Annotated in this window: 46 protein-coding genes and 1 riboswitch (2 of these 47 cut by a window edge); of the genes, 25 read left to right on the forward strand and 21 right to left on the reverse strand. The window is 32.3% G+C overall.

Features of this window, described 5'->3' with window-relative positions; translation table 11 throughout:
- The 5 genes from HSX10_RS10950 to HSX10_RS10970 all read left to right on the forward strand — a co-directional run.
- Positions 1-308: the final stretch of a sensor histidine kinase gene (locus HSX10_RS10950; RefSeq protein ID WP_173588267.1), read on the forward strand. The gene continues 1315 nt to the left of window position 1, outside the view; the window shows 308 of its 1623 coding nt (coding positions 1316-1623); the start codon falls outside the window, past its left edge; the stop codon is at positions 306-308.
- Position 309: 1 nt separating this feature from the next.
- The gene (locus HSX10_RS10955) at positions 310-1386 is read left to right on the forward strand and encodes a response regulator (protein WP_173588268.1); all 1077 of its coding nucleotides are present in this window, start codon (positions 310-312) and stop codon (positions 1384-1386) included.
- A 202-nt stretch (positions 1387-1588) separates the two neighbouring features.
- Positions 1589-1999: a hypothetical protein gene (locus HSX10_RS10960; RefSeq protein WP_173588269.1), complete on the forward strand. Its 411-nt coding sequence runs from the start codon at positions 1589-1591 to the stop codon at positions 1997-1999.
- 88 nt (positions 2000-2087) lie between these two features.
- Entirely contained in the window at positions 2088-2858 is a 771-nt protein-coding gene (locus HSX10_RS10965; RefSeq protein WP_173588270.1) for an RNA polymerase sigma factor, read from the forward strand.
- A 138-nt stretch (positions 2859-2996) separates the two neighbouring features.
- The gene (locus tag HSX10_RS10970) at positions 2997-4160 is read left to right on the forward strand and encodes an MFS transporter (RefSeq protein WP_173588271.1); all 1164 of its coding nucleotides are present in this window, start codon (positions 2997-2999) and stop codon (positions 4158-4160) included.
- A gap of 10 nt (positions 4161-4170) precedes the next feature.
- On the opposite strand, the gene HSX10_RS10975 is transcribed toward HSX10_RS10970, so the two are convergent.
- From HSX10_RS10975 to HSX10_RS11035, 13 genes are all read right to left on the reverse strand, one after another.
- Complete coding sequence (locus HSX10_RS10975) at positions 4171-5490, reverse strand: APC family permease (RefSeq protein WP_173588272.1); 1320 nt, start codon at positions 5488-5490, stop codon at positions 4171-4173.
- The gene (locus tag HSX10_RS10980) at positions 5487-6107 is read right to left on the reverse strand and encodes a MarC family protein (protein WP_173588273.1); all 621 of its coding nucleotides are present in this window, start codon (positions 6105-6107) and stop codon (positions 5487-5489) included. The genes HSX10_RS10975 and HSX10_RS10980 overlap by 4 nt, the downstream gene beginning before the upstream one ends.
- Before the next feature lie 193 nt (positions 6108-6300).
- Positions 6301-7197, reverse strand: coding sequence for a 3-hydroxyacyl-CoA dehydrogenase (locus HSX10_RS10985; protein WP_173588274.1), 897 nt, complete (start codon positions 7195-7197; stop codon positions 6301-6303).
- 164 nt (positions 7198-7361) lie between these two features.
- Positions 7362-7838, reverse strand: coding sequence for a Dps family protein (locus HSX10_RS10990; RefSeq protein ID WP_173588275.1), 477 nt, complete (start codon positions 7836-7838; stop codon positions 7362-7364).
- A gap of 404 nt (positions 7839-8242) precedes the next feature.
- Complete coding sequence (locus tag HSX10_RS10995; RefSeq protein ID WP_173588276.1) at positions 8243-9586, reverse strand: ferredoxin reductase family protein; 1344 nt, start codon at positions 9584-9586, stop codon at positions 8243-8245.
- Between the two features lie 92 nt (positions 9587-9678).
- Positions 9679-10167, reverse strand: coding sequence for a Dps family protein (locus HSX10_RS11000; RefSeq protein WP_367651266.1), 489 nt, complete (start codon positions 10165-10167; stop codon positions 9679-9681).
- Between the two features lie 298 nt (positions 10168-10465).
- The gene (locus tag HSX10_RS11005) at positions 10466-12202 is read right to left on the reverse strand and encodes a thiamine pyrophosphate-dependent enzyme (protein WP_173588277.1); all 1737 of its coding nucleotides are present in this window, start codon (positions 12200-12202) and stop codon (positions 10466-10468) included.
- A gap of 149 nt (positions 12203-12351) precedes the next feature.
- Positions 12352-13062 carry a 2,3-bisphosphoglycerate-dependent phosphoglycerate mutase gene (locus tag HSX10_RS11010; RefSeq protein WP_173588278.1) on the reverse strand — a complete coding sequence of 237 codons (711 nt, stop codon included), beginning with the start codon at positions 13060-13062 and terminating at the stop codon, positions 12352-12354.
- Between the two features lie 38 nt (positions 13063-13100).
- The gene (locus HSX10_RS11015; protein WP_173588279.1) at positions 13101-13919 is read right to left on the reverse strand and encodes a DUF1269 domain-containing protein; all 819 of its coding nucleotides are present in this window, start codon (positions 13917-13919) and stop codon (positions 13101-13103) included.
- A 299-nt stretch (positions 13920-14218) separates the two neighbouring features.
- Entirely contained in the window at positions 14219-14605 is a 387-nt protein-coding gene (locus HSX10_RS11020) for a hypothetical protein (RefSeq protein ID WP_173588280.1), read from the reverse strand.
- 26 nt (positions 14606-14631) lie between these two features.
- The gene (locus tag HSX10_RS11025; RefSeq protein WP_173588281.1) at positions 14632-14997 is read right to left on the reverse strand and encodes an arsenate reductase family protein; all 366 of its coding nucleotides are present in this window, start codon (positions 14995-14997) and stop codon (positions 14632-14634) included.
- A 4-nt stretch (positions 14998-15001) separates the two neighbouring features.
- Positions 15002-15232, reverse strand: coding sequence for a hypothetical protein (locus tag HSX10_RS11030; RefSeq protein WP_173588282.1), 231 nt, complete (start codon positions 15230-15232; stop codon positions 15002-15004).
- 27 nt (positions 15233-15259) lie between these two features.
- On the reverse strand, positions 15260-15733 hold the full coding sequence (locus tag HSX10_RS11035; protein ID WP_173588283.1) for a hypothetical protein: 474 nt from the start codon (positions 15731-15733) through the stop codon (positions 15260-15262).
- A gap of 377 nt (positions 15734-16110) precedes the next feature.
- On the opposite strand from HSX10_RS11035, the gene HSX10_RS11040 reads away from it, so the two are divergent.
- The 10 genes from HSX10_RS11040 (at position 16111) to HSX10_RS11085 (ending at position 32771) form a co-directional block, all read left to right on the forward strand.
- Positions 16111-17037 carry a polysaccharide lyase family 7 protein gene (locus HSX10_RS11040; protein WP_173588284.1) on the forward strand — a complete coding sequence of 309 codons (927 nt, stop codon included), beginning with the start codon at positions 16111-16113 and terminating at the stop codon, positions 17035-17037.
- Between the two features lie 11 nt (positions 17038-17048).
- Entirely contained in the window at positions 17049-19358 is a 2310-nt protein-coding gene (locus tag HSX10_RS11045; RefSeq protein WP_173588285.1) for a chondroitinase-B domain-containing protein, read from the forward strand.
- A 5-nt stretch (positions 19359-19363) separates the two neighbouring features.
- Complete coding sequence (locus HSX10_RS11050) at positions 19364-21580, forward strand: heparinase II/III family protein (protein ID WP_173588286.1); 2217 nt, start codon at positions 19364-19366, stop codon at positions 21578-21580.
- A 44-nt stretch (positions 21581-21624) separates the two neighbouring features.
- The gene (locus HSX10_RS11055; RefSeq protein WP_173588287.1) at positions 21625-23901 is read left to right on the forward strand and encodes an alginate lyase family protein; all 2277 of its coding nucleotides are present in this window, start codon (positions 21625-21627) and stop codon (positions 23899-23901) included.
- A 247-nt stretch (positions 23902-24148) separates the two neighbouring features.
- Complete coding sequence (locus tag HSX10_RS11060) at positions 24149-27268, forward strand: SusC/RagA family TonB-linked outer membrane protein (RefSeq protein WP_173588288.1); 3120 nt, start codon at positions 24149-24151, stop codon at positions 27266-27268.
- A 30-nt stretch (positions 27269-27298) separates the two neighbouring features.
- Positions 27299-28741, forward strand: a complete 1443-nt coding sequence (locus HSX10_RS11065) for a RagB/SusD family nutrient uptake outer membrane protein (protein WP_173588289.1) — start codon at positions 27299-27301, stop codon at positions 28739-28741.
- A gap of 24 nt (positions 28742-28765) precedes the next feature.
- Positions 28766-29680 (forward strand): PKD domain-containing protein, encoded by a 915-nt coding sequence (locus HSX10_RS11070; protein WP_173588290.1) that lies wholly within the window; start codon positions 28766-28768, stop codon positions 29678-29680.
- A 95-nt stretch (positions 29681-29775) separates the two neighbouring features.
- On the forward strand, positions 29776-30477 hold the full coding sequence (locus HSX10_RS11075) for a FadR/GntR family transcriptional regulator (RefSeq protein WP_173588291.1): 702 nt from the start codon (positions 29776-29778) through the stop codon (positions 30475-30477).
- Positions 30478-30495: 18 nt separating this feature from the next.
- Positions 30496-31962 carry an MFS transporter gene (locus HSX10_RS11080; protein WP_173588292.1) on the forward strand — a complete coding sequence of 489 codons (1467 nt, stop codon included), beginning with the start codon at positions 30496-30498 and terminating at the stop codon, positions 31960-31962.
- Positions 31963-32006: 44 nt separating this feature from the next.
- Positions 32007-32771, forward strand: coding sequence for an SDR family NAD(P)-dependent oxidoreductase (locus tag HSX10_RS11085; RefSeq protein ID WP_173588293.1), 765 nt, complete (start codon positions 32007-32009; stop codon positions 32769-32771).
- Between the two features lie 54 nt (positions 32772-32825).
- Here HSX10_RS11085 and HSX10_RS11090 read toward each other — a convergent pair whose 3' ends face one another.
- Positions 32826-33842, reverse strand: coding sequence for a LacI family DNA-binding transcriptional regulator (locus tag HSX10_RS11090; protein ID WP_173588294.1), 1017 nt, complete (start codon positions 33840-33842; stop codon positions 32826-32828).
- A 151-nt stretch (positions 33843-33993) separates the two neighbouring features.
- On the opposite strand from HSX10_RS11090, the gene HSX10_RS11095 reads away from it, so the two are divergent.
- The 5 genes from HSX10_RS11095 (at position 33994) to HSX10_RS11115 (ending at position 41284) form a co-directional block, all read left to right on the forward strand.
- Positions 33994-35040: a sugar kinase gene (locus HSX10_RS11095; protein ID WP_173588295.1), complete on the forward strand. Its 1047-nt coding sequence runs from the start codon at positions 33994-33996 to the stop codon at positions 35038-35040.
- A 3-nt stretch (positions 35041-35043) separates the two neighbouring features.
- On the forward strand, positions 35044-35712 hold the full coding sequence (locus tag HSX10_RS11100; RefSeq protein ID WP_173588296.1) for a bifunctional 4-hydroxy-2-oxoglutarate aldolase/2-dehydro-3-deoxy-phosphogluconate aldolase: 669 nt from the start codon (positions 35044-35046) through the stop codon (positions 35710-35712).
- Positions 35713-35723: 11 nt separating this feature from the next.
- A complete protein-coding gene (locus HSX10_RS11105) occupies positions 35724-36227 on the forward strand; it encodes a LacI family DNA-binding transcriptional regulator (protein WP_173588297.1) in 504 nt (167 codons plus the stop codon).
- Positions 36228-36634: 407 nt separating this feature from the next.
- Positions 36635-39715, forward strand: a complete 3081-nt coding sequence (locus HSX10_RS11110; RefSeq protein ID WP_254453230.1) for a SusC/RagA family TonB-linked outer membrane protein — start codon at positions 36635-36637, stop codon at positions 39713-39715.
- A gap of 42 nt (positions 39716-39757) precedes the next feature.
- Complete coding sequence (locus tag HSX10_RS11115) at positions 39758-41284, forward strand: RagB/SusD family nutrient uptake outer membrane protein (RefSeq protein ID WP_173588298.1); 1527 nt, start codon at positions 39758-39760, stop codon at positions 41282-41284.
- Between the two features lie 246 nt (positions 41285-41530).
- Here HSX10_RS11115 and HSX10_RS11120 read toward each other — a convergent pair whose 3' ends face one another.
- Positions 41531-42598, reverse strand: coding sequence for a T9SS type A sorting domain-containing protein (locus tag HSX10_RS11120; protein ID WP_173588299.1), 1068 nt, complete (start codon positions 42596-42598; stop codon positions 41531-41533).
- A gap of 469 nt (positions 42599-43067) precedes the next feature.
- On the opposite strand from HSX10_RS11120, the gene HSX10_RS11125 reads away from it, so the two are divergent.
- Positions 43068-44270, forward strand: coding sequence for a T9SS type A sorting domain-containing protein (locus HSX10_RS11125; RefSeq protein WP_173588300.1), 1203 nt, complete (start codon positions 43068-43070; stop codon positions 44268-44270).
- 446 nt (positions 44271-44716) lie between these two features.
- Here the strand turns inward: HSX10_RS11125 and HSX10_RS11130 are convergent, their stop codons facing one another.
- Positions 44717-47107, reverse strand: a complete 2391-nt coding sequence (locus HSX10_RS11130) for a polysaccharide lyase 6 family protein (protein ID WP_173588301.1) — start codon at positions 47105-47107, stop codon at positions 44717-44719.
- 197 nt (positions 47108-47304) lie between these two features.
- Between HSX10_RS11130 and HSX10_RS11135 the strand changes: the two genes are divergently transcribed.
- A complete protein-coding gene (locus HSX10_RS11135) occupies positions 47305-48126 on the forward strand; it encodes a DMT family transporter (protein WP_367651267.1) in 822 nt (273 codons plus the stop codon).
- A 3-nt stretch (positions 48127-48129) separates the two neighbouring features.
- Here the strand turns inward: HSX10_RS11135 and metF are convergent, their stop codons facing one another.
- The 4 genes from metF to HSX10_RS11155 form a co-directional block, all read right to left on the reverse strand.
- Positions 48130-49083, reverse strand: coding sequence for a methylenetetrahydrofolate reductase [NAD(P)H] (gene metF / locus HSX10_RS11140; RefSeq protein ID WP_173588303.1), 954 nt, complete (start codon positions 49081-49083; stop codon positions 48130-48132).
- Between the two features lie 303 nt (positions 49084-49386).
- Positions 49387-52104, reverse strand: coding sequence for a methionine synthase (gene metH, locus HSX10_RS11145; RefSeq protein ID WP_173588304.1), 2718 nt, complete (start codon positions 52102-52104; stop codon positions 49387-49389).
- A 27-nt stretch (positions 52105-52131) separates the two neighbouring features.
- Entirely contained in the window at positions 52132-53133 is a 1002-nt protein-coding gene (locus tag HSX10_RS11150; protein ID WP_173588305.1) for a homocysteine S-methyltransferase family protein, read from the reverse strand.
- A gap of 60 nt (positions 53134-53193) precedes the next feature.
- Entirely contained in the window at positions 53194-54363 is a 1170-nt protein-coding gene (locus HSX10_RS11155; protein ID WP_173588306.1) for a trans-sulfuration enzyme family protein, read from the reverse strand.
- 105 nt (positions 54364-54468) lie between these two features.
- Positions 54469-54592, reverse strand: a riboswitch (SAM riboswitch).
- A 135-nt stretch (positions 54593-54727) separates the two neighbouring features.
- Between HSX10_RS11155 and HSX10_RS11160 the strand changes: the two genes are divergently transcribed.
- The 3 genes from HSX10_RS11160 (at position 54728) to HSX10_RS11170 (ending at position 57462) form a co-directional block, all read left to right on the forward strand.
- Positions 54728-55321: a HupE/UreJ family protein gene (locus tag HSX10_RS11160; RefSeq protein WP_173588307.1), complete on the forward strand. Its 594-nt coding sequence runs from the start codon at positions 54728-54730 to the stop codon at positions 55319-55321.
- Between the two features lie 99 nt (positions 55322-55420).
- Positions 55421-55852: a deoxycytidylate deaminase gene (locus HSX10_RS11165; protein WP_173588308.1), complete on the forward strand. Its 432-nt coding sequence runs from the start codon at positions 55421-55423 to the stop codon at positions 55850-55852.
- Positions 55852-57462: a S41 family peptidase gene (locus HSX10_RS11170; protein WP_173588309.1), complete on the forward strand. Its 1611-nt coding sequence runs from the start codon at positions 55852-55854 to the stop codon at positions 57460-57462. Before HSX10_RS11165 ends, HSX10_RS11170 begins: the two co-directional genes overlap by 1 nt.
- Before the next feature lie 3 nt (positions 57463-57465).
- Here HSX10_RS11170 and HSX10_RS11175 read toward each other — a convergent pair whose 3' ends face one another.
- Positions 57466-57671 carry the 3' end of an FAD-dependent oxidoreductase gene (locus HSX10_RS11175; protein WP_173588310.1) on the reverse strand. Its footprint extends 400 nt past the window's final position, so the window shows 206 of its 606 coding nt (coding positions 401-606); the start codon falls outside the window, past its right edge; the stop codon is at positions 57466-57468.

Below are 57671 nucleotides of genomic sequence, written 5' to 3' on the forward strand. Positions count from 1 at the left end.
TCAATTTATTATCTAATGCTATTAAGTATTCTGAAGAAGAGAAAACCATAGTTTTTAAAATAAAAATTGAAAATACTCAAATCTTTATCGCTATAATTGATGAAGGGATAGGGATTCCAAAAGAAGAGATAGAACATATGTTTCAACGTTTTTATCGTGCTAATAACACCACTAATATCGAAGGAACTGGTTTAGGATTAAATATCGTAAAGCAATATACTGAACTTATGGGAGGAGCTATAAAATTAGAAAGTAAACTTAATGTCGGTTCAACATTTAATATTCAGCTTCCTTTAAAGATGATATAGAATGAAAAAAATACTTTTAATAGAAGATAATCAGGATGTGAGAGAAAACACAGCTGATATTCTAGAGCTAGAAAACTATGACGTCATTACCGCAGAAAATGGAAAAATAGGTGTAGATAAAGCCTTAATAAATCTTCCAGATCTCATTTTATGTGATATTATGATGCCCGAATTAGATGGTTATGGGGTTTATGAATATTTAAGTCAGAATCATAAAACAGCGAGTATTCCTTTTATTTTTCTTACTGCTAAATCCGAAAAATCAGACTTTAGAAAAGGAATGAATCTTGGTGCTGATGATTATTTAACCAAACCTTTTGAAGAGGATGAGTTAATAGGCGCTATTGAGTGTCGTTTAAATAAGAACAATTTTTTAAAGAAAGAATTTTCTAAAAATATAGACGGTATTAATCAATTCTTTGATGAAGCTTCAGAATATTTAAATCTCCAAGCACTTTCAAAAGATCGTAGCCTTCAAATTTATAAAACAAAGGATCGAATTTTTGATGAAGGTAATGCTGCCCATCATTTATATTTTATACAAAGTGGAAATGTGAAAACTTATAGAACAACAGAAACCGGAAAAGAATTTGTAACAGGAATGTACGGTTTTGGTGATTTTATTGGGCAATTATCTTTGTTAGGAAACACAGGACTTTACATAGAAACAGCGGGTGTTTTAGAAGATGCTGAGGTTTGTGCAATTCCTAAAACCGATTTCACAAAACTCTTATACGGAAACAAAGAGGTCTCTAATAAATTTATCGGAATGATCTCTAATAGTTTAATTACGCTACAAGAACATTTAGTAGATATGGCTTTTGCTACCGTTAGACAACGCACTGCTAAAGCACTTTTAGAATTAGATGCTAAAGGCATGATTAAAGATGAAAAACACACTGGTATCAGCATTCCTAGAGAAGATTTTGCTGGACTTATAGGCACAGCTACAGAAACAGCTATTAGAATGTTAACCGAATTTAAACACGAAGGTTTAATAGGTGTAGAATCTAATAGGAGACTTGTTTTGTTAGATCGAAAAGGCTTAGAGACTATTGCAGAATTCGGATCGCTATAAGTGTAAATCATATGAAGTAATTTTTATAAATATTGAAGAGTGATGTAGGTCATTTCTGTAAATAATTTGTTCTATTACATTTGTTACAGAAACTAGCAATTAGGTTGCTGATATTGAATTATTCATGAACTCTACTATAAAATCTTCGAGAGAAAAAAGGGTGCTCTTAAGGTCTTACTCAAAAATTGAGCAAATTAAAAATGTGATAAATAGTATTTATCATACTCCTATTAATGACGTTCAAATTTCTGTTTTAGGTAAATTAGAAGCAGAAAAACCTAACTCTAATTTTTTAAATGCTAAGAAAAAATTACAGCAATACTGTGAGCACAATTTAAAATTGTCTTCAAATTTTGGAATCATCTTAAATGCAGATGTAGGTCCTTTTTTTATTGCAGGATTTCTTACGCCCATGTTTTTACAAGAAATTAATGGTAAAACCATAGGTTCAATGTCAACGGGGCTTTTTGGTATTTTAAGAGGACTTGGTATCAATCAAAATAATGTAAACACTTACTTAAAAACATTAGAAAAAGGGAATTACATTCTAATTTTGAGAGGTTCAAACACAGTGTTGAATAAATTAGAGTCTCAATTAAAAATTTTAGCTTAATAAGCTTTATTTTAACGACTGACCCAAGTCATTTCATCTTTTCTAAAAAGTAGAGACCTTTATATTATAATTATTAAATATGTGTCTCATGGAAACTACCGTTTTATATTCTCAAAATAAAAAAGAGTCTCGTGTTTTTGTAACCGAATCATTTTCAGATCTTGTTCAGCTAAAGAAAGAAGGAAATCAAATTTCCTTTGATGCTTTAGTGATGAAGATCATGCCAGAAATTAAAAGGTATGTTAATGATCAGATAAAAACAGCCATAAAAAAAGGAAACTTCTCAAAAAATAAATACAAAGCAAATGATATTATAGATCAACTTTTTATTGAAATTTATGATCATATCGATGAGGTTTCAAATGCAAAAGATTTCTATCTCTGGCTATTTAAAAAAACAAATAATTTGTTAGATGATATTATTGTAGAAGAAGAGTTTGATGATTTCTTTTTTAAAAATATAGATGATTATAGTCAGCCAGAATGGGATGCAATGCAAGAAAATTATAGTAAAGATGGCGGTGGCGATTTTCTACTTGTTGAAGAGTTAGATGATATATCTTACAATCATAACGATTATACGTTAAATCCTATTTTTATAGAAGATGATCAGAAAGCGTTAGTAGAAAAAATAGATAATGATTTAAGTGCTGAAGAAATAAACGATCACATTAAAATGGTACTCTATAATTTACCCGTTGCCATGCGAAAAGTTTTTGAGTTGTCAGCTATTCAACATTTTGAATTGGAAGAGATTGCAAAAATAAATAACAATACACTCAATGAAGTTGAAGAGCTTTTACAAGATGCAAAAAAAGCATTACAAAAAAGTTTCTTTAATAGATATGATGTTAGATAATAAATACAGTTTAAAAGAATAAACTATTCATTACTTATTAATTTGAAAAAGTAGGTTTAAAAGCGATATAAAAATTGCAAGATAGCGGTGAAAAATGATATCATTGCAAGTGAAAACAGCTTTTAGGTTTTAGAAAAAATGAATAAAAAATTATCCAATTCAGTACTGTATTTAATGAGTGTCTCTGCTGGACTTGTGGTGGCTAATCTCTACTATAATCAACCACTTTTACATCAAATGTCTGTTGATTTTGGAGTTGGTGAGTCGGCTATAAGTAACGTGCCATTAGCGACACAGTTGGGTTATGCCTTTGGGTTGTTGTTTATCATTCCATTAGGCGATAAGATCTCTAATAAAAAAATACTACAGTTCGATTTTGCTTTAATGGTAATTTCACTTATTGCAGCAGCGATGTCTAGCTCATTATTTCTTCTTATTACGAGTAGTTTTCTTATTGGTTTTTCTTCGGCTATTCCGCAATTATTTGTTCCTATGGCGGCACAATTAGCCGATGATAAAGGTCGTGGGCGTGCTATTGGTATTGTAATGAGTGGTTTGCTTATTGGTATTCTAGGCTCTCGTGTTATAAGTGGTATTGTTGGTGAGTGGTTTGGATGGCGATTTATGTATTTTGCTGCAACTGGTTTAATGGTATTGCTTTTTGTTTTGCTTCAATTTAAGTTACCAAAAATCAATCCTACTTATAAAGGGAGTTATGGTAGTTTACTAAAATCTATTGGGTTTTATTTTAAAACAGAGCCTTCTGTAAGGCTTGCTGCATTACGTGGTGGCCTTGGATTTGCGGGTTTAAGTATTTTTTGGACCACCTTTGTTTTTCTGATGGAAGATAACTTTGGTTACGGTAGTGATATTACGGGGGCTTTTGGTCTCTTTGGTGTTATAGGAGCATTAGCTGCAGCCGTTGTAGGAAAGCTAAATGATAAATTCAACAAGAATAAAATCATTCTTTTCTCTGCCGTATTGCTAATTTTCTCTTGGGTTATTTTCTACTTTTCAGCAAACTCTCTTATTGGTTTAGCTGTCGGTGTAATTTTGGTAGATTTAGGATTGCAAATCTTACATATTACAAATCAAAGTATTGTGTTTTCAAAAAATCCAGAAGCTCGAAATCGCGTTAATACCATTTATATGGTCGGTTTTTTTATTGGTGGATCATTGGGGACTACGCTAGGTGCTTTGGCTTGGGAGCATTACGCTTGGCAAGGTGTTTCTGTTTTAGGGATCTTAATATCAGTTGCTATTCTAATCGTTCAATTGTTTTCTAAATCTCGATCTAAATAGTAAGTAACCTTTAATGATTAAGGGTTGTTTTCTTTACTTTTTCTGAATAAATCCAAGCAAAAATAGCGAGAACTAGATACAAGATTATAATGGCTAACATCTGTTTCCATTCATTTTTAAACTCATAATACAGTATCATTAATCCACCAACGGCAAGTCCTATAATAGAAAGAATGGTTATAAATTTTGAAGAATTTGTTTTGTCTCTTATTTTATAATTGGCAATTGCCATTAGTAATGAGACAAATAAAAAGGTGATACTTCCAAATTCTAAAATTAGTTCTAAGCCCCCCAATAAAATTAAAATACTAGACATTGCTGCCATAGTGATAATGGCATTTTTAGGCGTGTTCTTTTTTCTAATAGATAACCAATGCGGAAAATATCCATCCTTTGCAATTACTGCCATTTGTCTTGAGGAACCAAATACAGTTCCACTAATAGCGCTACTTGTTGCTAAAATAGCACCTAAGATAACGATGTTAGTACCTAAGCTTCCAATTGCATTTCCTGCTCCTGCGGCTAACGCAAATTCTTTATTCTTAATTATTTCTTCTGTAGGTATTGCAAACAATGCCCCCATAGAAAGGACAACATAGATAATAATAGCTAACGTAATGGCAGTATAGATTGCTCTAGGGATGTTTTTATCAGGATTTTTCATTTCGTTGACAGCATTGATAACCAACTGAAAACCTTCATAAGCCACAAAAGTTAATGATGCGACTATTAGAATAGAGAATATGTTTGATTTTTCTGCATCAACAACCATATTGTCTACAAATGTTCCAAAATCAGTAGTACCATGTTGAATAAGTACGACGGATATAATTGTGAGTAAAATGAGTTTGGTATAAACCATGGCGTCTTCAATTTTCCCCATTCCATTAACACTCCAAATATTAATTAATGTGAATAAACCAATAACAGCTATCGCTATACTTTTTCTAATCCAAATATCATTAGCGAAATCGGTGCTACTAATAGCATAAGAAGCAAATGTGTAAGCGTACAATGCTAAGGTACTTATGTATCCAAAAATAACAAACCAACCGACTACAGAGGCTGAAAATTTTGAAGCAGGATAGGTGCGTTTAAAAAAAGAATATGTAGCACCTTCATCTTTATAATATAATCCTAATTTAACGTAAGAATAGGCTGCTAAGGCAGCGATACAGCCGCCTATAATAATAGCGACAGGCGCCAAATTACCCACAATAGAAACAGCAATACCTAGAACTGTGAAAATTCCGCCGCCAACCATACCGCCTAAAGCAATGGCAACAAGTTCGGCTAAACCAAGGTTTTTGTTTCTTTTTCTGTGGATCATAGACTTAAATTAAATGAGATTTTAATGCCTTCAATAACCATATTGGTACCGATAATGGCAATAATTAACCCCATTATTTTATTTAAAACACCAATTATATTTTTCCCTATTTTCTCAACAATAAAATCGCTTAAGCGAAATGATAAATATGTTAAAGCACAGATGAAACCAAACATTATGATTACAATTATGATACGTGTTGCATCTACATCGGTTACAAAATTCATTGCAGTTACAATAGCACCTGGGCCAGCAAGTAGAGGAATTGCTAATGGTGAGATTGCTATTTGCTCATCGAAAGCTACATTTTTTAAGTGTTTAACACTCGATTTTACAGATTGAAGCATTTCGAATCCGATATAGAAAATAAGTATTCCCCCAGTTATTTTAAAAGCAGGAATAGTAATACCAAAAATATCAAATACAAACTTACCTAAGACTACAAATGTAGATACAATTAAAAAAGCTGTTAAAGTCGCTTTTTTATTAATTCGTTCTTTGGTTTCTGAATCAGCACCTTCTGTTAAAGAAACAAATAAAGGAATACCAGCGATAGGGTTCATTATAGCAAAAAAACCAGTAAAGACAGTTAAAGCAAATGTAATTAGATCGTCCATTTTTAGTACATTAATAAATTTTAAGGCCAATAGGGCCAAAATAATAGCGTGCAAAATTAGTTTAAATTTTAACAGGTTTTATTATTTTTATTAATGATTCACAGATAAAAAACAGTTGTTTTTTTTATCTGTATTTCGTTGTTTCTCTTAATATTACTTCCTTCTTACTAACAGGTTAAATTTTAGTTGATTTTTATTTTAAAAAATCAGGATTTTGATAAGCAGGATTGGGGTATTTATAAAAACCTTCACCGGTAGAAACCCCTAGTCTGTTTTTGTCTATAAAATTATCTTTTAGATATTTTACTGTTTTTATCTTTAAGGGATCTTTTGTTTTTTCTGCAGCTATTTTATTAATATTATAGGCCGTTTTAATACCTACAACATCAAGGATACCTAAAGGTCCTAGTGGTGCACCTGTTCCTTTCATCCAGGTTTTATCAATAGTTTCTGAATCAGCAACATTATTAGCTATTAAGTTTATAGCAGCACTTAATAATGGCACCAATAACGAGTTAAGGATATAGCCAGGCTGTTCTTTGTGCAATGGTAATGTTAGCATTCCTATAGCTTTGGCAAAGGCAATAACATCTGTAAAAACTTTTGGATCTGTTTTAGAATGTCCCATAATTTCAGCAGTATTGTGAAGCCAAATGGTATTTGCAAGATGAAGCGCTAAAAATTTTGAAGGTCTACCTGTGGCTTCAGAAAATTGACTTGGTAATAATGTTGAAGAATTTGTAGCGAAAACAGTTTTTTTAGGAGCAACTTTAGCTAACTTATTATAAAAATCTATTTTTATAGAAGGATTTTCTGGTACTGCTTCAATTAGTAAATCTGCATCCTTTACTGCTTCTGCTAAATCTGAAGTGTAACTTAAATTTTTAAATGTTTCATCAATCTGTTGTTGTGTTGCATTTATATCTTTTTTATATGCTTCACTTAAAGTGTTGAACTTTGTTTTTGTCTTTTCTATTACGTCATCATTAATGTCATAAACGGTAACATTAAATCCATAAAAAGCAGTTTGAAAAGCGATTTGGTATCCTAAAACACCGCTTCCTGCTATTGTTATATTTTTATAGTTCATGGTTGTATTTTTTTGTGTTTAACTTTTGATTTTGTTGTTGTAACAAAATTTCAATATAAAATTAGCATAACTTATTGTGCTTGGTAATGACTTAGGTCAGTATAAAAAAAGAGCCGAAATTTAGCGTTATAAATTTCGGCGACTCTCTTTTGTATTGAATGATATTATTTTAAATGTGATCTTAACATCCATGCAGTTTTTTGGTGTTGTTCCATCAATCCCGTAATGTAATCACCGATGCCTTCTGCTTTCCATTTGTCTGATATAGGTTCTATTTCTTCTCTAAGGGATACAATAATACTTTCATGATCTTCTAATAATTCAGCAAATATACTTTGACTGTCATTACCTCCTTTTGTTTCTTCAGTAAGATGTGTTAGATCTAAATAATCTTGTAAAGTAGCGGGAACATAATGGCCTAGCATACGTATTTTTTCAGCTACATTATCAACGATTGTTTGTTGTTCATGGTATAATGTTTCTAAATAAATGTGAACCGTATGAAAATCTGGGCCTTCAATATTCCAATGGAACTTTAAGGTTTTTGAATAAAGTACAAATTCATCTGCTAATATTTTTGATAATTGGTTTGCTATCGCTTTTCTGTTTTGGTCTGTAATTCCGATGTTTGGAGTTTTCATTTTTTCTAATATTTAATTATTACTATTCAAAGGTATTAGAATGAAGAGTCTACTGCACTGACCTGAATCAGTCTAAAGGTTTTTGGGTTAACTTTAACATTATGAAATGTTTACAGGTGAAATAAAGAGGAGGTAAAGCTGTTTTTCTTCAGTATTAGGTTGAAATACAAATTCATTGTGTAGGTGGCAATAATTTACTAGTCTTAAATATATTTAGCTAGATTAGTATTAGAAATGACCTGAATGAGACCTTAAAAAAAAAACATATAAAATAGACAAAGCTTTTTTAGAATATAAGTCAGCAACTTATAATTACAAAACCAAAGCTTTTTTTAAGTTTAAAAATTTCACAAAAGAGGTAAAGGTTTTATTTAGGCCGTGAAAAATAAGAAAGACCTTCTTATTTACCGCATACTGAAAAGTTCTTGATGGAAATTTTTAGACAATAGCCCTTTTTTTAACAAATCCTTGCGCAACTCTGCTCCAAAACCTTTAGGGCCACAGAACCAAATACTAGCTGATTTCCAATCAGGCACTATTGTACGAAGTTTTTCTCCCGTTAATCGTCCATCACGTTTATCAATTATTACATGTAATTTCACATGGGCAGCGGTAGCATCAGCTGTTAGTTTTTTTAATACTTCAGGTTCCATTTCAGTAGTACTATGAAATAAATCAATAGCCTGAGTATTTGGGTGCTTCGCCAGTTGTTTCATTCGAGCAATAAAAGGAGTTATACCAATCCCTCCACCAATCCAAATCTGACGTTGGGCTGTATCATCAAAAGTAAAACAACCATAGGGTCCTTCAACAATTACTTTGTCTCCAATACTTAACCGCTCAGGAAGAAAATTAGTATAATCTCCTAATTCCTTAGTAATAAACATAATGAGAGGATTGTTAACATCCCAACTTGAGGCAATGGTAAAAGGGTGTTCTCCTTCTTTCTTATCAAAACTAACAAAGGCAAACTGACCACTCTTATGTCCTCTCCAACCTTCTTTTATTCGTATTTCTGTTTCTAGCACTTTCATTTTAGGAAAATAATGCTGTGTTTCTATAATGCCCTCCACCTTTCGTCGTTTACCTACCTGACCTGTTAACACAAGCACAGCAGAGACGGAACCTGAAATTAGCAAGAGAGCCATCACCATTCCTAATGGCTGCGTCCATAAAGAAAAGTTGAACAAAATCACAGCGTGAAACACTAAAACGAGATAAATTACAGCAATTAGTAAATGTGTCTTTTTAAAAATTTTATATGAAAACCTTTTGATTAATGCTAGAGTAATAAGAAGAACTAAGCCATAAAATGCCCACTCCCCAATCCACTTAGCAGGACTGTGTAGTACTTGAAAAAATCCCTGAATTACACTTAATGAATTTGCTACTGAATGTGATGCACGATGATGACGACCTTCAATTACACCTAGATTAGATAGCCAATGCGGTCCTTTTGATGCAATCCAATGAATAATCACTGCCACCAAACCAACAATCCCTAACCATTTATGAAGTCTATAAGATTTATCTAATCCGCCAAGTAAAGGTTCGAGCCACACGGGCCGAAGTGTAAGTACCATAGCTACACTCATTACTCCAATGCCAATAACACCGGAATATTGAACACATAAATCCCGAACAGACCACACAGATAGCATATTAGAAAATGGCATATTAGCCACGATCCATAAGCCTGTTAACACAAGCAATACACTTACTAACGAAATTTTAATATTTTTTAGCATCGTTATTTGAATTATGGTTCTAAATTTAATTTAGATTTCTGATTTTCATGGCAAAAGAAACTTCCCCTTTTTACAAGTTAAAATAGCCTATGTTATTTTAAATGCGCACGTAACATCCAAGCTGTTTTTTGGTGTTGTTCCATTAATTCAGTAATGTAATCACTAATACCTTCTGCTTTCCATTTGTCTGATACAGGTTGTATTTCTTCTCTAAGGAATACAATAGTACTTTCATGATCTTCTAATAATTCAGTAAATATGCTTTGACTATTATTACCTCCTTTTGTTTCTTCAGTAAGGTGTGTTAGATCTAAATAGTCTTTTAAAGTAGCAGGTGCATAATGCCCTAGCATTCGTATTTTTTCGGCTACGGTATCCACTATTTCTTGTTGTTCTTTATATAAGATTTCTAGATAAAGATGAACGGAATGGAAATCTGGACCTTCAATATTCCAATGAAAATTCAAAGTTTTTGAGTAAAGCACAAATTCATCTGCTAATATTTTTGATAATTGGTTTGCTATTGCTTTTCTATTTTCATCTTTAATTCCGATGTTTGGAGTTTTTATTTTTTTTCTAATATTTAATTATTACTATTCAAAGGTATTAGAATCAGAGACCAATTGTACTGACCTAAGTCAGTCTGTTTTTTTTTCTTTCTTTCTTTCTTTCTTTCTTTCTTTCTTTTTTCTGATAACTTTAACAAAAAAATCAAGATTATTAAAGCAGATAAACTTAGAAATAAACGAAGCTGTTTTTTTTAATTAATACTATAACGATAAAATTTAAATACCACGAAGACTTCTAAAAATGAAGAAGTAACCGTGGTATGGATAAATATGATATTTAATTGTTTTTTTTACGGGAAAGATTTTATTTTTATAACACCTCTTTCATGTGTTTATAATTGGTTTTAACCATTTCTAAAACCTCATCCATTCTTCCTCCTAAAATCATTTTACTTATAGACAAAGCATAGCCTTTCATTTGGTCGAATTCCATTTTTGGAGGCATAGCTAAAGCTTGTGGATTGGTAAATACATTGACTAAAACAGGACCGTCATGTATAAATGCTTCTTTTAAGGCTGCTTTTACGCCACTTGGTTCTGATACTGAAATTCCTTTGAATCCCATTGCTTCTGCAATCATTTTAAAATCTGGATTTACCATTTCTGTTTCATGGTTTGGTAAACCTTCAACTTGCATTTCTAATTGCACCATTCCTAAAGAACGATTATTAAATACAATTAACTTTATAGGAAGATTGTATTGTTTTATTGTTGCTAAATCTCCTAATAACATGGAGAGTCCACCGTCTCCACAAAATGCAATGACTTGTCGGTCTGGGTAAGCTAGTTGTGCACCGATAGCCATTGGCATAGCATTAGCCATAGAACCGTGATTGAAAGAACCTAACATAATTCGTTTTCCTGTACCGTCAATATATCTTGCACCCCAAACACAACACATCCCTGTATCTACAGTAAAAACAGTATCGTCATTGGCCATTTCATTAATGGTAGAGGCTACAAATTCTGGACTTATATGTTTTTCAGAACCGGTCTCCTTGACATAAATATTTAAGTTTTCTTTTACTTTTTTGTAAAATTCTAATTGTGCTTTTAAGAAGCTGTCGTCTTCTTTTTCTTTAATTAATGGCAGTAATGCTTCAACGGTATCTGTTATTTTTCCGGTTAATCCTATTTCTAATTTGGCACGTCTTCCTAAACGTTCTGGTTTTTCATCTACCTGAATAATTTTATTTTTTACAGGCATAAAATGTTCATAAGGAAAATCGGTTCCTAATAAAATCACCACATCAGACTCGTGCATGGCATGAAAAGCTGAAGGCACACCAAGTAGGCCCGTCATTCCAACTTCATAAGGATTGTTATATTGCATTCCCATTTTTCCACGGAACGAATATCCAATAGGTGCTTTTAATAATTGTGCTAATTTTACAATATCGTCATGGGCTTCTCTTGCTCCAATACCACAATAAATAGAAATTTTTGGGTGTTTATTAACGAGGTCTGCAAATTTCTGCATCTCATGATCTGATGGGCGCAAAATTGTTTCGCTGTGATAATTATACATCGATGTAGCACTTTCTTCAGCAGGCATAGCCGAAACATCTCCAGGTAACCCAAATACGGCTACTCCTTTTTTATGAACTGCATTTTGCATGGCTGCTTGCAGCATACGCGGCACTTGTTTTGGTGTGCTTGCTAGTTCATTATAGACACTACAATCATCAAATAATTTGTAGGTATTTGTGGCTTGAAAATAATCGACACCAAATTCGGGTGTGTTTATAGTTGACGCAATTGCAATCATTGGAACTCCAGAACGGTTAGCATCATATAGTCCGTTAATTAAATGTACATGACCAGGGCCGCTGCTTCCTGCGCAACAGGCTAAACCATCTAATTCGGCTTCAGCAGCAGCAGCATAGGCACCAACCTCTTCGTGGCGAACGTGAATCCATTCTATTTTTCCGTTTTTTCTTACAGCATCATTCAATTCATTTAAACTGTCTCCAGTAACGGCATAAATTCTTTTTACGTTATTCTCCACTAACATTTCTACGATTTGGTCTGCTACTTTCATTCCCATAATTTATTGTTTTTCTTAAGTAATTTGATACTTAAAGGTATTGTAATCAAAGCTTAATAGATTACCTTTTGCTTATTTAGACTGTTTTTTTTGCGAAACTTTAACAAAGCCATAAGTATTGCTAAGTATTGTGTTAATTTTTTTAATACTTAAATCACTATTTTACTCATTTGCTCTAATTTATGATGCTCTTTTAAGTTCATTGATCTATCAAATTCATACATGTTTAGAACTCCAGTTTGAACTTCTACAGTTGAAATTTCGGATGCTGGAATATCTAAAATTTCGGTCATTAGTGCGCGAATGGAATTACCATGGGCAGAAACCAAAACAGTTTTCCCTTTGACTAATTCTGGAACTATCGCTTCAAAATAATAGGCAACAGCTCTTTCTTTGGTTTGTTCTAGAGATTCTGTTGTAGGTAATTCTTTTTCGGTAAGCTTACTGTATTTAGAATCGAACTTCGGATAACGTTTATCATTTACAGATAGAGCAGGAGCAGAATCACTATAACCTCTTCTTACTTTCCAAAAGAGATCTTCACCTGCTTCTTTTTTCACTTCATCTTTATTTTGTCCTTGCCAAGCGCCATAATGTCTTTCGTTTAATTTCCAGCTTTTAATAAAATCGATGTATGATATATCTGCTGTTTCCATAATTATGGACGCTGTTTTAATCGCTCTTTTTAAGTAAGACGAATAACAAATATCAATATTGATTTTTTGATCTCTGATTAATTCACCTGCAATTTTAGCTTCTTCTAATCCTTCTGGTGCGAGGTTTACATCTGTCCATCCGGTAAATATGTTTTTCATATTCCAGACGCTTTTTCCGTGTCTGACTAATATTAATTTTCCCATTTTTAATTTAATTTTTGGAATTTCTTGTTTCATGATTATTAATCCACAATGTCTTCTCCTAGGGCATCATGCAATTGGTATAATTTTTCTTCTTCTCTTTTAATACGTTTTCTTAATCGGTCTTTACGTGCTTTTTTATAGGTCTTAGAAATGGAATTTTCATAGTTTTCTAAACGAGATTTCAATGTATTAATACGGGCATTAGTTTTGTCTTTAATGCCATATAAAGAAGATTTTCTTTGCGCTTCTAAATCTTCAATTTTAGATTTTCGTTTTGCTTTTAAATTTTTGATTTTAGTTGTGATGCGCTTTTTTTCTTCTGAAGTTGCTTTCTTTAAATTATCGCGTTCATCTTCAATACCTTCTTCTAAGTCTTCAATTTCTTCGTCTACAAAGTCATCGTAATCTAACCCCGCTTCGCTTCTTAAAATTTCGGAACTGTAAGGTTTTAATGCTTCGTCAATAAAATCGGGATTGTCTTCACTGACCTCTGCAATGATAGCAATGGTGCCAACAGCCATTTGATTACTGATTTTTTTGATGAAATTATTTTCAAAATTAAAATGACTTACATCCCAAAAAGCTCCAAAAGCGGTTCCTGTGTATAAGCCAATAATAAAACCTATTGGACCAGCAAAAGCGCCTGCAAAACCTCCAAGTGCCATGCCTGTAAATGTTCTCCAGCCTTCAATATCGGTTTGGTTGTTTAACACTTCATATTGATTGTTTTCTCTTTTACGAATTATAATGTGTTCATAGAGTGTAATATCTCCATATTCATCTAATTCTTTAATTTGGTGCAAAGCGTCAATCGCTTTTGCTTCTTCCTTAAAGGGAATCACGATTATATTTGCCATGATATTTATATTTTAAATGTTTTTGTTATGTGTGTAAATAAGTGAATTATTTAGACTTCAAAATTAGAGCGTTATGTAAAGAGGGGCACTGACCTGAATCAGTATAAGGTGTTTTATAATAACTTTAACAAAGGCATAAAATCTTGATTGTCCTTTATGAAATTAGAGTAAACTGTTTGAACTAAAACGGGATCTCTTTTTATAGAAAAAAGAGATCCCGTAAACTAAACAACAATTAAAAAACCTATTTTATAAATGAGTTTATGTAGTTTTAGTAAGCGTTAAGCGGAGTTAACTAGCTACATGTACTGATCTAAAAACAAGAAAAAATCTTTTTTGAGTTCTGCATATATTTTTCTTTGCTTTTCTAAACACTTTCTGAATTTAATATGCTTTATGGCTAATTCTGTATCTATGGTATTTTCGTCTATTTTACTTTGTTTGGCTATTTGCGTTTCGTGCTTTTTAATGATTTCCTCTAAATCTTCGATGACACCGCCATGAAGTGCAAATTCATTTTGATAATGTTCTAACTTTAGAACGACATCTTTGTTTGTCCAACGTGTTACAAGTTCACTTAATCTGTTGTTGAACGATTTTAATTCATCTTTCCAGAATGCAAGTTCTGTTTTCCACAATTTGTGTTCGAAGTGCATATTTGGATTGTATAAGACTTCTGTTTTCATAATATAATTTCTTTATAAACTAGTTCTCAAATTTTATTGATATCCGTTGGTGTTTCAATGAGAACGCTTTTGTCTCCACATAATAAGATAGGTTGTTTCATGATTTCAGGGTAATGACGAATCATTTTTAACCAATCGTCGGTAGAGAAATTATGATTCTCAAATTGTTTTTTGTAAACAGGATGATCCTGATTTACCAAGTCAGAAACCTCAAGGCCTATGCGTTCTGCCAATTCTACGATTTGTAAGCCGGTGAGTTTTGTTTTTAAGATGTCTACTTTTTTTATTTTTAAACCTTCAGCTTGTGCATACGCTAAAGTTTGCTTTGCTCTTACAGAATTAGAGCTGTAAAACATAGTGATTTGTCTATTAGATGTTGCTATTTCTCCCATGATATTAGTTTTTTAGTGTGCTTAATCTTATTTTTTCTTCCTTTAGGTAATTCTTCAATACTATTTTTAAGCTCTCTAAATATTCTTCCATAATTACTTTGTCCATATGTGGGTGTTGACTTGTAGGTATGGTTATCGGGTTTTCGTCTAATGATCTATAAAGCTCTGGATATTTAGTTTCAATATTAGAGGTAAGCTCTGTAATCTCTATTAATATACGATGTAGGTTTTTCATTGCTTTTTAGGTTTTTACAAATCGACTTTAACTTTGAAGTTGTGATTTTGAACTTATGTTAAATTGTTTGAGGAGTTCTTCACCTTTAACAATGTGTTCTGTGATTTTAAAAATCTCTTTTCGGTTTTCTCTAAAATCTATTACAAATTGATTTAAGTCGTCTTCTAATTGCTCGTGTTCTTTTCTAAATTCATCAGAATTATAAACCAAAGGATCACCCATTAAATCGGTGAGGTATTGCAGTTGTTTATTAACTCTATTTAATAAAGATTCAGATTGTCTATCGACTTTAAGTAAATTCAGTTCAATTTCTTGGATGACATCAATATTCTCTTTTTTGGATATCCACAAAAAGTATTTGTCAATCAAGTGGTGTAAAAACCTTAAGTCATCGGTGTAAAACGAAATATCAGTTTTCCAATGTTCAGTAAGTATGTATAGTTTTTGCCAATCTGCTTTTTGAATATAATTATCTTTTGGTCTGTATCTAAAAGTATTCATGATATAGTATTTTACCCTGTAAAAGTAGAAATGATATCTTTTATTGGAAATGACCTAGGTCAGTCTCTAAATTTTAACTTCAGAAAATTAGATTTCCAATGTGAGTATTTATCAATTTATTGTGATTTGTACCTTAAAATTGAGCCGAAATATGTTTTAAATCAATAAAAATGCTATATAATATTGTTAGTTAGTAGGTTGTGTTTTTAAAAAGTTAAAGCAGGTAAATTCTTTTCTCTAGGCCGTTAATCTCCTATCTTTGTTAAATTACCTTCAATGTGTAGAGAATTATCTCAAATACTTTTTTTAAATAGAAAAATTATTATATTTTTGGTTAACCAATCTGGTTAACCAATTTTATTTATAATAATGCTAGCATGAGGTTTAAATTTGTATACGCGCTCTTTTTCTTTGCCATACTTGTAGCTAATTGCTCTAAGAGTGAGGATGCTTACGAAGAATTTGTGTTTGAGTCTGTAGATAACCCTGATGATGATAGTGGTGAGAATGATGATACAGATGGGAACTTTGCAGATATTGATTTTTCTAATTGGAAAGTAACTTTACCTGTAGATGAAAATAATAATGGAGGTCCAGATGAATATCAACCTTCATCATTAATAAATGGGCGCTATAGAACAAATAATGCTATTCAACCTTATATGTACGATGACGTAGAAGACGCATCAATAGAATTTTACACATTTCCTAATATTTCTACAACCAACAGTTCTTATTCTAGAACAGAATTAAGAGAATTAATTAATCCATCTGATTCTAAAGAAAATTGGTCTTTATTAGAAGGAGGAACAATTGAAGGACGTTTAAAAGTTGTTGATATTTCAGAAGACAACGAAAGTAGTAGGCAATATCACAGAACGATTGTAATGCAAATTCATGGTATCCTATCTATAGAAGATATGTCTGCGCATGGTTTTTCTTCAAACAATGGTCCTCCATTAATAAAAATGACTTGGATAGATGGTGAGTTATGGGTTTATAAAAAATCTTTAATAGACGAGTTTACAACAGGTGATGCTCTTTTAGATACATCAAGTGATACTTGGTTTGATGAAAAAATTAATATGGGTTATGTTGGTTTTGAAGCATTTGATTTTAAGATTACAGCATCAGATGCGCGATTAGAATTACAATTAAATGATGATGAGCCTGTGGTTTATCAAGATGTTAGTTTAGAAAAATGGCCTTTCGAAAATTACTTCAAAGCAGGTAATTATTTGAGCTCTACATCAGAAAGTGCTTTTTCTAAAGTAAAATATTACGAACTAAATGTTACACACTAATGATATATAATATGAAGAATTGTCTTTTATCTTTTGGGTTAATTTTATTGATGTTTTCTTGTAAAGAAGCAGATACAACAACAAAAATAAGTGCTACAATTTCTAGTGAAGAAGCACTAAAAGAAGCTATAAAAAATGCAAAGCCAGGTGATGAGTTAGTTCTTAAAAATGGAGTCTATAAAGACATTCAAATTAAGTTTGTTGCTAATGGTGAAGAAGGTAAACCTATTACTTTAAGGGCAGAAACACCAGGAGAAGTAACTATTGAAGGTAAATCTAACTTACAGTTAGGTGGTGATTATTTGGTTGTGGAGGGGTTGTATTTTAAAAACGGATATACACCAACAAAACAAGTTATTAGGTTTAAAGTTAGCGATGAAAACGTTGCTAATTATTCTAAAGTAACAAATTGTGTTATTGAAAACTTTACACAACCAGACAGAGATGTAAAAGATCATTGGGTAGAGTTTTGGGGTAGACACAATGAGTTAAGTAATAACTATATTACAGGGAAGTCTAACTATGGGCCAACGGTTATGGTGATGCTAAAAGGTGCAGAGCATATAAAAAACTATCACCAGATTGTAAATAACCATTTTGGACCAAGACCAAGAAAAGGTGGCCCTCATGGAGAAACTTTACAAATAGGAGACAGCGGGACGTCTATGATGCCATCGCATGCTAATATTGAAAATAATTTATTTGACCGTTGTAATGGTGAGGTAGAAATCATTTCAAGTAAATCTAATTTTAACACCTTTAAGAATAATGTGTTTTTTGAAAGTGAAGGATCATTAGTATTAAGACATGGTAATTTTGCAACTATAGATGGTAACATCTTTATAGGTAATGATAATTCAAAATTTATTGGTGGTGTTCGTGTTGTAAATGCAGGTCATTGGATTACTAATAACTATTTCTACAAATTAAAAGGAGAAACTTTTAGAGCTCCTATCGCTGTGATGAATGGTATTCCTAAGTCACCACAGAATAGATATAACCAAGTTACTGATGTGGTTATGGCTTATAATTCATTTGTGGATTGTGAAACACCTTTTCAGTTTAGTGTTGGGTCTAATGTTAGTCAAAGTGAATTTTTACCAAAAACAGAAATTCGTTCTGCAAGACCAATTAGAACTACTGTTGCAAATAATGTCATATATAATGAAACTCCTTTCGATTATCCAATTGAAAATTATGATGAGGTAGATGGTGTGCTTTTTGAAAATAACTATACAAACAGTGCTAATAAAAGTGAAGTTAAACCTGAAGGATTAATTACAGCAGAATTGAAAGTTGAAAATGTTTCAGATCAATTAAAAATTGCTTCGGTTACTTCAAAAGATATGTATAATGGTTTTGATTTCGAAAATATAACTACAGATATGTTTGGAACCAAAAGAACCGTAGATAATAATAGAGTAGGTGCACTAATTAATTCTGCAAACCATAAAGATTTATATGACAGATCTAATTATGGTACAGATTGGTTTTCTACTGATAAAGTTAAAGCAGATGTGAAAACGATAGCTGTTAGTACTAATGCTGAATTTACTAAAGCGTTAGAGGACGCTAATTCTGGTGATACTATTAGTTTAAATCCTGGAGTTTATGAAATTAATAAAACAGTTTCAGTCGTTAAAAATATTACGATTACTTCTAAAGATAAAAATAACAAAGCGCAGTTAAGTTTTACGTCTAGTAATACTGCTTTTGAGATGAATCCTTATGGAATTCTTCATATTGATGATGTAGTCTTAAAAGGTACTAATTCTCAAGCAGCATTTAAAACGTTGGATAAAAACATGAGAAGTGCTTATGGACTTTGGTTAAACAACACAGAGATCAGTAATTTTAGTAGTGTTTTAGAAGTGTCTAAAGGTTCTTTTGCAGATACAGTTTCTGTAAGAAATACAATAATTAAAGATTGTGCTAAAGGTATTGTCTTAAACAAAGAAACAAACGATAAAGGAGATTACAATAGTGAGTTTGTCTATGTTGTAGATAATACTTTTACTAATGTAGGAGAGAATGTTTTAAATTATTATCGAGGAGGTTATGATGAGTCTACAATTGGAGGGAATTTAGTTTTTACAGGAAATACAGTTACAAATTCCGGAAAAAATGATACTGAAAATATATTAATAAAAACACGAGGTATCGTTAATGTAGAATTTGCAAATAATACTTTTAAAAATAACAACGTAAAATATGTTGCTATACTATGGGGAGCAAAAGGTCAGAAACCAGTAAATAATGTTGTGCAAAACTCTGGTTTAATTGAAGTGGTTCAGAATTTAAAATTGAAGTTAGTCTATTAATTAATATGAGCCACTTTAGAGTCTTTTTGATATATTTTTTGTTTTGCGCTACAATAGCTGTAGCGCAAAACATACCATCAGATAAGGTGATTTCTCATGATGAATTAGGTGATTATTTAACTAATTCAGCTAAAAAGAGTATTCAAGTCAATGGTGAAATATCAGAAACAAGACTCGCCTTATATTTTAGAGAAAAATTTTCTGAACGTTACTTTTTTGATTGGCAAGCTGTTGAGGATAGGGTAGAAGATTATACTAAATTATATCCTGAATCTAAAGCTTATCATTCAGAAAGAGCTGAAGATCATTTAACTAAATTTCCTGCAGAAGTACAATGGAAATTGCCTTTTAACTACCAAAACGGAACACCTGTAAATGCTTATGCGGTACGTCATTTAGCTAGGCAGCATAAAATGGTAGATATTGGGTACTATTATTTCTACAATAATAAAGATGTTGAGTATCTTAATTATTTCACCAATCAATTAGCTTCTCTAAATACTGCTTTTTCTGAAAATAAATATGAAACGATTAAGGATGGTAATGGTGTTTTTGAAGCCTTTCGATCTGGATATAGAATATTGAATTGGTTGCATTTGCATAATTTATTCTTAGGTCAAGCGGAATATTCAGATGAAGAGCAATTAACAACAATAGCGACTTTATTACAACATGCACAGCATATGTATGAACATAATAAAGAATTTAAATCAGGGAATCATCAAACAAGAGGATTGTCTGCTTTGGCAATGCTATCAATATTATTAAAAGATTTTAATGGAGCAGATGAATGGTATAATCATTCTATGAAGTTATTGGGTGAGCACTTAGATAAGGAAATTAATGAAGATGGTTTTCAATTTGAGCGCACAATACATTATCATATGAGTGATATTGGTAATTATTTCTACGTGTATCAACTGGCTCAAAAAAGTAATCTAAAAATAGATAAAATTTGGGAAGCTAAATTAGAATCGTTGTTTTCTACGCTAGCTAAAGTTGCTTTTCCAGATAAATCAGCACCTGTGTTATCAGATGATACCGATGCACCTTGGGCTGAAAAAAATGATATTTCTGGTACAATGGCTTTAGGGTATTTGTTATTCGAAAATCCTGAAATAGGGTATTTTGCTAGTAATAAATTAAGCCCTAAGTTTTATTGGAATGCAAGTGAAGCACAGTTATTAAAACTAAAAAACAAACAAGATATTCTACCTCAATATAAATCTTTGTCATTTAATGATACGGGGTATTATATAATGAGAGAAGGTTGGAGTTCTAATGATAAAATGCTCGTTATTTCAGCGGGTTTAGATAAAAACAAGCCAGACCATCAGCATGGAGATATACTTGGTGTGCAAGCCATGGCCGATAACAATGTGATTTTGCCTAACTATCAAGTGCGTTATTCTTTACCCGATTTAGAATTGTTTAAGAATTCTATGACTAAAAATGTAGCTTTAGTAGATGATCAATTACAGGGTAAAGATTATAAATCAAATAAAGGAGGAAGTGGTTTTGGGAAGTTTAAAAAGTTACCAACTCCAAAAGTCATTGCCTTTGAAGCTCGTGAAAATTTAGATGTTTTTATAGGAAGCCATGATGGTTTTGAAAATGTTGGTGTAAAATACAGTAGACAAGTCATTAATGTAGATAATGATTTTTGGATTGTAAAAGATAATTTTTCATCTAAAGAAAAGCACAATTACAAACAAGTTTGGCAAGGGCATTATAGTTTAGAAAATACTCCAAATTTATTGCGTTCTACTTTTCAAAATGGATCAGGTTTAGACCTCTTTCAATTACAGACTATAGACACTATAAAAACAGAAGGAACACGTGGCAAAGCGTGGTCTATTGCTTCTAAAAAAAATCAAACTAATTTTCAATTTATAACAGTATTGTTTCCGTTCAAAACTTACGATGCTCGTGTAGATGAAACTTCTGAAGTTAAGAATTTAAAGGGGTGGAAATTAAACGATTCAAAATGGGAAATTGAAGGTGATAACGCGGTATCTTTAACTAACGATAATACCTCAATATTTTTTAATGTTAAACAGTTAAAATATAAAGGAACAACTATTCAATTTGAAAATTATTTAGATGTTTGGATCCAAAATGAAAATGATCTTAGCATTATCCCTTTAAGTGAAAAAGAAATTACTGTAAGCATAAATAAAGACCATAAAACCAAAATTGTGAAATATTTTGTGGGTACATGATAAAATAAACAATACTCTCTAACTAATAAACGCTAAACAACAAAATGAGAACAATCGCCAAAATAATTCCCTTCTTTTTACTGGTTTTAATATCCTGTAAAGAAGAAACAAATTCAACAATATTGTCCAATTCTAGTGATACTACCGCTAGTCACCCTAATTTAATTTTAACGCAAGAAAGCGTTTTAGAAATAAAATCACAACTCGGTTCTGTTCCTGTTTTCGATGAAACTTTAGCTCTAGTAAAAGAGGAAGTAGATTTAGCTATAGGAGAAGGCATCGATGTGCCAATTCCAAAAGATATGGCAGGTGGTTATACGCATACACAACACAAAGCTAACTATAGTAATATGCAAAAAGCTGGAGTCTTATTTCAGTTGCTTGGAGATGAGAAATATGCTATTTATGTAAGAGATATGTTATTGGCTTACGCAGAATTGTATCCTACATTAGGGCGTCACCCACAAGAGCGTTCATATTCTAGGGGTAAATTTTTCTGGCAATGTCTTAATGATTCTAATTGGTTAGTTTATACAAGTCAGGCATACGATTGTATTTACGATTGGTTACCTGCTGAGCAAACAGATTATTTAAATAAAACATTATTTAGACCGTATGCAGATTTTCTTTCTGTAGATACACCTAAGTTTTTTAATAGAGTTCATAATCACAGTACTTGGGGAAATGTAGCTGTTGGGATGATTGGTTTAGTAATGGATGATGATGAGCTGTTAGAAAGAGCTTTGTATGGTTTAAAAGAAAATAATATTGATCCTAATGAGTTAGATGATGATGGAGGTTTAATAAAAGATAAAGATGGTAAATCTGGATTTTTTGCAAACTTAGATAGTCCATTTTCTCCAGACGGATTCTATACAGAAGGGCCATATTATCAGCGCTATGCTATGTATCCATTTATGATTTTTGCAGAAGCCCTTCATAATAAAAAACCAGAATTAAAGATTTTTGAATATAAAGACGGGGTTTTATTGAAAGCGGTTGATGCTTTATTAAATCTTACAGATGCAGATGGTGAATTTTTTCCACTAAATGATGGTCAAAAAGGAATGTCTTATTATACACCATCATTAGTTTCAGCTGTTGATATCGCCTATTTCTATGGAGGTAAGAAACAAGAATTACTATCAGTTGCTAAATCTCAAAATAAAGTACAATTAGATGCTACAGGTTTATCGGTTTCAATTGGTTTAAGAGATGGATTGGAAGAGCCATTTATAAAAAAATCAATGGAGCTGACAGATGGTAGAAATGGAGATGAAGGTGCCGTTGGTATTTTAAGATACAATAATGAAGCTAGTACAATTGGACTTGTAATGAAATACACAGGCCAAGGCTTAAGTCATGGTCATTATGATAAATTGTCTTTTTCATTATACGAAAATGGTGATGAGGTACTACAAGATTACGGACTGTCTCGTTTTGTTAATGTTGAACAAAAAAATGGAGGTGGATATTTAAAGGAAAATAAAACATTTGCCAAACATACAATTGCTCACAATACAGTAATTCAAAATGAGACATCTCACTTTGATTATGATTTTAAAGTTGGAAGTGCTAACCATTCTGAACGTTATCTTTTTGATGTCTCTAATCCAGATGTTCAAATCATGAGTGCTAAAGAACACAATGCTTATCCGGGGACTAGTTTTCATCGTACGATGGTTATGGTTAAGGATGAGACCGAGGCAAAACCTTATATTATTGATGTTTTTAAAGTGAAATCAGATAAAGAAAATCAGTACGATCTACCGTATTACTATTTTGGTCAAATAGTTTCAACAAGTTTTAAAACTGAAGCACCAAAAAGCTTAGTGCCATTAGGGGCTAAAAATGGTTATCAACACCTTTGGAAAGAAGCAGAAAATGTGGTTGAGTCAGAACAGATTCAGTTTACATGGCTTAATAATAACTTGTTCTATAGTATCACTTCAGCTACTAATGTAAAAGATAAGGCTATTTTGGCTAGGTCTGGTGCTAATGATCCTGAGTTTAATTTACGTCGAGATCCTGTGCTTATTTTAAGAAAAGAAAATACAAAATCAACTGTTTTTGCTTCTGTTATTGAGTCTCATGGAGTTTATAACTCGGTAGTTGAGACGGCGGATAATGCTTATAGTAAATTTAACTCTATAACTGTTTTATTAGATAATGATAACTACACCGTATTAGAACTGAAAACTGTATTAAGAGAAACTAAAGTGTTGATTTTATCAAATTTAGATGCTTCAAAAGAAACAAAACATGCATTAGATGTAAATGGTAAAAACTACCAATGGACTGGTGCTTATTATTTTAATTAAATGAAGTTTATACTTATAAAATAAATAATCTATGTTAAATCTTAGTTTAACATAGATTATTTTATGAAAACATTGTGATAACACAATTTTTTACATATATTTGGTTAACCAATCTGGTTAACCAATTTTTTTTACATGTTTTTGAAACAAAATACCCCTTTATTGTATGTTGTATAATGAGGAATTTTAAGTGTATAGTGTTCCAAGAAAAAAAACTAAATAACTCTAAAAAAAAGAACAATTCATTATGAAATTAAAAATTAAATCAACCTTGATTATTTTTGTTTTAATGTGTTTTTCGTTAAGCGCACAAGAAACAATGTCTATTAAAGGTCAAGTGATTTCTACAACAGATGGTATGCCTGTTCCGGGTGTTAACATCGTTATTTTAGAAACGACCACGGGGACCACAACTGATTTTGATGGTTATTACCAAATTAATGCTAAGAAAGGAGATGTATTACAATTTTCTTATCTTGGTTTTGGGACACAACTTGTAACTGTAAACGGACAGACTACTATTAATATATCTTTAGCTGAAGATGCAAGTGCGTTAGATGAAATAGTGGTTATTGGTTATGGTACACAAAAGAAAAGTCATACTACAGGTTCTATATCTAAAGTCGTAAATGATGATTTAGGGCAAATTGCTGTATCTAGAGTAGATGATGCATTAATTGGTCAGGTATCAGGTGTTAATATACAAGCAACAGATGGTGAAGCCGGTGCCGCTCCTACAATTACAATTCGTGGTGTAGGTTCTATGGCAGGTGATTCTACTCCTTTAATTGTTGTGGATGGTGTTATTGTAGATTCTGACTTTTTAGGATCATTAAATATGAATGATGTTGAGTCTTTTGAAATTCTAAAAGATGCTGCTTCTGCATCAATTTATGGTTCAAAAGGTTCTAATGGTATTATAATGATTACTATGAAATCTGGTATTGAGGGTAAAACAAAAATTACTTACAGTACTTATACAGGTTTTAAAGAGGCTAGAAAAAGTGAAGCTTACGGTACTACAACAAACGAGTGGGCACAACAACAAATGGATACTAATGGTGAGGTTTCAATATACACACAAGCACAATTGCAAACAGGTACGGATCGTGCTTGGCAAGATGTGTTTTTTGATGGTGGAACTATTACAAGTCACGCACTTTCATTTAGAGGAGGAAATAAAGAAACAAAATATTCAGCAAGTTTAAATTATGCTAATGATGAAGGGGTATTGTTAAATGATAATTATGAAAAATTTGGAGCAAGATTAAAAGTTGACAATCAGGTGAATGATAAACTCTCTATTGGAGTTAATTTAAGTCCTTCTTATACTGTAAGAGATCGATTTTCTGAATCTATTCATAATGTAGCGAGACACCAACCTTGGTTGCCAATATATCACACAGAGGAAACATTGCAGATGGTAGATACTAATGCGTTTCCTTTACAAGTAGGTGATTATGCTAGACAAAACCACTTTACAATATTTGATTTTAATAATGATGGCGTGTATGACGAAGTTCTTGAGAACCTTGGTAATAGTACAAACCAAAATCCATATGCAAGAGTTACTGAAAGAAGCAGAATGGATAAAAAATTCAAAATGTTTGGTAGTTTTAATGGTAAATATAAAATTGCTAAAGGTTTAAATTTCACAACAACTTTATCTGGATCTTTACAAGATACTAAAAGAACAGATTATTTAGGAACATTAGCTAGAGAGCAAACTACCGATGCTTATATGGTTGAAACAAATCAAAAAGAACAATATTATATTTTTGATAATTTCATCAATTATAATACAAGTTTTGGAAAACATGAATTAGGGATCACTTTAGGAAACTCTATAGAAACAAGAGATTATTTTTTCTCAACGGTTAAAGGGATAGGTTATGAAAATGATATTGTTCAACAAATTTCAGGAGCTACTAATATTGTTGCTGCAGAAACATTTGGTATGGAGTGGCAAAAAAGAGGAATTTCATACATTTCAAGATTAACTTATGCTTATGATGATAAGTATTTAGCATCATTTAGTTTCCGTCGTGATGGTAGTTCTATTTTTGGATCAGATTTTAAATACGGTAATTTTGCGGCTGCATCTGTAGGTTGGAATATTGCTAAAGAGAACTTCTTACGAGATAGTGATATTGTTTCAACTCTTAAATTAAGAGGGAGTTACGGTGTTACAGGTAATGATCGTTTAAATACAGGAAGTGTTAATCCAGATGCTCAAGGTAGTAGTTCTGTATTAAGTTCAGATAATGTTTTACAAGATTATTATCCGCATTTATCTTTATTAGATTTAACGTCTTACGTTTCAGATGGTACTTTATCTACAGGTTATTCTCCTTTAAATATTGCAAATCCTGACTTAAAATGGGAACGTTTGGTTGAGATAAATCCAGGTATCGATTTTGGATTTTTAAATAATAAAATTACAGGTTCTGTAGATTGGTATCAAAGAACAAGTGATCAATTGTTACTAAATAACCCAGTGTCTGTTACAACAGGTTTTAATAGTGCTTTAGTTAACTTAGGTGAAGTAAAAAATCAAGGTTTTGAGTTCGAAATAAGAACAAGAAATATTAATAAAAGAAACTTCTCTTGGCAATCAACCGTTATTGCAACAACAAACGAAAATACTTTAGTTGATTTTGCTGATTCAAACGGACAAATAACGAGTATAGATTCTACTAGACCAGCAGAATGGATTAATCAAGAAGGGCAGCCAATATCTTCTTTTTACGGATATGTTGTAGAGTCAGAAGTGCCAATAGAATTCAGAGACAGACCTTACAGACATGTTGGAGCTGAATTTGGAATGGTTCAAGTAAAAGATTTAAATGGAGATGGTGTTTTAGATGATGAAGATAAAACGATTTTAGGAAATCCTTATCCAGAGTTAATTTGGAGTTTTACAAATGATTTTAAAATCGGAAACTTTGATTTTTCATTCATGTTCCAAGGATCTCATGGTGCAGAAGTACGTAACATTGGTGATCATTATATGTTTAGTCATAATAACAATAGAACATTAAGTGATGAAGCTATAGCTGCAGGTTATGAAACTGAATTCTTAGTTGATAAATATTTTACAAATAGTATAATACAAGATGCATCATACATTGCGTTAAGAAATGTAAACATAGGGTATAGCTTCCCTGAAGAGGTGTTAAAAGATCTAGGTTTTACTAAACTTAGAGTATATGCAACAGGTCAGAATTTAATGTATAAGACAGCAGATAATTATACAGGTTGGAACCCAGAAGCTTTAGATAAAACAAGTCCTACACAATACGGATACCAAAGAGGAGGATCACCAATATATAGAACTATATCTTTTGGATTAGATGTAGATTTTTAATAAAATTTTAATTACTTAATACAATATATTATGAAATTTAAAAAATATATAATTGTCCTTTTAATAGGAGTTTTAGCAACATCGTGTAACGATTTTCTAGAGCCAGAACCGAGTTCTGCAATTACATCAGAAAATTATTATACAACTGTAGCAGAGTTAGAAACCGCTTTGATTGGAGCTTATGATGCTATACAAGGTGCAGGAAATTACGCCAAGGATGAAAATCATGGTGTGCAATATGAGTTTTATGTAACGGAGATGAGAAGTGGAAACACATCAACTAAAATTGCAGATCCAGATGATTTTGCTGACTCTGGACAATTTGAAGCTTTCAACGTGTTACCAACTAATGGTCTTGTTCTAAATTATTATGCTAGTTTTTATGAAGTTATTTTCAGAGCTAACGTAGTCTTAGAAAATTTAGTAAATGTTGATGATGATACTACTGCAATAGAAGCAGAAGCAAAATTTATTAGAGCTTATGCTTATTTCAACTTAGTAAGATTATTTGGTGATATTCCTTTAGTTGATCATGTATTAAGTCCAGAAGAAAAGAATGTTCAATTTACTAGAATTGATACAGAATTAGTTTATGATTTAATTGTTTCAGATTTAATTACAGCAACAGAAGGTTTAGATAATACTTACAGAACTAGAGCTTCAAAAGGAGCAGCACAAGGATTATTAGCTAAGGTATACCTTACGTTAGACGAGCCAGAATATCTTCAAGCACAATTATTATGTGAAGAAATTATTAATAGTGGAGTGTATCAGTTAATTGATTTTAATGATGTGTTTTATACAGAATTAGATAATCAAGAAGTTCTTTTTTCAATAGGTTTCGAATCTATTAACGACAGTCAGACCTTTTCAGCACAATGGATGAATGGAGTTGGTGTTTCAAGTGGTTTAAATTATGCAACTTATGATTTAGTAGATGATTTAAATGAATTTGGAGGTGATATCAGAGTACAGAATTCTTTCAGACAAGATCCTGTTCACTTAACTTCTGTAAGATATCAGTGTGCTAAATATTTCCCTGATGGGGATAATGGAGGTGATACGCCTACACCTGATTTTGATGGTAATCCTGAATTAGCAGGTAATGATTGGATCGTTTTACGTTATGCAGATATTTTATTATTACATGTAGAAGCTATAATGGCTGATGGAAATGAAACTAGTTCAGCGGCAGCATTAGCATCTTTTCAACAAGTTAGAGATAGAGCAGGTTTAACTGATGTTGTTACAAATATAACTTTAGACGATTTATTAATGGAAAGACGTGTAGAATTAGCTTTTGAAAATCATAGACTATTCGATTTAATTCGTTTAGGTAAAGCACAATCAGTATTGTCTGCGTATTCAAACCTTTATGGATTTGGATTTACATCTACTGATTTATTATTACCTATGCCTCAAAATGAAGTGAATTTAAGTGATGGGTTAATGAGTCAAAATCCAGGTTATTAGAATATTAATTTAAAACATTAAAAAATGAAAAATATTAACAGATTAAATAAATATATTTCACATAAACTAATGGCTGTTTCATTACTTGTAACATGCGCTAGTTTAGTAGCCTGTGATCCTTCAATAGATTCATTAGCCTTTGATTTACCTGATGCTAATTCTCAAGAAGACTTAACACCTCCTACAGCTGTCTTTTCAGCTTCAGTTAATGAAGACAATTATTTGACTTATACTTTTGCAAACGAATCGACAAATGCAACAAGTTATTTCTGGGATTATGGAGATGGGAACACTTTTACAGATGATGATGGTGCAGATGGTACTAACACATACCCTGCAGAAGGTACTTATACAATTACACTAACTGCTACAGATAATCTAGGTGTTTTAAGTACATATTCAGAACAAATTGAGGTCATAGAGCCTGAAATTCCAACTACTTTAGTACCTGAAATTCTTGAAGCAGGTTTTGATAATGGAGATTCAGGAGATGCACCTGTAGAGATTGATAGTAGAGATCCATGGAGAAACTCTGATCTTGGAGGTGTACTTCAAATAACATCATCAAATAATTATCATGAAGGTTCTTATGGTGCAAAATTACCAAAAGAAGGCGACAGAGTGGGGTATCAATTAATTGGTGAGTTTACACCTAATAAATTCTATAAATTAAGTTTTAAATATGCATTTAGAGATCAGATAGATACTGAAAATGGAAGCATAAGTGTTGCGATGGTTCAGCCTATGGAATCTATAGATGAGCTAGAAGCTAATACAGTGGGTATAATTACTTATACCGAAGATGTAGCAGGAGTAGGAACTATGGTTAGTGGGGAGTTAACATTTAATTCTGGAGGAAACACATCTCTAGCAATATTCTTTTTCAATGATGCAGATGAAGCTTACATAGATTCGTTCGAGATTGAAGCTTTAGAATAGTCTTTTATTAACATATTTTTACCATAATAATTCACAGGTGAAATTATAGCTGCCTTATTTTTGGGCTGAAAAACTCATCCTTTATTACAAATTATATGAAATTAGATACCCCTACAAAATCGGAAAATACAAAAGTTTTAAATGAGATTATCTCTAGTATTGGAGAGTTAATCAACATGAAAAATTTAGAACCAGGAGATAAGTTACCTTCTGAGCGAACATTGTCCGAGAAATTTGGCGTATCAAGAGGAATTGTAAGAGATGCTATTCAGAAATTAGAACTCTATGGCTTGTTAGCTTCAAAACCTCAAAGTGGAACTTTTGTAGCCAATATAGGAGTTACAGCGATGAATGGAATGATTGAAGATATTTTAAGGCTTGAAGAACAAGATTTTAAAGGCTTAGTTGAAACAAGAATTCTCCTAGAGTTAAAGACAGCTAGGCTAGCTTCTATGAGGAGAACTAAAGCTGATTTAGACAATATGAAATCTGCTTTAACGGCTTATGCAGAAAAAGTAACCCGTGGTGAAAATGCAGTTGAAGAAGATCTTCTGTTTCATTTAGCTGTTGCTAAAGCGTGCGGAAATGCTACCATTAATACGTTTATGTTAATGATAACACCAGAGATTATTACAAACTTTGAAAAACATCATGTTTGTGGTAAAAGTAGAGCTTTATTGGGTATAGAAGAGCATCAGGCTATTTATGATGCCATTGAGCAACAAAATCCACAATTAGCAAAACAAAAAATGAAAGATCACTTTAGTGAGCTATATCATTATTGTTATAACATATAAATTAAATAAACAACAAATATGAAAGTAAAAGGATTAAGGTGGGTAATTATAGGCTTAATTATGCTTATTACCATTATAAATTATCTCGATAGAGGTACTTTAAACTATATGTGGGTCGCTAACATAGAATATGACTTAGTTGATGAGATAAATGTTAGTTTAGAAGAAAATCAAGCTCAATATTTAGCTGAAGATAATACCTATAGGTTAATTTCAAAGCGAGGAGAAGAAATTATTCAAAGAGCAGATCATATTACTTTTAAAAAAGAAGATCCTACAATTGTAGTTAACCGTCAAGGTATGGCTTATGAGTTAGGTATCGTAGATAGCGACGTAAGTGCAGAAGAGGCTTCAAAACAAGCAAAAGATCAATTAGGGATTATTACAATTTTCTTTATGATTGCTTATGGTTTTAGCCAACTGTTTTCTGGTAAATTATATGATAAAATAGGGACGCGTAAAGGTTTTGTTGTTTCGGTATTAATTTGGGGTACAGCAGATGCTCTAACATCTTTAGCTAGAGGTAAAGTTTCATTAACCGGATTTAGAATGATGTTAGGTCTTGGTGAAGCTGGTCCTTGGCCAGGTGCTACTAAAAGTAATGCTGAGTGGTTTCCACAAAAAGAACGTGCATTTGCACAAGGACTTTTTGGTGCAGCTGCATCAATCGGATCTATACTTGCTCCAATAATAATCCTAATGTTGTATATGAGCATTGGTTGGAAAATGACTTTTGTTGTTGTCGGTGGTCTTGGAATCCTATGGTTAATTCCTTGGTTAATTATCAATAAAAAAGGTCCTAAAGAACACAGTTGGATTACAGAAGAAGAAAGAGAATATATATTAAGCGGTCAACCAGAATCTAAAGTAACTAATGAAGTAGGTAAAACTTGGGGACAATTATTATCTAATAAAAAGAATTACTCAGTTATTTTAGGTCGTTTTTTCTTAGATCCAATTTGGTGGATGTTTGTAACATTTTTACCAATGTATTTAGTAGAAGAATTTGGTTTAAATATTAAAGAATTAGCATTCTCAGCATGGATTCCTTATGTAGGAGCAATGATTGGTAGTATTGCTGGTGGTTGGTACTCTGGATTCTTAATAAGAAAAGGAGCAACTGTAGATAAAGCAAGAAAGACAGCAATGTTATTGGGTGGCGCAATTGTGATCCCAGCAATTATAGCATCTGTATTAGTGCCAAATGCTGTTTTAGCAGTTGTTTTAATGGCTTTTGTACTTGGAGGTTTCCAATTTATGATGACTAATATTCAAACATTACCAAGTGATTTACATGGTGGTAAGTCTGTTGGTTCTTTAGCCGGTTTAGGTGGTGCAGCAGCAGTATTAGGTACAATTTTAGCTATTCTTTTCGCAGGATATATTACTAGCTGGCCATTATTATTTGGTTTACTAGGAGCTTTAGTACCATTATCATTAATTTCAATTTACTTGACAGTAGGTAAAATTGAACGGATTGATTAATTTAAAAAATATATAATAATTATAAATTATAAATTATAAATAAAATGAGCAAAAACGAAGGAAAAGTAGCAGTAGTTACTGGTGCTACAGGAGGTATCGGTTTCGAAGTAGCAAAAAGATTAGGAAAAGATGGTTATACTGTTGTTTTAAATGGTATTGAAGATGAAGTAGGTGCTGAAAGAGTAAAAGAATTGACAGCAGAAGGTGTAACAGCTGAGTACATGGGATTCGATGTTACTAAAGAAGAAGAAGTAACTGCAAACATTACTGCAATTGGTGAGAAATACGGAAGAATTGATGTACTTGTAAACAATGCAGGTGGTTTAGGTGGTCGTTCAAGATTTGAAGAAATGACTACTGATTTCTATAGATTTGTTATGGCACTTAATTTAGATTCTGTATTTTTTGCTTCAAGAGCAGCAATACCTTTCTTAAAAAAAGGAGCACACCCATCTATAATTAATTATACATCTAACGCTGGTTGGACTGCGGGTGGACCAGGTGCTGGTATTTACGGGACGTCTAAAGCAGGTGTTCATGCAATTACTAGAGCATTAGCAAAAGATTTAGCTGAATATGGAATTAGAGTTAACGCTGTATCACCAGGTACAATTGATACGCCTTTCCATGCTCAAATTAAAGCAACTAAACCAGAGGTTTTTGCTTCATGGGCTAATAACATTATGTTAGGAAGATTAGGTCAACCTGAAGATGTTGCAGGAGTTGTTTCATTCTTAGCAAGTGAAGATGCTTCTTTTGTAACTGCAGAAACAATCCAAATTGGTGGTGGACAAGCTTTAGGTATCTAAGCAAAACATTATATCATTAAAAAGCGTTATTGTAGACATACAATAACGCTTTTTTTATTTAGAAGAATCCCTAATGATCAATTCGGCATCAAGGATTATTTTATTTAAGCTCTGTTTTACTTTTGGTTCTTTAACACGTTTTAGAAAAGTCTCTGCTGCAATTCTTCCAATATCTCTACTATGCTGATCAATACTAGAAATTGAAGGGGTGACTAAAGATGTAAAAGGTTCATTTCCAAAGCCTATTAAACGAATTTCTTCTGGAACTTTTATTTCTTTTTCGTTTAAAACCTGTAAAGCACCTAAGGCAGCGTAATCACTTGCCACATATACAGCATCTGGCTTGTCTTCCAGTTGAAGTAGATGTTCCATTTCTCGCCTTCCATCTTCAAGACTTAGCGAACTCTCAATAATTAAGCTATCATCTATGGGAAGGTTATTCTTTGAAATAGCATCAACATAACCTTTAATTCTATTATTAAAAATTCGAGTTCTTCTGTAACCTCCAATATGAGCAATACGTTTACAGCCTTTAGAAATTAAATGTTCTACAATAACATGGCTACTGTTGTAATCGTCTATACCAACATAATCTACATTCAGATCATTTTCCCCACGATCAAATAATATTAATGGGATACCATTGGCTTTTATTTTTTCGTAATAAGATAAATCAACAGTTTCATTAGCCATTGAAGCAATGATCCCATCTACTTGAGTGTACAGTAATGTGTCTATATTTTTACATTCCTTTTCAAAAGATTCGTTAGACTGTGTAATGATAATATTATAGCCAGCTTTATTAAGTACGGCTTCCATTTGTTCAACTACCGATGAAAAGAAATTACTATTTGTTTTTGGTACTACAACACCCACTAAATTACTTTTTCCTTTCCTTAATGCACTCGCTAGATGATTAGGTTGGTAGTTTAATTCTTTAGCAACACGTTTAACAGCTGCTTTTGTTTTTACGCTGATACGCGAGTCATCATGTAGAGCTTTAGAAACTGCTGCAGGTGAAATATTTAGCACGTTTGCGATGTCTTTTATTGTTGTTCTTTTTTTATTCACCTAGTTTTTATATATTTGCTTAAACGTTTAAGCAAAAGTAGTGCTTTTAACTATAAAAATCAAAATCATACTGTTTTGATTTATTTTTAAAAATAAAGGTTAAACGTTTAAGCAAAACAACAAATTATAACTAATTAAACGAATATTTAGAATGAAAAAAGTAGTCACTTTTGGAGAGATTATGCTAAGATTAGCTCCTCAACAATTTTTAAGGTTTTCACAAGCATCAACTTTTGATGTTGTTTACGGTGGAGGAGAATCTAACGTAGCAGTATCATTAGCCAACTACGGTGTGCCAGTAGACTTTGTTACGCGTTTACCAAAAAATGATATTGGAGAATGTGCAATGATGGAGATGCGTAAAAGAGGTGTTGGTGTAGATAAAATTGTTTATGGTGGAGATCGTTTAGGGATTTATTTCTTAGAAACAGGAGCTGTAAGTAGAGGTAGTAAAGTTGTTTATGATAGAGCACATTCTGCAATTTCTGAAATTGAACCAGGAATGGTGGATTGGAAAGCAGCGTTTAAAGATGTTGCTTGGTTTCATTGGACTGGGATCACTCCTGCAATTTCTCAAGGTGCAGCAGATGCATGTTTAGAAGCTGTAAAAGTAGCTAGCGAAATGGGGGTTACAATCTCAACAGATTTAAATTATAGAGCTAAACTTTGGACATATTGTGATGATGCACATAGAGAAAAAGTAATGACAGAATTAACCTCTTACTGTGATGTTGTTTTAGGAAATGAAGAAGATGCAGAAAAGCATTTTGGTATTCATCCAGAAGGTTTAGACGTTCATAAAAATGGACACGATGTAAAAGCTGAAGCATTTTTATCAGTTTGTAAACAAATGATGGCAAAATTCCCAAGAGCTAAAAAAGTTATTACAACTTTAAGAGGTTCTATATCTGCATCACATAATACTTGGGCTGGAGTTTTATACGATGGTACTAAAATGTTCGAAACGCGTCAGTATCAAATTACAGATATCGTTGATAGAGTAGGTGGAGGTGATTCATTTATGGGAGGATTAATTTATGGATTATTAAAATATCCTGAAGACGATCAAAATGCATTAGACTTTGCAGTAGCAGCTTCATGTTTAAAACATACAATTAAAGGTGATGCTAACTTAGTAACAGTTTCTGAAGTAGAAAAATTAATGGGAGGTGATGCCTCTGGACGTGTAGCAAGATAAGTTATGGCAAATTATACAAGAATAGAAGTCGCAAATGTTATGAAAGAAACCGGAATGGTTCCTTTATTCTATAACGCAGATTTAGAAATCGGTAAAAAAGTAATCAAAGCTACTTATGATGGTGGTGCACGTTTATTAGAATTTACTGCAAGAGGTGATTTTGCTCACGAAGTTTTTGGAGAGCTTAATAAATGGGTTCTTAAGGAATTACCAGGAATGATTATGGGTGTCGGATCTGTTACAGATGCAGCTTCTGCTTCTCGTTTTATGGCTTTAGGTGCTAACTTTATTGTAACACCAGTTTTAAGAGAAGATATTGCTATTGTTTGTAATAGACGTAAAGTAGCTTGGTCTCCAGGTTGTGGATCTTTAACAGAGATCTGTAGAGCTGAAGAATTAGGTTGTGAGGTTGTTAAATTATTTCCAGGGGGAATTTACGGTCCTGGTTTTGTTAAAGCAATAAAAGGCCCTCAACCTTGGACTAGTGTTATGCCTACAGGAGGTGTTGCGCCAACTAGAGAAAATTTAGAAGGATGGTTTAAGGCAGGTGTTACTTGTGTTGGTATGGGATCTCAATTGATCGCTAAAAATGCTGATGGTAACTATGATTTAGCTAAAATTGAATCAGATACTAAAAATGCTTTAGAAATTATTAAATCACTACGTAGTTAAAACCTTCAATAGTGACCATTAAGGAACTCTCTATTATTTCAGGCTTCTCCGTTTCAACGGTATCAAAAGCTCTAAATAATAAGATAGATGTTAGTAAAACAACACGTAAATCTATTCAAGCCATTGCTAAAGAATTGAATTATGTGCCCAATAATTTTGCTGTTGCATTAAGAGTTAAAAAATCACATGCTACAATTGCTGTGGTTTTACCAGAGGTGACTAAAAAATCCTATAACCAAGCACTTTGCCATGTTCAAAAATCGGCAGAAGACTTTGGTTATAGGATTTTATTATTTCAATCTTTTAACTCACCTTCCAATGAAATGGATTACATCAAAAGTTTAAATGATGGGTCTACTGATGGTATTATAGTGATTTCAAAAGAAGATAAGCATAAGTCAGATTATGCATACAATTCTATTCCTATTGAATTATTAAATATAAAAGAGAATCTTTCTCTAGATGAGATAAAAGAACTTTCATATAACAGTCTATTAAATCTGTTAATAGATTAGTATATGTTTGTTTTTGGTCCTTAATTTTATCGATTTATCATTTATATTAATTTCAATTAAATAATTAACTTTTCAAGTATAAATCTGCGTTTATTTTGCTTAAAATGTTAAAATAAATGATTCCTAAACGGCCTAAATATGGCGTTTTTTCTTAAAAATTTTAAAATAAATTAATATTTTAATTTGTAATGATCAGTCTTTTAGATTATTGTGTTCTTGTGGTTTTTGTCTATTTTTTTTATAGATAAATTACGAAAACGTTTTAGTTAACAGGATTTTAACTATATTTGGTATACCAATCTGGTAAACCAATTTTTTATTGAATTTATATTCTATTGTCTCTAACATAATCGATAGAATATTATGAGATAAAAATTTTTAAACAACAATTAACAAAAACTTATCTTATGCAAAAACAACTCAAATTTTTTAAAATGAAATTGATGCCTCTTTTGGTATTTATTTTATTTGGCTTAGCATTGAATGCTCAGCAAACAGTTACAGGTACTGTTATAAGTCAACCTGATGGACGACCTCTTCCAGGAGCAAATATTCTAGTAAAAGGAACAGCTACTGGGGCAACTACAGATTTTGATGGTAATTATACTATTGAAGTTCAGAATTCTAGCGCTATATTAATATTTAGTTACATCGGTTTTACTCCCAAAGAAGTAACTGTAGGTAATAAAGCAGTGATAGATATTACATTAATTGAAGACTCTAGCCAACTTAGCGAAATTGTTGTTGTTGGTTATGGTGCTCGTAGAAAAAGTGATGTTACAGGTTCTGTGTCTTCTGTAAAAGCAGATGAGTTAACTGCTTTTCCTGTGTTAGATGCTGAGCAGGCACTACAAGGACGTGCAGCAGGTGTTGTTGTACAATCTAATAATGGTGGTGAGCCAGGAGCTCCTATTAAGATAAATATTAGAGGTAATACTTCAATCAATGCGAGTAGTGACCCACTTATTGTGGTAGATGGGTTTGTAGGTGCAAATATGCCTCAAGCTGGAGATATTGAATCATTACAGGTTTTAAAAGATGCTTCTGCAACGGCTATTTATGGTTCTCGTGGATCTAATGGTGTTGTTTTAGTAACAACTAAAAAAGGTAGAAGTGGTAAAATGGTAATAGAAATAAACTCTACTTATGCGGTTCAAAGTACAGCTAATAGATTAGATTTATTAAATGCAAATGATTTTGCAGATTATCAAAATCAGGTAAGAGAAAATGTTGCTTTAACAACAGGAGATCCATCTACACCTTATGTTCAAGGAGATTATGATACGGATTGGCAAGATTTAATCTACAGATCAGGTAATACTGCAAATCATCAAATTTCCTTTTCAGGAGGTTCTGATAAAATAAACTTTTATGCTTCTGGTACTTATTTTCAACAAGATGGTATAATAGTTAACTCTGGTTACGAAAGGGTGTCTCTCTTATCTAATATAGATGCGCAATTAACAGATAAATTAAAGGTAGGACTTAATTTAACGGGAGGCTCTAGTAAAAAGAGTGGTGTAACTACTCAGTCTGATGGTTCTGTTACTGTTGGTGGTGATGATGTTGTTTCTTTAGCAATGCGTTTTGCTCCAGATAAAGGCGTATATAATCCTGACGGTACTTTTTCTACAAACGATAAAATAGGAGATAAAGTAGATAATCCTTATGCAGTTGCTACACAAAGAGATGATGATACAGAGATAGATAATTTTAGAGCTAATTTTTATGCTAATTATGACATTATTGAAGGTCTTACATTTAAAACGACTTTTGGTTTAAGTAGTCAAAATACATTTAGAGGAATATATATGCCAAGAACTTTAGAAGTTACAGCTGGTGGAGGTACTGATGGAAGAGCTATTATGACAGAAGATAAAACTGAATCTCTATTAAGTGAAAATTACTTGACGTATAAAAAAGAAATAGGAAAAGGAGAATTAACATTATTAGCAGGTTATTCTTATCAAAAAACAACTAATAAAGGATTTTATAGCGAAGGTACTGGAACCATTTCAGACTCTTTTTCTTACTATGGTTTATGGACTGCAACTAATTTATTAAATGGTGGTTCTGGAGACATTTATGTAAATGAAACAGAAATTCAATCTCAATTCGGTAGGGTTAATTATGATTATGATGACAAATATTTATTAACTGCTACTGTAAGACGTGATGGTGCTTCTAATTTCGCTGAGAATGAAAAATATGCCATTTTTCCATCAGCAGCATTAGGTTGGAAAGTTTCTAATGAAGATTTTATGAAAAATTACGATAATATTTCTAGCTTAAAATTAAGAGCTAGTTATGGTGTTACCGGTAACCCTTCTATTGGTGCTTACGAGTCGTTAGCAAGTTTAGCGAGTATATATGCTTCTAGTAATGGATTAACTGTACCAGCAATTACACCATACCAAAATGCTAATCCAAATTTAAAATGGGAATCATCTTACCAATCAAACTTTGGTCTTGATGTAGCTTTATTTAATAGTAAAGTGTCAATGTCTTTTGATTATTATAATATTGATACTAAAGATGTACTTATGTTTGATAACAGTATCCCTTGGTATTTTGGTAACTATAATGATGAAATAATTACAAATGTTGGTGAAATTAATAACACAGGGTTTGAATTTTCTGTAAATACAAGAAACATTATTACAGACGATTTTAGTTGGACTACAGATTTAGTTTTCTCTAGAAATAAGAACACAGTAGAGAAATTAATATTTGGTGCTGATTATTTTGGTGATGGTGCTCCAAGTTACTTTAGTGTAGATAACAATTATATATTAAGAGAAGGTGAAGAAGTTGGGCTATTTTATGGTTATGAATATGCAGGTGTATACCAAGGTGGTGCAGTGCCAACAGGTACAGCTACTTTACCAGATGGTGTAGCTGGTGATCCATTGTTTTTAGATTTAGATGGTAATGGTGATGTTACTAATGATGACAGAAAAATTATTGGTAACCCTAACCCAGATTATACTTGGGGAATTACAAATAGCTTTACGTATAAAAACTTTGATTTAAATATCTTTTTTCAAGGATCTCAAGGTGGAGATATTTTTAATATGACTAATGTGCAGTTAAATAATGGTGATTCTAATACAACGTATGAATATTATAATAATGCTTGGACACCAGAAAACACAAATACAAATCAACCTAGAGTAGGTAACAATAGTTCTAGAGAAATTTCATCTCGTTTTGTGGAAGATGGTAGTTATATTAGATTAAAAAATATAGCAATAGGCTATTCTTTTTCTTCAGATATGATTGAGAAATTAGGTTTATCAAATCTAAGATTTACTGTTAGTGCACAAAATTTATTAACTATTACTGATTATTCTGGTTTAGATCCTGAGGTTAATTACTACGGAGCTTCTGGAGATAATAATACTTCAAGTAATACAGTAAGAGGATTTGATTTTGGAAATTACCCAACCGTAAAATCGGTTAGTTTTAGTCTAAATGCGAAGTTTTAATTATTGGAGAAGGAAAACAATTTAAATTAAAAAGAAAAAATTATGAATACATATAAAATTATATTGTTATTGATGGGATTGTCAATAATGGGATGCTCAGACTTAGAAGAAGAACCGGTTGGTTTATTGTCTCCGGATGGATTCTTCTCTACTGTAGATGATTTACAATTAGCTATAGATGGTTCACTAACTCACGCTATAAACGAAGAGATATGGGGAAGAAAACTTTCTGTGTCATTAATGTTACGTTCAGATATGGTGAAGCTTCAATCTTCTCAAACGTATAGAGTAGAGATGGATATGCATAATATTACGGGTGAAAATGAAATGGTTTACGATCCATGGACAAGAATTTGGTTAGGTATAAGTGCAGCAAATACAGCTATTGCTGGTGCTGAAAGTGTATCAGCAGATGATGATATTAAAAATCCTGTTGTGGCTCAAGCTTATTTTGCAAGAGCATTTTATTACTTTCATTTGGTAAGATTATTTGGAGATATTCCTTATTTCGATCGTCCAGCTGGTGAGGAAGCAGATTTTTCTGTTGGCCTAACTGCTGAAGAAGAAGTGTATGATAATATCATTGCAGATTTAGAATTTGCTAAAACTTGGTTGCCAGAAACAGTAATATCAAGATCTGTACCATCTAAAGCAGCAGCAAGCTCGTATTTAGCATTGGTTTATTTAACAAGAGCAGGAACTAACGATATGGCTTATTTTCAATTAGCATTTGATGAAGCTAAGGAAGTAATAGATAATAGCGGAACTTATGTTCTAGGTTTAGATCCAGATTTTCAAGCTTTATTTGATGCTAATAGAATTGATGCTTCTATAGAGCCAATTTTTGCATTAGATTATAATGCTAACGAAGCAGCAGATAATTCTTATGACCAAATAGCACCTATGTCTGGCGTTAGAGGTGATGATAATGAAGAGGGTTGGTCTGTTGTAGCTCCTACTATGGCTGTTTATGATTCTTTTGAGCCTGGAGACTATAGAAGAGATGTTAGCTTTCAAACAAAAGCTACAATCGGAGGTGTACCGGTAGATTATACAGAATTTACTATAAGTGGGCATGAGCATGCTGCAAACGTTCCATATATTGCAAAATACACACGTTACCCTGGTGAATATGCTAAAGGAAATAAAAGAGCGACAAGTCATAATTATTCTATGATGCGTTATGCAGAGGTATTATTAATTGCAGCAGAAGCTGGAGTTGAAATAGGAAACCCTTTAGCATTAACTTATCTCAATGAGGTTAGAGGTAGAGCTAGAAATGGTGGTCAATCTACTTCAGGTGGTTATGATGAAGCTACTTTCCCTTCATCTACAATTCCTATGGATCTTAGTAATATTACCGTTGCAGATGTTTTAGAAGAACGTAGAATAGAACTTGCTTTTGAAGGTAAAAGATGGTACGATATTAAGAGAAGAGATTTAGGAAATCAAGTATTTAGTGCTTCTGGTTATGAAGGTGCTAAACCTGATTTTAATCCTAGTGTAGATTATGATACTCCAATACCGCAAGATGAAATAAACAGAAATCCTAATCTTGCAGGATTATAATAGTCGTAAAGATTAATTAAATTGATTACTGTCCTTGTGTTTATTTGATATAAATACAAGGACAGTTTTTTTATTGCAATTGAGTTAACTATAGTATTTTACTACGCCAAAGTAAGTATAATAGAGCTTTAATGTTATAGTGTATGCGCTTCCTGTCAGATAACCAGTTAGTTGTTTATACAGCTAGTATGTACAATATGGAGTTATTATTTGTAAGCTGTAAGTTGATTGATTTTTGAGTAGAAGTTAATCAACCAAACACTTTAAAACTTTTACAGTTCGTTTAGATTTAATAAAAGCAATATAATAGAGACCTGAATTTAAATCTGAAACATCTAATTTATATTTTTTAAGCCGATTTTCAGTAGAGATAGTCTTTCCTTCAGAAGTGTACAAAGTAATAGCATCATAATCGTCAGCTTTAGCATTTTTAAAAGTTACGATATGTTTTGAAGGATTTGGAGAGAGTACAATTTCTTCAGCTCTAGTTTTAATTTCAGATATTGATAACGGACCAATCTCTTCGATACTAAAATTAGCAAAGCGTACAATTTCATCCTTTAAATCTTCACTATTATTTAGACTTCTGTAAACGCCCCATTTTGGTCGCGCAAACGTAGCTCCATCTTGCCATGTATCCATGGTTTCATTTGTGTAACTTAATATTGAATCACCATTAGACACACGATCAATATTAATGCTATAACTACCTTCGTTTCCAAAAGAAATAATTTCGGTTACTTCTACCCAATTTCCTCTTAGTAAATCGAGATCAGCAGTTTGGATTGTGCTTTGATTATTAGTAGCAGTATATCGTAATTCTATACGATCTGGGTTTGCTTTGCGAAGCGTTAATGTTATCATTGGTATTGATTCATAAGGTCCTCCTACTGCTTTAATTTGATGAATATGTGTAAAACTTGAAGAAACCTGAAAATCACTAGGTAATTTAAACTTCCATTTATATTCAACAGTTTCACCCTCTGTAGCTTTTAAATTATTAGGTGATGAGTTGTAAGTCTTAATCTCTACACGTTGTCTATCAAAATTTTGACAACGGTCATTATCAGGTGTTTTATGAGAAATAAATTGAAAGACATTGGTGTTTAATTCCGTGTCAAAAACTTCATCTATATGACGACCAAAATCTGTATGAATACAATCTGGAACCTCTACAGCATTATATCCAGGAGCTAAAACAGCGTTAATATCTTCGTAAGTGTTTCCTGCTCCGTTTGCATTTAAAATGGTTTGAGAGTTTCCTAATAAAGTCCCAAAAAAGGTAATGTTTAAAATTAAAAATGTTTTTTTCATAATCCTGAGTAATTGGTTAACCAATTTTGATTAACTAAGATAGTGTTATTTAACCTGAATTAGAATAACCAAAGGCAAAATTATCAGGACTAAGAGTTGATGATTTTGTATTAATACAATGTATTTTTTATGCTTTTATATATTCACTTTATTGATTAGCATTTTTTTAAACGAAAAAGTGATGGTTGAGTGTGTTTTATGTGTTTAAAAATTAGCTATTTAAGTGTTGTTTTTGTTGAATTTATAGTTTTGGAAACAAGAGTTCTGAATTATGAATTTCTGTATTTACTGATGTAAATATGAATATAAATTAATTTTTTATATAATTTATTAATTATAATGTTTTTACTGATTTTTTTGATTATATTTGGTAAACCAGATTGGTAAACCAATTTTAATACGATTAAAACTCTATATAATACGTAGTTAGAATTGTGTAAAATGAATAATAACTAAAAAAACAACAATTATGAAACAACAACTACTCTTTGCGTTACTTTTTGTAACAGCTATTGGATTTTCTCAAACATTTGACAATATTCCAACAGGAACCGGCTATTACATTAATAAATTAATTGTAAGTCCAAATGGATCAGATTTAACAAATGAATTAATTGAGGTTAGAGGTCCAGCTAATGAAATTATTCCTGAAGATTTATGGTTACTGGTAATTGATGGTGATGGAAACGCTAGCAATTATGGAAAAGTAACTCAAGAAATTCAATTAGGAGATGGTACAAGAACATTTGGTGCTAATGGCATTTTTGCTATTGTTTGTAATTATACAGATGAAGATACAGCTGTCGTTACAACAAGTCCTTATGCTTCTTTAATGGATTCAGATGCTAGTGTTCTTACTATTGAGTTAACAGGGAATGATGTTACAGGTGGTAGTTCTAGTAATGTTTCTACACAAACACCAGATATAGGTTATAATGGTAATTTTGCAGATGCTTCTGGTTCTTATATGTTAATTCAAGGAGAAGATCCAGATGGTGTGGCTATTGACGGTCCTGAAGCTGGAGATGGTCTAGCTTTCGATGGTGTTATAGATTCTGTAGGTCCACACACTTCATGGATTTTATATGATTCAGTGGCTTATTTAGATGATGATATAGAAAACGATTTTCCAGAAAGAGGTTATGCTCAAATTGTTTTCGCTCAAGATATGGCAACTAATGGAGTAAATCAAACTGCAACTACAAGTGCTACTATGATTGATTTTCCAGGATCAGATCCACATGTTATTATAAGACAAGGAACAAATACAGGTTTTACAACTAATGATTGGGCAATTGGTGATACAAGCGGAGATTCACCTGATTGGGAATTGGATCAAGATGATACATTACCTATGGCTTTTAGAGAATGGGCAGGTATTAATACCGTTTATGGTGCATTAAATCCTACAGCAAACACTTTGTCAACTGAAAGTTTTGAATTAAATAGTTTTAGTATTTATCCTAATCCAGCAGATGTAACTATAACAATTACATCATTAGATCAAACAATTGATTCTGTTGAGTTATTTAATGTGCTTGGAAGAAGTGTATTACAAACTTCAGTTTTAACTAATGATACTGTAAATGTATCTGATTTAGCTTCAGGGATTTATTTACTTAAAATAAAATCTGGAATTAATTCAGTAACTAAAAGAATTATTATTGAGTAGTGTTTTTAATTTTTAGCAATGAAGGGCAACTTAATTTTTAAGTTGCCCTTTTCTTTTTAAATTGAACTCTGAATTTAAGGCCTATTAGTTATAAATGATGAGAACCGAGTGCAGAGTATCTAAGAAGTATCAACGGGAGAATCTTCAAGAGTCTATATAATATTAAAACTTGTTTACTTACTAGAGTAACTTTGCAATTGTAGATTAATGCTTTCTCAGGAATGAATATGAGGATAAGGTTTGGTTTCTTTTTTAGCTATACTATTATGTTTTTAAAAATACAGACGAATGACTTCTTCTTTTTTTTATTATGATTAACTAAATCGCAATATGTATTTATAATTAAGAATGGAAGATAGAATGTCAATAAAAAAAAGCTAAACAATATTATATTGCTTAGCTTTTTTATAGTTGGTTTTAAACCCTTTAAAAAATTTGTGTTTATTTTATTGTTGAATAAGACCTATCAGTTCTTTGTCATTATTTTCCTTAAGTAATGGCGATTTCTTTCCTGGGATATAATTTTCTTTATCGTCCCATTTAGGATTTTTATAAATCAGATCTTCTTCTTTGGCTCCCTTAGTCACTTTAGGGTAGCCATTATCATCGAATAAACAATTAGATATAATATTCTTAAAACCTTTAATATTAACAGGCGTTTCTGATTTATAACTATTAATAAAAACTGAATTTTTAATCGTTACTTCGTTAATACCATTTGTAATAAGAGATCTTCCTTTTTCTTCATTAGCAACTCTATCAAATACACTATTTGTAATTGTTAGTATACCTCCTTCAGCATTTACATCTAATACGTTTCTAGTATAATTTACAGCAAATTCTTCAATATCTTTAAATATACAATTGTCAACTACAATTTCTAAAGCGCTGTACCTTCCATAGTCATCATTTTTATAAGATGAAAGATTTAAACCTCTATAACTATTTATAAATTTAGAGTTTTTGAAAGTTAAATTACGAGCTAAAGTCCCTTCATAAGCTTTATAAATACTTCCTCCATTTTGAGTTGTGAAGTTTTGAAACGTACAATTTTCTGCATTAAGTGCATATGCTTCAGATTCTAATTTGTCTGGTGATACTATAGCGTATTTAGGTGGGCTGCTATGAGTGGCATCAAAAGTTATATTTTTTAATACAAGAGATACGCCTTCATTAATACGGATAAAGTAATTAAAAGGCTTTTCGATATCACCTTGCATTTTAAAAACAGAGCGACCTTCACTTGCTCCAAGTACCGTAATGTTTTTGTTCACTTTAAGGCTTTTATTAAATTCATAAATCCCAGGTTTTAAAGTAATAACATCACCATCTTTCGCTCTACTAAATACTTTAGATAAGGTGCCAATTCCGGGGTCTGCAATTAAGTCTCCGGCTTTAGTGACTGGAGCTACGATATTTGGTTTCCAACCAGGACCAGTTCTAGCTTTTAAAGCCATTGGAATGTTAGTATTGTTTAAGTTAAATGCTCCTGCAACATAAGATTCTCTTGTGGTATCTGTAATATCTTTATTAGGGCTTTTATTTGTACTACTTACACTTGTAAGTATTGGGTTATTTTCTGTTGGCATAGGTAAAGACTTTAAGAGAGTCCAATCTATACTTGCTTTTGTAAAGTATTGAGGGTTTACCATAGCCTCACTATCTACAATATTTCCAGAGAATGTAATGCCATCAACAGTATCAACATATTCTGCTATTTTTCCACCGTTGGTATTGGTAATAAGATTATTTGCAAAAACAGTATTAATTGGTGCTAGGCTTAATTCTTCATTTTTACCGCCTCCAAACGTCATGGGGCCACAGTTAATAATAGTGTTGTTTTGTATGTCGACATTTTTAACTTGGTTATAACGGTTTAATGGAGAGTTTGGTACACCATTCATAATAACAATTGGTCCTCTAAAATCATCCCCAGTTAAACCAATTAATAAATTATTTCTTACAATATGACCTTCGTTTATAATTCTAATTCCTCCTGTTTTAGATACGTTATTTCCTAAAAAAACATTGTTTTCTACAAGCGCATTATTACCATGTCTAAGGGTTAGCGTTCCCTTGCTTTCAATAAAAAGGTTGTTTCTAAAAATATTATCTCCAGATTTGTTAGAGATAATTTCTATTTCACCATCACATTGTTTAAATGTATTGCTCTCAATGATGGTTTTTGAAGATTTCATAGAGTTATCACTTGTGCCAATTCTAATCGTTTCTCCTCCATTTTCTCCCAAGTCTGGTCGAGTCCCAAAATAATTATGATCTATTTGGTGGTTGTTTTCAGTATGCTCTTCTCCTTTTAGCCAAACAACCACCGTTGTTCCTGCAGAAGTTTTACCTGTAAAGTTGTTGTGATCTACGCGGTTATTTTTACCCCAAAGATCTACCCAGTGATTTTTTATGCCATCAGCGACATCAAAATAAGAGATAGTAGAATTTGTAAACCTGCAATTATTAGCAAATTCCTTAGAGTTTTTTCTAAATTGTACAACGTGTTTAGAGGTTGAGTTTCCATCTTTAAACCAAAGTCCACTTACAATAACGTGGCTACCATAAATACTTAAACTAGAATCGCCCGATAAAATAACTTCACCAGGGGTTTCAGCTTTAATAATTATAGGGTTTTCTTTAGTTCCATTACCATGGGCTAAAAGGTTTGCGTCTTTCCATTCACCGTTTTTTAATACAATAGTTCCGCCGTTAGAGATTTTTGAAATTGCGGTATTATATTCTGTGAGATTTGAAACTGTAATATCTTGCGCTTTTGTAGAGTTTAAGATAAAAAAAGCGCTAATAAAAAGTAGTAGATGTGTTGTTTTCATTTGTTAAATTAGTTCAGTATTTCTATAACATAAAAATAAGCAAAAACAGTTCTATTTTTTAATTATAGCACTAAAAATCAGTAATAATTACGTTGTTTTTCTAATTAAATTTTATGATTTATTATGTAAATTGCTTCATCTTAAAATAACAGCTAAATTATTAAGCTTAAAATCCTAAATAAATTCTGAAAAAGGCAATACAATACATGGTTATCAGTGCTTTGGCTTTCACATTTTTAAATGTGTTTGTAAAGACCTTAAATGATTTTAGCGTTTATCAAATTGTGTTTTTTAGATCACTAGGATCATTATTTTTTACGTTTCCATATTTATTGAAAAATAAAATTTCAATCTTAGGAAATAAAAGAGGTTTGTTAGTTTTACGAAGCATTTTTGGACTCATTTCTATGACTTTATTTTTTCTGTCTATAAAATATATAGCCATGGGAACAGCAGTTTCAATTCGGTATATAGCCCCGATTTTTGCTGCGTTTTTTGCCTTGTTTTTTTTGAAGGAAAAAGTAAGACCTATGCAATGGTTATTCTTCGGAATTGCTTTTTTAGGCGTCCTTATTTTGAAGGGATTTGATAGTGAAATGCAAGTTGAAGGTGTTGTTTATGCTTTAATATCTGCCTTGTTTTCTGGCTTGATTTTTATAACAATCAGAAAAATTGGGAGTAATGATCATCCTGTAGTAGTTGTCAATTATTTTATGGTAATATCTACTGTAATTGGCGGATTTTTAACGATTAACAGTTGGGTTACTCCAGTTGGGATTGAATGGTTAATATTAATGAGTTTGGGTGTTTTTGGGTATTTTGCTCAGTTATATATGACCAAAGCCATGCAAGTAGGAGAAACTAATCAGGTCGCTCCTTTAAAATATCTCGAAGTTATTTTTACCATGATAATCGGTTTAGTATGGTTTGGTGAAACTTATACGATGTGGAGTTTATTAGGGATTTTACTCATTGTATTTGGTTTAACATTGAATGTTCTTACTAAGAAAAAAGCTTAATATTTAGAACAATTCTGAAGCAATAGCTTTTACATTATCACTTTTTCCCATAGAGTAGTAGTGCAATACTGGCACACCTGCCTGTTGCAATTCTTTAGATTGTTGTATCGCCCATTCTACACCTACTTGTCGTACTTGTTCGTTCGATTTACAGCCATCAACAGCATCAATTAAATCTTCCGGTAAATCAATTTTAAAGACTTGTGGTAATAATTGTAAATGGCGTTTTACAGCAAGCGGTTTTATACCTGGAATTATAGGCACATTTATACCTTCTGCTTTTGCCGCTTTTACAAATTCGAAATATTTATTGTTATCAAAAAACATTTGTGTAACCACATAATCTGCGCCAGCATCTACTTTCTCTTTTAAGCGTTTTAAATCTGTTTTTAAAGAAGGAGATTCAAGATGTTTTTCAGGGTAACCAGCAACACCAATACAAAAATCAGATTTATCATCCGCTTCAAGAACATCATGTAAATAGTGTCCATTGTTTAGGTTTTGAATCTGACTCACCAAGCCTTTTGCAAATTGATGTCCACCATCACAAGCTTCAAAATATTGCTGATGTTTCATGGCATCTCCTCGTAATGCCATCACATTATTTAAGCCTAGATAATGACAATCAACCAATAAGTATTCAGTCTCTTCTTTTGTAAAGCCACCACATAACACATGCGGAACCGTGTCTACATCGTACTTGTGTTTTATAGCAGCACAAATACCAACAGTTCCAGGTCGCATACGTGTAATTTTGCGATCTAAAAGCCCTTGTTTTTCTATATAGAGATACTCTTCTCTAGAGGTTGTAACATCTATAAATGGAGGTTTAAATTCCATTAAAGGATCTATATTATTATAGAGTTGTTGTATGCTATTTCCTTTTCTTGGTGGAATAATTTCAAAGGAAAATAACGTTTTTCCGTTAGCGTTTTTTATGTGATCTGTTACTTTCATGTACTTTCAGTTATTGTTTTAATATGGTCACATGTTGTTCGCTAATAATCATTTTGATAAATGATAATGTTTTAAACATGCTCGTTTCATACTATTGCCCACGAAAGTGGGTGTCTTTTTAATGTAATATCTTTTATTTTGGCGTTACCTAAAGGTCGCGCTTTCCGTTATATCTTTTTACTTGTTTTCGATACAATGTTCCTATCGTCACATTACTCAAACTGACGTAAAAAGGATGCCACTTCAACTGCAAAGCAATCACGATTTCTTCCATTATAATTTGGATGAGTAATCGCTAACGCACTAATCTGCAATGTTAGGACTCAACCATTTCGTTGCTTCTTCATTAGAAATAGCTCTTCTTTTAGAGTAATCTTCAACCTGATCTTCTTTTATTTTTCCTAATCCAAAATATTTAGCTTCTGGGTTTGCAAAATAGTAACCACTAACACTTGCTGCTGGCCACATTGCTAAACTTTCTGTAAGCTCAACTCCAATGTTTTCTTCAACATTTAAAAGGTTCCAAATGGTTTTCTTCTCTAAGTGATCTGGGCAAGCAGGATAACCAGGTGCTGGTCGAATTCCTTTATAGCTTTCTTTAATTAAATCAGCATTAGATAGGTTTTCATCATTAGCATAACCCCAATGTTTTGTTCTTACTTCTTTATGTAAATATTCAGCAAAAGCTTCGGCTAATCTATCGGCTAAAGCTTTAATCATAATGGAATTATAATCATCGTGCTCTGCTTCAAATTGTGCTGCTAGTTCTGCAGTTCCAAACCCTGTTGATACACAAAAACAGCCCATGTAATCTTGCTTCCCTGTTGCTTTTGGCGCTATAAAATCTGATAAAGCAATGTTTGGCTTCCCTTCTGATTTTTTAGATTGCTGACGTAGCGTTAAGAATTTGAATTTGTCTGGTCGAGCGGAGTCGAGACCTTCTTGGGATGCTTCGGCAGGCTCAGCATGACAATCCTTAATCTCAATATCATCATCATTAGTCGTATTGGCTTCAAACAAACCAAAAATGGCTTTTGCCTTTAAAAGCTTTTTATCAAAAATACGTTTCAATAATACTTTTGCATCGGCAAATAATTCTGTGGCTTGTTCTCCAACGACATTATCCGTTAAAATTTCTGGATATTTTCCATGTAAATCCCAGCTCCTAAAGAAAGGTGACCAATCGATAAATTCTTCAAGTTTAGTGATGTCAAAATCTTCTATAATTTGAATGCCTAATTCCTTAGGTTTTACAATTTCGGAAGCAGTCCAATCAATTTTAAATTTGTTTTTTCTAGCGTCTTTAATTGTTAGATATTCTTTTTTTCTAGTTCGTTTTAAGAATTGCTCTCTAAAAAAATCATATTCCTCACGAATCTGATTTTTATAAATTTTGCTATCTTTTTTAAGTAAATCACCAACAACGGTTACTGCTCTAGAGGCATCATTGATGTGCACAACAGTATTTGCATAATGTGGAGCGATTTTTACAGCAGAATGTGCTCTAGAGGTTGTTGCTCCACCAATGATTAACGGAATTTTTACATTTTGTTTTTCTAGCTCTTTAGAAACGTAAACCATTTCATCAAGGGATGGTGTAATTAATCCGCTCAAACCAATAATATCGACCTTTTCCCTTATGGCGGTTTCTATAATTTTTTCTGGTGGAACCATAACACCAAGATCAATGATTTCATAGTTATTACAACCTAAAACAACACTTACAATATTCTTTCCAATATCATGCACATCGCCTTTTACGGTGGCCATTAAAATACGACCTGCAAATTCTTGTTTTCCATCTTTTTCGGCTTCAATAAAGGGTTGAAGATAAGCCACTGCTTTTTTCATTACTCGTGCTGATTTCACCACTTGAGGTAAGAACATTTTACCGCTTCCAAATAAATCACCAACCACATTCATACCAATCATTAAATGACCTTCAATAACGTGAATTGGTTTGTCTGAAGCCAAACGTGCTTCTTCCACATCTTCAATAATAAAGGCATCAATACCTTTAACTAAAGCATGCGTAATTCGTTCTTGTAAAGCATCACTTCTCCATTCTAAAACCTTTTCTTCATGTTCTTTTTTCTGTCCTTTTAAAGATTCAGCAAAATCTAAAAGTCGTTCGGTTGCATCATCACGTTTATCAAACAAAACATCTTCTACACGTTCTAGTAATTCTTTGTCTATTTCGTCATAAATTTCGAGCATGGTTGGATTAACGATTCCCATATTCATACCGTTTTTAATCGCATGATATAAAAAGGCAGAATGCATCGCTTCACGTACAATATTATTTCCTCTAAATGAAAAAGACACATTACTTACACCTCCAGAAACATTAGCATGTGGTAAGTTTTCACGAATCCATTTAGTGGCTTCAAAGAAATCTAATGCATTTCTGCGGTGCTCATCCATACCTGTTGCAACAGGAAAAATATTTGGGTCAAAAATGATATCTTGAGCAGGAAATTTAAGTTCGTTAACTAAAATGTGATACGAGCGTTTACAAATTTCAATACGTCTATTGTAATTATCGGCTTGACCATCTTCATCAAAAGCCATAACAACAACTGCTGCTCCATAACGTTTTATTAGTTTTGCATGGTGTTTAAATTGCGCTTCGCCTTCCTTTAAACTGATAGAATTAACAACACATTTTCCTTGTGCAACTTGCAAACCAGCTTCTATAATTTCCCATTTAGAACTGTCAATCATCAAGGGGATTCTAGAAATATCTGGTTCTGAAGCAATCAGATTTAAGAAGGTTGTCATGGCATAAACTCCATCTAACATCCCTTCATCCATGTTAACATCTAAAATTTGTGCACCTCCATCTACTTGATCTCTGGCAACTTCTAATGCTTCATCGTATTTTTCTTCTTTTATAAGACGAAGAAATTTACGAGAGCCTGTAACATTGGTACGTTCACCAACGTTAATGAAGTTACTTTCTGGTGTTATTATTAAGGGCTCTAAACCAGAGAGCGTAAGATATTTTTTATTTTGAGTCATGTTAGTCTTTTCAAAGTGGATTCCTGCCTACGCAGGAATGACAATTTTTCTTGGTTCGTAATTTTTAGCTACTTCTGCAATGGCTTTAATATGCGCAGGACTTGTGCCACAACAGCCTCCAATAATATTGATGAGGTTATCTTTTAGATAGTCTTCTATATATTGTTGCATTTGCTTCGGTGTTTCTTCATATTCTCCAAAGGCATTTGGTAAACCTGCGTTTGGATGTGCTGAGGTGAAAAATTCCGTTTCGTTAGATAAGCGTTGCAAATAAGGTTTTAATTGTTGGGCTCCAAGCGCACAATTAAAGCCCACACTTAATAGCGGAATATGAGATATTGAGGTTAAAAATGCTTCAACGGTTTGGCCAGATAATGTTCTACCAGAAGCATCTGTTATGGTTCCTGAAACCATTATTGGAATATCAATATGGCGTTCTTCTTTTATTTCTTCAATAGCAAATAATGCTGCTTTTGCGTTCAGCGTATCAAAAATAGTTTCGACTAAAAGGATATCAACACCACCATCAATTAAGGCTTCTACTTGTTGTTTATAGGCGATTCGCAATTCATTAAAAGTTATCGCTCTGTATTCTGGTCGGTTAACATCTGGTGATAAACTTGCGGTTTTATTTGTTGGGCCAATACTGCCTGCAACAAAACGCGGTTTTTCGGGGTTTTCTTTAGTGAACTTGTCTGCAACTTGTTTCGCGATTTTAGCAGATTCAAAATTCAGTTCGTACACCAAATTCTCCATATCGTAATCTGCCATGGCAATTGTAGTCCCAGAAAAGGTGTTGGTTTCTACAATATCTGCACCAGCTTCGAAATATTTTGCATGAATTTCTGCAATCGCTTCTGGTTGTGTTAATGATAATAAATCGTTGTTACCTTGTAAAGGAGACGGGTAATCTTTAAAACGTTCGCCTCTAAAATCTTCTTCTTTAAAACTGTATTGCTGAAGCATAGTTCCCATGGCTCCGTCTAAAACCAAAATTCGTTTTTGTAATTCGTCTTTTATATTGCTCATAATATGTGTTTGTTCTCGATATAATTTTATTTTGATATTATAAAATTACTCGAGCTGACCTTAGTTTTGTAAAGCTTGTTTTAAATCGTTAATGATGTCTTCGGGGTGTTCTAAACCTACTGAAACTCTTATTAACCCTGAAGTGATTCCTGTTTCTAAACGGACATCTTCTGGTATTTTTGCATGTGTTGTAGATGCAGGATGTGTTACAATACTTCGTGTATCTCCTAAATTTGCTGAAAGTGAAAGGAGTTGAATTGCATTAAGAAATTTACGACCTGCTTCAATACCTCCTTTTATTTCAAAAGCCACAACATTGCCTCCTAGTTTCATTTGTTTTTTTGCTAATTCGTATTGTGGATGCGATTTTAAAAATGGATATTTTACAAAATTTACATTAGCGTTAGACTCTAAAAAAGTCGCAACTTTTAATGCGTTATCGCAATGTCTATCAACTCTAACAGGTAAGGTTTCTAAACTTTTAGATAAAACCCAAGCATTAAAAGGAGATAGGGCAGGACCTGTATTTCTTGAAAATAAATATATTTTTTGGATTAAATCTGCACTACCAACAGTTACACCTCCTAAAACTCTGCCTTGTCCATCCATTAATTTTGTAGCAGAATGAATTACTAAATTGGCGCCAAATTTTATAGGCTGTTGTAAGTATGGTGTTGCAAAACAATTGTCTATAATAAATATAAGGTTATGCTTTTTCGCAATATCTCCTAAACGTTGTAAATCTAAAATGTCTACAGCAGGATTTGTAGGGCTCTCAGCATAAATAACCTTGGTGTTGGGTTGGATTAAGCTTTCAATAGTATCTAATTCATCAATTTTAAAATAGCTTGTAGAGATATTCCACTTTGGTAATATGTTATTAAATAAGGTTTGAGTTGAACCAAAAATACTGCGGCATGAAACCACATGATCATCTGAATTTAATAAAGCGGCAAATGTTGAAAATACGGCAGACATGCCAGATGCAAAGGCGTAACCGCGTTCTGCACCTTCCATTAGACACACCTTTTCTACAAACTCTGAAGTATTAGGATTAGAATACCGACTGTAAATATTACGTTCTTTTTCATCTGCAAAAGACGCACGCATGTCTTCGGCATCTTCAAATACGTAGCTAGATGTTAAATACAAAGGGCTAGAATGTTCTAGATACTGAGAACGCTCAATCTGTGTTCTTATAGCTTCTGTTTCAATGTGTTTTGAACTCATTTTTCTTAGTTTTATGATAAACCAAAAATCAAATGCGTCAAAAAATGACGTGTAAATAGAAAAATGCTACAAGGGTATAAATTACCGTGATGAGGTAATTATATTGGGTTATCTATCTAAATTATTCGATAAATGAATCGAAAATTAAGTAGAATTTAGCACCTTCTTAATAAGTTTAAGGGTTGCTAAGGTTTCATAGGGTCTATCCCTCCACCTTTCTTGATAACATTTCAATAAGTTATTTGAACTTTGTGAACTACAATATTCAGAAAGAAATTAGAATTAAACAAGTTTTTATTCATAATTTTTTAATTCAGCATATTGCATTTTAATTGTAACTTTGGATTTCCCTAAAATATTATATATGTTAGAAAATTTTTGGTTTAATGTACAATATGGCATGAACCACGTCTTAGACATCAATGGTTACGACCACATTCTTTTTTTAATGGTATTAGCTGTTCCTTATCTATTTAATGATTGGAAACGTGTTTTACTTTTGGTTACAACCTTTACTTTGGGGCATACGCTATCATTGGTCTTAGCGGCTTATGGAATTGTTAGTATTAACGGAGAACTTGTAGAATTTTTAATACCAGTGACTATTTTAATAATGGCACTTTATAATGTGTTTACAGCGGGCAAGAAATCAAAAAATAATAAAATTGGATTGTTGTTTTTTACCACCTTATTTTTTGGAATTGTACATGGATTAGGATTTGCAAGAGAGTTTAAAATGTTCTCTGGACAATCTGAAAACAAGTTAGAATTACTTGTTGAGTTTGCTTTAGGGATTGAACTTGCTCAAGTTATCATTGTATTTATCGTGTTGTTTATTGGATTTATATGCCAGACTGTATTTAGGTTTTCGCGTCGCGATTGGATAATGGTACTTTCATCTATAGTCATAGGATTAGTAATTCCGATGATTTTAGGAAGCGATTTGATGAGGTCATAGAAAGTTTGGTAAAATTTTAACGTGAAGAAAAAGACGAATAAAATACTATCCGTTTATCTTCGTTATTAAGAACATACATCAGAATAACAAAATTTATTAATGTCAAAAATAAAACAGCTACGTTACGATAAAGCTTATTTGCGAATTGCTAAAGAATGGGGTAAATTATCTCATTGCGAACGTAAGCAAGTAGGTGCTGTAATAGTAAAAGATAGAATGATCATTTCTGATGGTTATAACGGAACACCTACAGGTTTTGAAAACTATTGTGAAGATGATGAGGGTTATACCAAATGGTACGTGTTGCATGCGGAAGCAAATGCGATTTTAAAAGTAGCTTCATCTACACAATCTTGCCAAGGCGCTACTTTGTATATTACACTTTCTCCTTGTAAGGAGTGTAGTAAATTAATTCACCAAGCAGGTATTGTTAGGGTTGTATATCATCAAGGTTATAAAGATGATTCGGGAATTAAATTTCTTGAAAAAGCAGGAATTCAACTAGAACTTATAGAAGATTTAAATGCCTAATGGCAACAAAAAACAAATATATTCCACTTTTAATCGGTGTTGCAATCGCGGCTGGTGTGATTATAGGTGGGAAATTAAATTTTTCAGATACCTCAGATAATCTCTTTACTACAAATAGCAAGAAAAACAAGCTTAATAGATTAATCGATTATATAGATTACGAATATGTAGAAGAGGTAAATACCGATAGTATTGTAGATGTTACGGTTAATGGTATTTTACATAATTTAGATCCACATTCTACATATATTCCTAAAGAAGATTTAGAACGGATTACTGAAAATATGAAAGGTGATTTTGTAGGTATTGGTATTAATTTTTATGCCTATAAAGACACTATTGCTGTTGTAAAACCTACGGAAAATGGTCCTAGTGAAAGTGCTGGGATTATGAGTGGAGATCGTATTCTTTTTGCCGATGGTGACACACTTTATGGTTCTAATAAATCTAGTAATGACATAGGTTTGAAATTAAAGGGAGACAAAAACACCAATGTTAAACTTGTTGTTTACAGAAAAGGTGAGGATAGTTTGCTAGAGTTTAATGTGAAACGCAAAAACATACCTATCAAAAGTGTTGAAGCATCCTATATGCTTACCGATAATTTAGGCTATATAAAAATGAATCGATTTGCAGAATCTACATATCGAGAATTTATGTTTGCTTTAGATGAATTAAAAGATCAAGGAGCAACCAAACTTGCATTAGATTTAAGAGATAATCCAGGTGGATTTTTAGGTATAGCAGAGCAAATTGTTGACGAATTTTTAGAAGACGATAAGCTTATTTTATTTACAAAAGATAAAAGAGGTAAAGAAGAGTATATCTACGCCACAGGAGATGGTGATTTTGAAGAAGGTGAAGTTTATATTCTAATTAATGAAAGTTCAGCATCGGCAAGTGAAGTCGTTGCAGGGGCTCTACAGGATAACGATAAAGGAATTATTGTAGGAAGACGTTCTTACGGAAAAGGATTGGTGCAAAGAGAAATGGCCTTAGGTGATGGTAGTGCGGTGCGTTTAACCGTTTCTAGATATTTTACACCTACGGGACGTTCTATCCAAAAACCTTATACTAATGGGGATAGTGAAAGTTATTACAATGACTATTATAAACGTTTAAGAACAGGAGAATTGGCACACGAAGAAAGTATCGTTGTAGATGATTCTTTAAAGTTTACAACACCTAAGGGAAAAGTTGTTTACGGTGGTGGTGGTATCATTCCAGATGTTTTTGTACCCGTGGATAGTTCGTTTGATAATGAAACAATTAATTACCTGAGAGGAAGGGGTCACTTTGGTTATTTTGTTTTTGAAGAATTAGATAAAGATCGCACTTTATATAAAGATATTTCTAAGTACGATTTTATTAATAATTTTCAAGTGAGTGATGATATTGCTGTTCGTTTTCAAGATTATATCAATAAAAAAGAACGAACTAATATTAGCTTCGTTGCTTACAACTCTGAAATAAAACGAATTATTAAAGCAACTTTAGCAAGTCAGCTATTTGATGATAATGCGTTTGAAGAAGTAATAAATAAAGAAGATATTATGGTGCAAGAAGTGATTCTTTTAAGCTCAGAATATCCAAATATTAAACAAGATTAATAATTATACCTTATCATGAATTTTGGTTTGTTTACCATCATTCCAAAGTGTTAAGATATCTGTAGCCACATGAGATCCGCTACCGCAAGCCATTGCAAACTGACTTCTCCAGCCGGCTAAAGAACCCGCAACATATAAGTTTTTTTCTACAAGATGATCTGTATTTTTTAACCAGATTCTGTCTTTTTCTATCGCTGATCTAGGGTGTG

This window comes from Winogradskyella undariae, assembly GCF_013285155.1.
GTDB lineage: Bacteria > Bacteroidota > Bacteroidia > Flavobacteriales > Flavobacteriaceae > Winogradskyella > Winogradskyella undariae.

Coding starts and splice junctions, on each gene's coding strand:
- HSX10_RS11165 (WP_173588308.1), top strand. CDS start 55,421: ATGTCAAAAATAAAACAGCTACGTTACGATAAAGCTTATTTGCGAATT.
- HSX10_RS11115 (WP_173588298.1), top strand. CDS start 39,758: ATGAATACATATAAAATTATATTGTTATTGATGGGATTGTCAATAATG.
- HSX10_RS11095 (WP_173588295.1), top strand. CDS start 33,994: ATGAAAAAAGTAGTCACTTTTGGAGAGATTATGCTAAGATTAGCTCCT.
- HSX10_RS10995 (WP_173588276.1), bottom strand. CDS start 9,586: ATGCTAAAAAATATTAAAATTTCGTTAGTAAGTGTATTGCTTGTGTTA.
- HSX10_RS11130 (WP_173588301.1), bottom strand. CDS start 47,107: ATGAAAACAACACATCTACTACTTTTTATTAGCGCTTTTTTTATCTTA.
- HSX10_RS11110 (WP_254453230.1), top strand. CDS start 36,635: ATGCAAAAACAACTCAAATTTTTTAAAATGAAATTGATGCCTCTTTTG.
- HSX10_RS11035 (WP_173588283.1), bottom strand. CDS start 15,733: ATGAATACTTTTAGATACAGACCAAAAGATAATTATATTCAAAAAGCA.
- HSX10_RS11150 (WP_173588305.1), bottom strand. CDS start 53,133: ATGAGCAATATAAAAGACGAATTACAAAAACGAATTTTGGTTTTAGAC.
- HSX10_RS11170 (WP_173588309.1), top strand. CDS start 55,852: ATGGCAACAAAAAACAAATATATTCCACTTTTAATCGGTGTTGCAATC.
- HSX10_RS11160 (WP_173588307.1), top strand. CDS start 54,728: ATGTTAGAAAATTTTTGGTTTAATGTACAATATGGCATGAACCACGTC.
- HSX10_RS10975 (WP_173588272.1), bottom strand. CDS start 5,490: ATGATCCACAGAAAAAGAAACAAAAACCTTGGTTTAGCCGAACTTGTT.
- HSX10_RS11075 (WP_173588291.1), top strand. CDS start 29,776: ATGAAATTAGATACCCCTACAAAATCGGAAAATACAAAAGTTTTAAAT.
- HSX10_RS11085 (WP_173588293.1), top strand. CDS start 32,007: ATGAGCAAAAACGAAGGAAAAGTAGCAGTAGTTACTGGTGCTACAGGA.
- HSX10_RS10990 (WP_173588275.1), bottom strand. CDS start 7,838: ATGAAAACTCCAAACATCGGAATTACAGACCAAAACAGAAAAGCGATA.
- metH (WP_173588304.1), bottom strand. CDS start 52,104: ATGACTCAAAATAAAAAATATCTTACGCTCTCTGGTTTAGAGCCCTTA.
- HSX10_RS11030 (WP_173588282.1), bottom strand. CDS start 15,232: ATGAAAAACCTACATCGTATATTAATAGAGATTACAGAGCTTACCTCT.
- HSX10_RS11100 (WP_173588296.1), top strand. CDS start 35,044: ATGGCAAATTATACAAGAATAGAAGTCGCAAATGTTATGAAAGAAACC.
- HSX10_RS10985 (WP_173588274.1), bottom strand. CDS start 7,197: ATGAACTATAAAAATATAACAATAGCAGGAAGCGGTGTTTTAGGATAC.
- HSX10_RS11155 (WP_173588306.1), bottom strand. CDS start 54,363: ATGAGTTCAAAACACATTGAAACAGAAGCTATAAGAACACAGATTGAG.
- HSX10_RS11080 (WP_173588292.1), top strand. CDS start 30,496: ATGAAAGTAAAAGGATTAAGGTGGGTAATTATAGGCTTAATTATGCTT.
- HSX10_RS11015 (WP_173588279.1), bottom strand. CDS start 13,919: ATGGCAAATATAATCGTGATTCCCTTTAAGGAAGAAGCAAAAGCGATT.
- HSX10_RS11020 (WP_173588280.1), bottom strand. CDS start 14,605: ATGAAAACAGAAGTCTTATACAATCCAAATATGCACTTCGAACACAAA.
- HSX10_RS11120 (WP_173588299.1), bottom strand. CDS start 42,598: ATGAAAAAAACATTTTTAATTTTAAACATTACCTTTTTTGGGACTTTA.
- HSX10_RS11010 (WP_173588278.1), bottom strand. CDS start 13,062: ATGGGAAAATTAATATTAGTCAGACACGGAAAAAGCGTCTGGAATATG.
- HSX10_RS10970 (WP_173588271.1), top strand. CDS start 2,997: ATGAATAAAAAATTATCCAATTCAGTACTGTATTTAATGAGTGTCTCT.
- HSX10_RS11050 (WP_173588286.1), top strand. CDS start 19,364: ATGAGCCACTTTAGAGTCTTTTTGATATATTTTTTGTTTTGCGCTACA.
- HSX10_RS11125 (WP_173588300.1), top strand. CDS start 43,068: ATGAAACAACAACTACTCTTTGCGTTACTTTTTGTAACAGCTATTGGA.
- HSX10_RS11045 (WP_173588285.1), top strand. CDS start 17,049: ATGAAGAATTGTCTTTTATCTTTTGGGTTAATTTTATTGATGTTTTCT.
- HSX10_RS10965 (WP_173588270.1), top strand. CDS start 2,088: ATGGAAACTACCGTTTTATATTCTCAAAATAAAAAAGAGTCTCGTGTT.
- HSX10_RS11055 (WP_173588287.1), top strand. CDS start 21,625: ATGAGAACAATCGCCAAAATAATTCCCTTCTTTTTACTGGTTTTAATA.
- HSX10_RS11040 (WP_173588284.1), top strand. CDS start 16,111: ATGAGGTTTAAATTTGTATACGCGCTCTTTTTCTTTGCCATACTTGTA.
- HSX10_RS11025 (WP_173588281.1), bottom strand. CDS start 14,997: ATGGGAGAAATAGCAACATCTAATAGACAAATCACTATGTTTTACAGC.
- HSX10_RS11065 (WP_173588289.1), top strand. CDS start 27,299: ATGAAATTTAAAAAATATATAATTGTCCTTTTAATAGGAGTTTTAGCA.
- HSX10_RS11005 (WP_173588277.1), bottom strand. CDS start 12,202: ATGGGAATGAAAGTAGCAGACCAAATCGTAGAAATGTTAGTGGAGAAT.
- HSX10_RS10955 (WP_173588268.1), top strand. CDS start 310: ATGAAAAAAATACTTTTAATAGAAGATAATCAGGATGTGAGAGAAAAC.
- metF (WP_173588303.1), bottom strand. CDS start 49,083: ATGAAAGTAACAGATCACATAAAAAACGCTAACGGAAAAACGTTATTT.
- HSX10_RS11060 (WP_173588288.1), top strand. CDS start 24,149: ATGAAATTAAAAATTAAATCAACCTTGATTATTTTTGTTTTAATGTGT.
- HSX10_RS11070 (WP_173588290.1), top strand. CDS start 28,766: ATGAAAAATATTAACAGATTAAATAAATATATTTCACATAAACTAATG.
- HSX10_RS10980 (WP_173588273.1), bottom strand. CDS start 6,107: ATGGACGATCTAATTACATTTGCTTTAACTGTCTTTACTGGTTTTTTT.